Origin of the sequence: Mycolicibacterium rhodesiae (assembly GCF_002086695.1) — a bacterium.
GTDB classification, from domain to species: Bacteria; Actinomycetota; Actinomycetes; order Mycobacteriales; family Mycobacteriaceae; genus Mycobacterium; species Mycobacterium rhodesiae.
In genome coordinates, this window is the sequence record NZ_MVIH01000016.1 from 54,851 (window position 1) to 106,522 (window position 51,672).

A 51,672-nucleotide genomic window follows, 5' to 3' on the forward strand; every position below is an offset into this window, starting at 1 on the left:
GGCACGATCGTCGACGAGAGCGGCCGCACTCGGGATCGGCGTGCTGACCGTCTACGGCTGGTCGATGCTATCCATGCTGACCACGCTGCTCGGCACCACGCTGCTGTCATTCCGACTGCAACCCACGTTGACCGTTCTGCTGTCGGCGGCCGGGGTGTTCGGGTTCATCGACGTGACGCTGGCGATCGCCGCCCGGTCCAACCGCACGGTCATCGGAGCGGCGGCGGCCATCGGATTGATCGGGGCTGTCGGCTTCAGCCAGGACATCCCCGACGTGTTGCGCCCCGATCTGACGGTCGCCTACACCGACACCGACGGCTACGGCCAGCGCGGCGACCGGCGACCACCCGGGGCCGAAAAGTACTACGCCGAAGTCGACGCCGTTATCACCAAGATCACCGGCCGGCCCCGGCAGGAAACCGTCGTGCTGACCGCCGACTACAGTTTCCTGTCCTACTACCCGTACTACGGATTCCAGGGCCTGACCTCGCACTATGCCAACCCGTTAGCCGAGTTCGACAAGCGGGCGGCGGCCATCGAATCCTGGGCTGAATTGAAGAACGCCGACCAGCTGGCCCACGCGCTCGACACCCTGCCGTGGCAGCCCCCGACGGTGTTCCTGATGCGCCGCGGCGCCAACGACACCTACACCCTGCGGCTGGCTCAGGACGTCTACCCCAACCAGCCCAACGTGCGGCGCTACACCGTCGACTTCGACGTCAACCTGTTCAGCGGACCGCACTTCACCGTCAAGACGATCGGGCCCTTCGTTGTGGCCATCCGGAATCCGTAGCGATGGCCGTCCCGGACCGCCAATTACTATCTAGCTCCGTGAACGAGACGCGGGCGAACTACCGGACCGCCCGTCTTGTCGCTGTCATCGCAGGTCTGCTGGGCGCCGCGCTGGCGATCCTCACGCCGCTGCTGCCGGTCAAGCAAACCACCGCAGAGCTGAACTGGCCGCAGAACGGGGTGCTGAACAGCGTCACCGCGCCGCTGATCAGCTACGTGGCAACCGATCTGAGCATCGATGTGCCGTGCAGCGCGGCCGCCGGGCTGAACAGCCCCGACAAGACGGTGTTGCTGTCCACGGTTCCCAAACAAGCACCCAAGGCCGTCGACCGCGGGTTGCTGATCCAACGCGCCAACGACGACCTGGTGGTCGTGGTCCGCAACACCCCTGTCGTCGTCGCCAAGCTGAGCCAGGTGCTCAGCCCGGCGTGTCAGAAGCTGACGTTCACCGCGCACGCTGACCGGGTGACCGCCGAATTCGTCGGTCTCACCCAGGGCGCCGAAAGCAACGCTCCCGGCAAGCCGCTGGCAGGCGAACGCAGCGGCTACGACTTCCGGCCCCAGATCGTCGGCATCTTCACCGATCTGTCCGGACCGGCACCGCCCGGGCTGAGTGTGCACGCCACCATCGATACCCGCTACAGCAGCGCCCCGACCGCACTGAAGATGGCGGCGATGGTGCTCGGCGTCGTGCTGACCATCGTCGCCCTCGGCGCGCTGCACGTCATGGATCGCGCCGACGGTGTCCGGCAGCGGCGCTTCCTGCCGTCGCGCTGGTGGTCGGTGACCCCCCTGGACGGATTGGTGCTCGCCGTCCTGGTCTGGTGGCAGTTCGTCGGCGCCAACACCTCCGACGACGGCTACATCCTGACCATGGCCCGGGTGTCCGAGCACGCCGGCTACATGGCCAACTACTACCGCTGGTTCGGCACCCCGGAAGCACCGTTCGGCTGGTACTACGACCTGCTGGCGTTATGGGCGCATGTCTCGACGTCGAGCGACTGGATGCGGCTGCCGACCCTGGGCATGGCCCTGGTGTGCTGGTGGTTGATCAGCCGTGAGGTGATCCCCCGGCTCGGCCATGCGGTCAAGACCAGCCGCGCTGCCGTGTGGACCGCTGCAGGCATGTTCCTGGCGTTCTGGCTGCCGCTGAACAACGGCCTGCGGCCCGAGCCGATCATCGCGCTGGGCATCCTGCTGACCTGGTGCTCGGTCGAGCGTGGCGTCGCCACCAGCCGGCTTCTCCCCGTGGCGTTCGCCTGCATCATCGGGGCGCTCACGCTGTTCTCCGGCCCGACCGGCATCGCGTCGATCGGCGCGCTGCTGGTCGCGATCGGTCCGCTGCGCACGATCCTGCACCGACGATCCCGGCAGTTCGGCCTGCTGCCGCTGCTCGCGCCGATCCTGGCCGCCGGGACCGTCACGCTCATCCTGATCTTCCGCGACCAGACCCTGGTCGGCGAGCTCGACGCCAACATGCTCAAGTCGGCCGTCGGCCCCAGCCTGAGCTGGTTCGACGAACACATCCGCTACGAGCGGCTGTTCATGGCCAGCCCGGACGGCTCGGTCGCGCGACGCTTCGCGGTGCTCGCTCTACTGGTCGCGCTGGCGGTGTCGGTGGCGATGATTCTGCGCCGCGGCCACATCCCCGGAACCGCCGCGGGCCCCAGCCGGCGCATCATCGGGATCACGATCATCTCGTTCCTGGCGATGATGTTCACCCCGACGAAGTGGACGCACCACTTCGGGGTGTTCGCCGGGCTGGCCGGCTCACTGGGTGCGCTGGCCGCGGTCGCGGTGACGGCGCACGTCTTGCGTTCCCGACGAAACCGGGCGATCTTCGCCGCCGCAGTCCTGTTCATCACCGCGCTGTCGTTCGCCAGTGTCAACGGCTGGTGGTACGTCTCGAACTTCGGTGTGCCGTGGTCGAACCAGTTCCCGGAGTGGCACTTCGGGTTCACCACCATGCTGCTCGGATTGACCATCCTGGTCCTGCTGCTGGCGGCCTGGTTCCACTTCTCCGGCCGCGACAACGGTGGACCCACGCGCGCCCGATGGTGGTCACGCTTCATCGGCTCGCCGCTGGCCACGATGGCCTGGCTGCTGGTGGTCTTCGAGGTGCTGTCGCTGACGCTGGGCATGACCGAACAGTGGCCGGCCTGGTCGGTCGGCCGCTCGAACCTGCAGGCGCTGACCGGCAAGACGTGCGGCCTGGCCGACGACGTCCTGGTCGAGGAGGACCCGAACGCGGGGACGCTGACCCCGATCGTCGGCGTGTCGGTCGGCGACGCGCTGGCCGCGACCACGGCCGAAGGTTTCACCCCCAACGGGATCCCCGCCGATGTCTCCGCCGACCCGGTGATGGAGCCACCCGGTGGCGGCAGCTTCGTCGACAGCGACGGCCTGGTCACCAGCAGCGAGGCCGGGACCGAAGGCGGCACCACGCTGGCGGCCGGCGTCAACGGATCCCGCGCCCGGCTGCCCTACGGCCTCGACCCGGCCCGCACCCCGGTGATGGGCAGCTGGCGCCCCGGCGTCCAGCAGCCCGCGGTGCTGCGCTCGGCGTGGTACCAGCTGCCCGCCGACTGGGCCGCGTCCCCGCTGCTGGTCGTCGCGGCCGCGGGCCGATTCGACCAGGACGAGGTCCAGGCGCAGTGGGCGACCGACCAACAGGCCGCCGAAGGCAAGTCGGGCGGCACAGTGCTGTTCGGCGACGTCGGCGCCGCACCGGCGTGGCGCAACCTCCGCGCCCCGCTGTCCGCGATCCCGCGCGACGCCACCCACATCCGTCTCGTCGCCACCGACGACGACCTCGCACCCCAGCACTGGATCGCGATCACCCCGCCGCGCATCCCCAAGCTGCGCAGCCTGCAGGACGTGGTCGGATCGCAGGACCCGGTGCTGCTGGATTGGCTTGTCGGACTGGCGTTCCCCTGCCAGCGGCCGTTCGGCCATCAGTACGGCGTCATCGAACCGCCCAAGTGGCGGATCCTGCCGGACCGGTTCGGCGCCGAAGCCAACTCGCCGGTGATGGACAACATCGGCGGCGGCCCGCTCGGCATCAGCGAGTTGCTGTACCGCGCGGTCACGGTGCCGACTTATCTGCGTGACGACTGGTTCCGGGACTGGGGCGCCCTGCAGCAGCTCAACCCGTTCTATCCGGACGCCCAGCCGGCGCGGCTGGATCTCGGCACCGCCACTCGCAGCGGGCTGTGGAGCCCGGCGCCACTGCGACCTACCTAACATTCGGCTGTCGATTCGCGGTGGCGCCCGCAGGCCTTCCGAACCGACACACCTTCGTCGCCTACCATCGAGCCTCGTGCCAAGCGACAGAGCCGACTCCAACCGGATCGCCCGGCTCGTCGCCGTCGTAGCCGGGATCCTCGGTGTGCTGCTGTGCGGCGTCGTGCCGCTGCTGCCGGTCACGCAGACCACCGCCAGCATCCAGTGGCCCCAGGCTCCCGGCCCGGACGGCCTGGTCAGCGACATCACTGCGCCCCTGGTGTCGGGCGCACCGCAGTCGCTCGAGGTGTCGATCCCCTGCCAGACCATCGCCACTCTGCCCGCCGAAGGCGGCCTGGTGTTCTCGACGATCCCGCCGGCGGGCATCGACTCCAGCCGTAACGGGCTGTTCGTCCGTGCCAACGCCGCCACCGTCGTCGTCGCGTTCCGCGACACCGTCGCCGCCGTGGCGCCCCGCCCGGCCATCGCCGCGGGTGGCTGCCGCGAACTGCGGATCTGGGCCGGGCCTGGCGGAGTGGGCGCCGATTTCGTCGGTATCCCGGGCGCCACCGGCACGCTCGCCCCCGAGAAGAAGCCGCAGATCGCCGGGATCTTCACGGACCTGAAGGTCGCGGCGCAGCCGGGTCTGAGCGCCCATATCGACATCGACACCCGGTTCATCACCCGCCCCAGCGCACTCAAGATCGCGGTGATGGTGCTCGGGATCGCCTGCGTGGTGGCGTCGGTGGTCGCCCTCGGTGTGCTGGACCGGCGGGCAGGCCGGCGATTGCCTGGCGCGTGGCGGCGCTTCCTGCGGGTCGGAGTCGCCACCTGGGTGGCCGATATCGGAGTGATCGGCGGATTGCTGCTGTGGCATTTCGTCGGCGCCATCTCCTCGGACGACGGCTACAACCTCACCATCGCGCGGGTCTCCGGCGAGGCCGGCTACACCGCCAACTACTTCCGCTATTTCGGGGCCACCGAGGCGCCTTTCGACTGGTACCAGTCGGTGCTCGCCCACCTCGCCGCGATCAGCACCGCCGGAGTGTGGATGCGGCTTCCCGCCACGATCGCCGGCATCGGCACCTGGCTTATCCTGAGCCGCTGCGTCCTGCCCCGGCTGGGCCGGCGGTTGTCGCTCAACCGGGTGACGGTATGGACCGCAGGTGCGGTGTTCCTGGCGGCCTGGTTGCCGTTCAACAACGGACTGCGACCCGAACCGCTGATCGCGTTCGGCGTACTGGCGGCGTGGATCCTGGTGGAGAACGCCATCGCCACCCGGCGGCTGGTTCCGGCAGCGCTGGCTATCGTCGTCGCCGTCTTCAGCGTGACGCTCGCCCCGCAGGGCCTGATCGCGATCGCGCCGATTCTCGTCGGCGCCCGTGCCGTCGCTCGGGCGATCAAAGCCCGGCGGAGTACCGACGGCCTGCTGGCGCCGCTGGCCGCGCTCGCCGCCTCGCTGTCGGTCATCTTCGTCGTCGTCTTCCGCGACCAGACCCTGGCGGCCGTCGCGGAATCCGCCCGCATCAAGTACGTCGTCGGCCCGACGATCGCCTGGTACCAGGACTTCCTGCGCTACTACTTCCTGACCGTCGAAGACAATTCGGAAAGCTCCCTGACCCGCCGCTTCGCGGTCCTGGTGATGATGCTGTGCCTGTTCGGCATGCTGGCGGTGCTGCTGCGCCGCGGCCACGTCCCCGGGGTGGCAGGCGGCCCGGTGTGGCGGCTGCTCGGCAGCACCGCGATCGGCCTGCTGTTGCTGCACTTCACCCCGACCAAGTGGGCGGTGCAGTTCGGTGCGTTCGCCGGACTGGCCGGGGCGCTGGGCGCGGTCACCGCGTTCGCCTTCGCCCGCGTCGGCTTGCACAACCGACGCAACCTCGCCCTGTACGTCACCGCCCTGCTGTTCGTACTGGCGTGGGCGACGTCGGGCACCAACGGCTGGTTCTACGTCGGCAACTACGGCGTGCCCTGGTTCGACCGTCAGCCGGTGATCGCCCACCAGCCCGTGACGACGATGTTCCTGGGCTTGGCGATCCTGTCCGGCCTGACCGCCGGCTGGCTGCACTTCCGGATGGACTACGCCGGGCACACCGAGGTCAAGAACACCGGCCGCAACCGGGCGCTGGCGTCGACTCCGCTGCTGGTCTTCGCGATCATCATGGTGCTGCTCGAGGTCGGCTCGATGACCAAGGCCTTCGTGCAGCGGTATCCCGCCTACACCACCGCCGCCGCCAATCTGTCCGCGCTGAAGTCGGGCCTGTCCGACGCCAGCTGCGCGATGGCCGACGACGTTCTGGTCGAGGCGAACCCGAATGCCGGTATGCTGCAACCAGTTCCAGGCCAGAAGTGGGGTCAGTACGGCCCGCTCGGCGGCGACAATCCGGTCGGCTTCACCCCGAACGGCATCAGCGACACCCTGGAGCCTGCCGAGCCGTTCGTCGCCAACCCCGGCACCGTCAACTCCGACGGGTCGCCCAACAAACCCAACGCGGGCATCGCCTTCGCCGCAGGCACCGGCGGCGGGTATGGCCCGGTCGGAGTCAACGGCTCGCGGGTGTTCCTGCCGTTCGGGCTGGACCCGAAGACCACTCCGGTGATGGGCAGCTACAAGGAGAACACCGTCGCGGCCAAGGCGACGTCGGCGTGGTACCAGCTGCCGCCACGCACACCGGACCGGCCGCTGGTGACCGTCGCCGCCGCGGGCGCGATCTGGTTTTACGACGAGGAGGGACAGTTCAACTATGGACAGTCGCTCAAGCTGCAATGGGGTGTGCAGCGGCCGGACGGCAGCTTCCAGGCGCTGAACGCGGTGCAACCCATCGATGTGATCGCCCAAAAGGCTTGGCGCAACCTGCGTTTCCCGCTCTCGTGGGCGCCGCCGGAGGCCAACGTCGCGCGCATCGTCGCCGACGACCCGAACCTGAGTACCGACCAGTGGTTCGGCTTCACCCCGCCGCGGGTGCCTGTCCTGGAGACCGCTCAGCAGTTCCTCGGCTCGCAGACGCCGGTGATGATGGACATCGCCACCGCCGCGAACTTCCCGTGCCAGCGCCCGTTCTCCGAACACCTCGGCGTCGCCGAACTACCGGAATACCGGATCCTGCCCAACCTCAAGCAGGTGGTGGTGTCGAGCAATATGTGGCAATCCGCGCGCGCCGGTGGGCCGTTCCTGTTCATCCAGGGACTGCTGACCACGGCGACCGTCCCGACGTACCTGCGCGACGACTGGTACCGCGACTGGGGTGCGATCGAGCGCTACATCCGGCTGGTGCCGTCGTCGGAAGCGCCGAACGCCGTCATCGACCAGGGCACCAAGACGACATTCGGGTGGAGCCGTAGCGGACCGATCAGGGCACTGCCATGACACAGACTCTCGCGGCCAACGCCCGCGACGCCGCCGGCGATGTCCGGATCACCCGCTGGGTGGCCACCGTCGCCGGGCTGGTGGGTTTCGTCCTGTCGGTGCTGACTCCGCTGCTGCCGGTGGAACAGACCACCGCGACGTTGAATTGGCCGCAGGCCGGTCAGCTGAATAACGTCACCGCCCCGCTGATCTCGCAGGCACCGGTGTCGCTGACGGCCACGGTCCCCTGCGACGTGATCCGGTCCATGCCGCCCGCCGGCGGCATGGTGCTGGGGCTCGCGCCGCAGAAAGGCAAAGAGGCGGCGCTCAATTCGCTGTTCGTCAACGTCAACGCCCAGCGCGTCGACATCACCGACCGCAACGTGGTGGTCGCGAGCGTGCCGCGCGCGCGGGCGGTCTCCGCGCAGTGTCAGCGCATCGAGATCACCTCGACCACCGACGGCACGTTCGCCACCTTCGTCGGGTTGAACGACCCGACCACCGGCAAGGACCTGCGCAGCGGGTTCGCCGACCCCAACCTGCGGCCGGCGATCGTCGGGGTGTTCACCGATCTGGTCGGCCCGGCGCCGCCGGGGCTGTCCGTCTCGGCGACGATCGACACCCGGTTCTCCACCACGCCAACGGTGTTGAAGCTGGCCGCGATGCTGCTGGCGATGGCCGCCACGGTGATCGCGCTGGTGGCCCTGTGGCGGCTGGACCGCCTCGACGGGCGCCGCATGCACTCCTGGATTCCGCAGCGCTGGCGCACCTTCACCGCAGTCGACGTGACCGTGGTGGCGGGATTCCTGATCTGGCATGTGATCGGAGCCAACTCCTCCGACGACGGCTACATCCTCCAGATGGCCCGCGTCGCCGACCACGCCGGCTACATGTCGAACTACTTCCGCTGGTTCGGTAGCCCGGAGGACCCGTTCGGCTGGTTCTACAACGTGCTGGCACTGATGACTCACGTCAGCGACGCCAGCATCTGGATGCGGTTGCCGGACTTGATCTGTGCGCTGGTCTGCTGGCTGCTGCTGTCCCGCGAAGTGCTGCCGCGACTGGGTCCCGCCGTGATCGCCAGCCGGCCCGCGCTGTGGGCAGCCGGCCTGGTGTTGATGGCGGCGTGGATGCCGTTCAACAACGGCCTGCGCCCCGAGGGTCAGATCGCGACCGGCGCTCTGATCACCTACGTACTCATCGAACGGGCAGTGATCTCCGGCCGGCTCACCCCGGCGGCACTGGCCATCGTGAGCGCGGCGTTCACCCTCGGTATCCAGCCCACCGGACTGATCGCCGTCGCCGCGCTGATCGCCGGTGGCCGGCCGATCCTGCGGATCCTGGTGCGCAGGCGTGCGGTGGTGGGCACCTGGCCGCTGGTGCTGCCGCTGCTGGCCGCGGGCACCATCATCCTGACCGTCGTCTTCGCCGACCAGACATTCGCAACGGTGTTGGAAGCCACCAGGATTCGCACCGATATCGGGCCGAGCCAGGCCTGGTACACCGAGAACCTGCGGTACTACTACCTGATCCTGCCGACCGTGGACGGCTCGCTGTCACGCCGGTTCGGCTTCCTGATGACCGCGCTGTCACTGTTCGTGTCGATGTTCATCATGTTGCGCCGCAAGCGAGTTCCCGGCGTGGCCCGGGGCCCGGCGTGGCGGCTGATGGGCGTCATCTTCGCGACGATGTTCTTCCTGATGTTCACGCCCACCAAGTGGGTGCATCACTTCGGGTTGTTCGCCGCGGTCGGTGCGGCCATGGCGGCGTTGGCCACCGTGCTGGCGTCGCCGGCGGTGCTGCGCTGGTCGCGCAACCGGATGACCGTCGTCACCGCGGTGTTCTTCCTGCTGGCGCTGTGCTTCGCCACCACCAACGGCTGGTGGTACGTGTCCAGCTACGGCGCGCCGTTCAACAACGCCATGCCGAGGATCGCCGGGATCACGGTCAGCACAATATTTTTCGCCCTGTTCGCGATGTCGGCGATCTACACGATCTGGCTGCACTTCAACACCCGCGACCACGGCGAGGGCCGCATCGCCCGCGCTTTGACCACCGCGCCGATCCCGGTTGCCGCCGGCTTCATGGTCCTGGTGTTCGTCGCCTCGATGGCGGCGGGCGTGGTGCGCCAGTACCCGACCTACTCGAACGCCTGGGCCAACCTGCGCTCGTTCTCCGGCGGGTGCGGACTGGCCGACGACGTCTTGGTGGAGCCGGACGCCAACGCCGGATTCCTCACCCCGCTGCCGGGTGACTACGGGCCGCTGGGGCCGCTCGGCGGCACCAACCCGGTCGGCTTCACGCCCAGCGGCGTCCCGGAACACATTGTGGCCGAGGCAATCCGGATGACGAACCCGCAACCCGGCACCGATTACGACTGGGATCAGCCGATCAAGCTGGACACGCCGGGTGTCAACGGCTCGACCGTGCCGTTGCCCTACGGCCTCGACCCGGCGCGGGTTCCGATCGCGGGCAGCTACTTCGTCGGCCCGCAGCAGGACGCCACGCTGACCTCCGCGTGGTATCAGTTGCCGCCCAACGACGGTGGACATCCACTGGTCGTCGTCACCGCCGCGGGCACCATCGCCGGCATCAGCGTGCTCAACGGTTTCACCGACGGGCAGACCGTAGAGCTCGAATACGGCAAGCCCGGACCCGACGGCGCCCCCGTGCCGGCCGGGCGGGTCAGCCCCTACGATCTCGGCCCGGCACCGTCGTGGCGCAACCTGCGCTACCCCCGCTCGGCGATCCCGGCTGATGCCACCACCGTGCGCATCGTCGCGCAGGACCGCTCGCTGTCACAGGGCGACTGGCTGGCCGTGACTCCGCCGCGGGTCCCCGAGCTGCGGTCGGTTCAGGAGTTCGTCGGTTCCACGCAGCCGGTGTTGATGGACTGGGCGGTGGGCCTGGCGTTCCCATGCCAGCAGCCGATGCTGCACGCCAACGGTGTCACCGAGGTGCCGAAGTTCCGGATCACCCCGGACTACACCGCCAAGAAGCAGGACACCGACACCTGGGAAGACGGCCGTAACGGCGGCCTGCTCGGCATCACCGACCTCCTGCTGCGCGCGCACGTCATGTCGACCTACCTGTCGCACGACTGGGGACGCGACTGGGGCTCGCTGCGCCGGTTCGAGACGGTGGTCCCGGCCGAGCCCGCGCAGATCGACCTGGGGACGGCAACGCGCAGCGGCTTGTGGAAGCCGGGACCCATCCGGATCAAGCCGTAGCGTTTCCCGGGTCGCTACGCTCCTGCCCTCCGGAAGTGCAGTAGCGCAGTACTGAGATCCCCGCGGTTCGGTGGCGCCAAGGTCGATTCATGGACCACATCTTCAGGAGTCGACCGGTGATCGCCGCGGTGGCGGCGATCAGTGCTGGCACCGTCATGTTCGCCGCCACCACAGCCGAGCCGCTCACACCGGCCGCCACAATTATTCCGCTGGTTTCCGTCGAGGTCGTTCAGCTTGCGGCCCTACCGGTGGCCGCGCCGGCGGCCACCCAGGCGAGCGTCAGTCCGGGTCTGCCCAACGTGGCCGGCGGTGTGCTCGCGGGCGCCGGTGCCGGCTTGATTTTCGGCTACATCGGCACCGGATTGGTCGCCCTCAACGTGCTCAACAAGATTCCGGTGATAGGCCCGGCGCTCACCCCGCTGGTACCGGTGGTCGGCGTGGTTGGGGCGATTGTGGGAATCCCGATCGGCATGGTCGCCGGTGCGCTTGCAGCCGTGCGTAATTGGGTGACCAGCCTGCGCTCGCAGCCCAGCAGTTCCGCGTCCGCAACCCCATCGCACCGCTCGGTGCGGGCCGCCTCGCGGTCCGACCGGAAGATCACCGGGACGTCAGGCCTCCGAAAAGCCGCGGCACCGCAACGGCATTCCCACCGGCCCGGGTCAGGCCTCGGCCACTCCGGCAGGCCCGCCACCAAGGCGGTCGCCGGGCACTGACCCGACGGCGGTTCGGATCCGCCGTAACGGTGCTCGTCCGGCATCTGCGGTGGCAGAATCCGCTGATGGCTGAAGACGCAGCAATCGTCGATCCGTTGATGCACGGCCTGCGATCCAAAGGCCTCAAGAAAGGGTCGGTCTCCCTCGTCGGCGCGGTCGCCATCGGCCTGGCGGCAACCGCCCCGGCCTATTCGCTGACCGGTGCGCTCGGGCACGGCGCGGAGGAATCGGGCTATCAGCTCCCGATCGTCTTCATCATCGCCGTCATCCCGATGTACTTCGTGGCATTGGCCTACAAGCACCTCACCGACGCCGCCCCCGACGCCGGCACCGTGTTCACCTGGGGCTCCAAGGCGATCGCACCGCACATCGGCTGGATGGGTGGATTCGCACTGGTGTTGTCGTCGATCCTGGCCGGTGTCGGGGCCGCCGGCATCCTGACCAACGCAGCCGCGGTGTTGGTGGGTATGGACTCCTCGCCGGTGTGGTTCGACATCGTCGTCGCAACGGCTTTCATCCTGCTGACGACATGGCTGGTGGCCCGCGGGGCCGAGGAATCCTCCCGCACCACGCTGATCCTGACGATCGTCCAGTACGGCGGGCTGCTGCTGTTCGCGATCATCATGATCATCCCGGTATTCCGTGGTGAGCAGAGCCCCAGCGCCGAGTCGTTCTCCTGGGAGTGGTTCAACCCATTCGCAATTCACGACTTCAGCGGACTGCTGGGCGGCTTCCTGGTGGCCATCTTCATCTTCTGGGGGTTCGACGCCTCACTGGCCATGTCCGAGGAGACCTCCGGAACGTCGGCCGACGCAGGCCGTAGCGGCGTCACCGCGATTCTGATCACGGTTGCCACCTACGTGATCTTCTCCGTCGCGGCGCTGGCGTTCGCCGGGATCGACCCGAACAGCGACACGAGCCTGACTCACGAGGGCAACGTGGACGACGTGTTCACCACACTGGCCACTCAGTCGATCGGCGAACGCGGTGCGATGCTGGCGGCGCTGGTGGTCGGGTTGTCCGCATTCTCGGCGACGATGTCCACCGTGATGCCGACGGCTCGCGGGCTGTTGTCGATGGCGACCTACAAGGCGTTGCCGGACCGGTTCGCCTCGGTGAGCGAGGTGAGTTCGACGCCCAAGTACGCGACGTGGGTGATCGGCCTGACCAGTCTGGTGATCTATTGCGTGCTGGATGTGGTCAGCGACAGCGTGGTGTCGGATTCGGTCTACAGCGTCGGTATCGCCATCATGACGTACTACTCCGTGGTGGCGATCTCATCGGTGGTGTACTTCTGGCGCACCGCTTTTCGGTCGTGGCGGACGGCGATGGGTCAGGTGATCCTGCCCGGTATCGGTGCGCTGATCCTGATCCCGGTCGGTGTTGTCGAGGCGTACCTGATGGCCGACCCGAGCACCGGTTCCGGCGGCTCCCTTTTCGGCATCGGCACCGCGTTCGTCGTCGGCGTGCTCAGCCTGGCGTTCGGTGTGGTGCTGATGATCCTGTGGAACCTCAAGGCTCCGGCCTTCTTCCGCGGCGAGACGCTACCAAGAGAACGCACTTAGCCGCCGTTGCGGTTGCCGAAGCCGTTCGGCCCGAATGGCCGGTTCGGCGCCACCGTGACGGTCTGGGTCGCGGTTGCGATCGACGTGGCGACGGATGTCTCTGTCTGCGTTGCTGTTTCGGTATTGGTCACGGTCTGCGGGTCTTGAGTCGCAGTGACTGTCTGCGGCGGTTGCGCTCCGCCGCCGGAGCCGGTGTTGTACTGGTGATGGGTCGCGGAAGCGGCAGTTGTGGTCGTCGTGGTCGGGGTCGACGTGACGGTGACGGTTGTCGGTCCCGTGGCTCCCTTGGATCCGCAGGCGACCGCGCCCAGGACCACCAGCGCTGAAACGGACGCGACCAGACACACCGACCGGATACCTGTGTTCATAGTGACATGTCTAACTATTGACGTCGGCAAAAGCCATGCGCCACAACACCAGAACTTCGTAGAGTCGACTGTCAACAAACTCGCGAACTCCTGGATATCGGGCAAAGTCGCTGATACCGAACCGTTTTCGATACGTTGTGACTCCCTCAGCGCGCGCCAATTCGTGTCACAGCTGGCACAAATCCCCGGTCCATAACGTCGTCACCGCAAGCGCAACTCGAGCAACGAAACGGATATGACGATGAATCTCAAACGATTGGTCTACACCTCGGCCGCGGCGGTCGGCATCGGTGCGGCCGGACTGTTCGGGCTCGGTATCGGAACCGCGAGCGCCGACCCCGGCCAGTGCGGCGGCCCCGGCCCGCAGAACTGCCAGGGCCCCAACAACGGGTGGAACAACGGGCACGACAACAACTGGAACAACGGACCCGACAACCAGAACAACGGGCCGGGCGACTGGCAGCATCGCAACGTCGATCAGGCTCGTCAAGACCACCAGCCCTTCAACTGGAACGGACAGTGGGTCCAGCCGATGCCGGCGGGCAACGGCGCAGGCTGGGGCTTCTGGTTCCTGGGGCAGTGGATTCCGCTGTAACCCGCCGTGCGATCTGGCCGGCCGGCGGCGCTAGCCTGCGCCGCCGGTCGCCAGCTTCTCGGGCTGCAGCGACCACACGATCGGACCGGTGCCCGCGGACGCGTGCGCGCAGTAGGCCGGCGCGCCCTTCTCACTGACCGCGGCCGCGCCAAGGACAGCACAGTTCGCGCCGATCACCACGACGGGCAGATCCATCCGGCTCGAAACGGCGGGCGGCGGCGGCGTGGTGCGCGTCGTGGCCGAGGCGTGCAGATCGCGGTGGCCGAACAGCAGCGAAACGCCTGCGGCCGCACCGGCGATGATCACCACCGCACCCAGGATCGCCGGGATCAGCAGCCGGCGGCGCGACATACCGGACTCCGGCTTGGCGTGGCGGCCCGCACCGGCCTTCGCGGCGGCACCGGACACCGGCGCGGAACTCGTCACATCGGTCGCGCCGGTCTGGCGTTCCGCTGTGCCGATGCCCTGCTCCAGCGCCCGCGCAAAATCGATGCAGCGGGTGTAGCGCTTGCCGGCATCCTTGGCCAGCGCCTTGGCGAAAACCGGGCTCAGACAAGCAAGTTCGGGCCTCTTGGCGCCGATGGCGGGCGGGTCGGCACTCAGATGCTGACTGATCACGATCGCCGGATTGGTGTGCTGGAACGGAGGCATGCCGGTCAGCAGGTGGTATGCCGTCGCGGCCAGCGCGTATTGATCGGCATGACCGTCGATCTGCTCACCTTTGAGTTGCTCAGGGGCCGCGTAGGCGACGGTTCCGACAGTCATGTTCGTTCCGGTCAGATCGCTCGACTGGCCCATCCAGCGGGCGATTCCGAAGTCCGCAAGCATGACTCGCTCGTCGCCGGTGCCGGGCAGACCCAGCAGGATGTTGGCGGGTTTGACATCGCGGTGGAGCAGTCCGCGGCCGTGCGCATAGTCGAGGGCTTCGGCGACCCCGGTGATGATCCGCACGACTTCGGCGGGGGGCATCCCGTACGGATAGCGCTCGGCGAGCAGCCGGGAGGCGTCGGTTCCGTCGATGTACTCCATGGCGATCCACAGCTTGTCGTCGAACTCGCCCCGGTCGTAGATCGTCACGATGTGCCGGCTCGACAGCGTGGCCACCATGTCGGCTTCGAGGTTGAACCGCTTGCGGTACTCGTCGTCGGAGCTGACCGCGGAACCGAGCACCTTGAGCGCGTCGTGCCGGGGCAGCCGGGGATGCTGGACGAGGTACACCTCGCCCATCCCTCCGGCGCCCAGCGTCCGCAAGACGGTGTAGTCCGCGACGATCTGGCCGTCAGCTAACGGCATTGAGGCATCTTAAGGGGTGGCGGGGTCCGCCATCGAACCAAAGCAGCAAACCGTTGTCAGGCGCCGACCGGTGCCGGTGCGCTGGCCTTCAACGCCGCCAGGGCGGCCACGCTCAACCGGGCCAGTTCGTCGGCCTCGGCCGCCGTCAGTGCGGAGTGGTAGATCTGCGCCATCCGGCGGTTTGTGAGGTCCTCGACCTGGTCGTAGACGTCTTTCTTGCCCGCCGCGTCGGCGAACGGCGGCTGCCACCCCATGAACGCGGCGTAGTCCGTGCCGTGGTTGAGGATGTGCGCCTCGACGGGGCTCAGCCCGGAGATCGTCAGGGCGTTGAAGTGCACGGCGGCACGCAGTTCACGCAGCACCATCATCACCTGCAGAGCGCGTGCCGGGGCGTCGTCGGCCAGCGGCATGGCCCGCCAGCCCGCATACAGCGGCAGGCCGGGTTCGGGGGCGTCCGCGATGACCTTCTCCCCCAACTCGGCGATGCGCTCCAGTCCCTCGGCCCCGGCGAGGTACGTCCTGCCGAACTCGGCGAGCTGATCCCAGTAGAGCCGGCAACTTTCCGACGCGGGGTGCACCGCGACGCCGTTCTCCCAACACGCCCGCGCGAGGTTGGGTTCGAAGACGGCGAACACCGCGGTGACCGTGGTGCCGGTCGCATCACCCAGGACGCCGCCGCGGCCCGCGAAGTACGCGGCGAACGGGTCCGGATAGCCGGCGCGAGACTCTTCTCGAAGGTGTCCGGGTTGAGCATGAACACGCTGATGGCCTCGCCGATGGCCGCCCCGGCGGTCCGGATCGATTCGACGTCGATATCGCTCATGCGCCGCAGTGTACGGAGGTGGGGTCGAACAGGTGTCGGTTCCCACCGTCTTGAGCGTGAAGTTCGCCGCGGGCCAGGGCTGCCGTAATCATCGGGGCGATGTAGTACCCAACTCCCAGGCGCGACATAGCCGTCGCTCACGTCCGGACCGTTGAGTGGAGCCATGGCATTCCCAGCGAAAACATCTACCAAGGACAGTCCGTTCGTTCTGGTCCTCGACGCCGGAACCGAGCGCGGCCACCGTCTCGCCCGGGCACTGCTGGCGGCCGGCAACCGCGTGGTGGCCGTCGACCGAAACGCGGCCGCGTTGGTGCGAATCGGCCACGGCCACAGCAGTGCTCGGCTGTTGCTGATCGCCGCCGACACCACCGACCAGAGACAGGCCGACCAGGTGATGGCCCGTGCGCACGCGCACTTCGGGCAAGCGCCTCCTACGCTCGCCCTATGCGCCGACTATCGACGCTCCTCGGCTGCCTAGTTCTGCTGGCCGCGGGAGTTGCGGCCTGCGGCAAGCCACCCGCCCGGTCTGCGCCCGCGGCGCTGACCCCGCCGATGGGCTGGAACTCGTGGAACTCCGGTATATCGCTGTCCGAGCGGACCGTCGAGGAGACGATCGACGCGATGGTGTCCTCCGGGATGCGCGACGCCGGGTACCGCTACGTCAATCTCGATGCGGGGTGGGCGGCCGACAGTCGTGACAGTGCGGGCGACCTGCGAGCCGACCCCGTCCGGTTTCCCGGCGGTATCCCGGCCGTCGCGCAGTATGCCCACTCTCACGGGATGTTGCTGGGCCTCTATGCGAGCCCGAGCTATGAGCTGTGCGGACTCGGCGCGGCGAACGCGAGCAGAGGCCACGAATCGGCCGACGCAACCACGTTCGCACGGTGGGGGGTGGACTACCTGAAATACGATTGGTGCAGCACCGATCAGGACCGGTCGGATCAGATCAGCGCGTTCAGTGCAATGCGGGATGCGTTGCAGCGCAGCGGAAGACAGATCCTGTACAGCATCAACCCGAACACGTCGGGTGACCCCTCCGCCGGGTCCGCCTACGACTGGTCGGGAATTGCCGACATGTCACGCACCACGATCGACCTGGTTCCGTTGTGGCACAGCCAGACCGGGGCGGCCGGCCCGGTACTCGGGGTCACCGAGCAGGTCGACGCCGACGTCCCGCTGGCCGCCCGCAGCCGACCCGGGTACGTCAACGACCCGGACATGCTGGTGGCCGGTATCTCCTGGCCGGACTTCGTCGCCGACCACCAGGGGATGGTCGAGACCCTGGCCGGCGAGCACGGCCCGAGCATGACGCTCGACGAGCAACGGACCCACATCTCGCTGTGGGCGATGCTGGCCGCACCACTGCTGGCCGGCAACGATATTCGCACCATGTCCGCGCAGACCCGCGACCTTCTCACCAATCCCGACATCATCGCCGTCGACCAGGATCCGCTCGTCACACAGGGGCGCCCGCTGGCACAGGACAACCGGATCATGGTCAAGCCGCTGGCCGGCGGGGCGGTCGCGGTCTCGATGACCAACCCGGAATCACAGCCTGCATCGATCGTCACCACCGCGGCTTCGGTGGGTTTGCCGCACTCCCCGTGCTACCGGGTTCGCGATCTGTGGACCCACGTCGGTCGCAGCACCACGAGTGACCTTGTCGCCGAGGCGATTCCACCGCACGCGACGGTCATGATGCGGGTGCGACCGTCACAGGGATGCCATTGAGCGCGCCGTTGCCCGACGGTTCGTCGAGGAATGTCGGCGGCGACAGGATGTTCGTGTTGACCCCGGGTGACCCGTTGGCCACCGACATCCGGGTGCCTGGCTTCCCGTGGCCCCAGCCGTGCGGCATCGACACCACGCCTGGCTTGATGGCGTCGGTCACCTCCACCGGCACCTCGATGCATCCGGCCGACGACGTCACCGTCACGTGGTCGCCCCCCGACACCCCGCGGCTGGCGGCGTCATCGGGATGCATCAACAGCGTGCAGCGATCCCGGCCTTTCATCAGAGCCGAAACATTGTGCAGCCACGAGTTGTTCGACCTCAGGTGGCGCCGGCTCACCAACACCAATTCGTCGGGTTCACGCTCCAGGCGGCGGCTCAGGCGCGGAATATCGTCGAGCAGATATTGCGGGGCCAGCCGGATCTTCTTGTCCGTAGTGCTGAGGATCTCGGGGACCTGGGACACCATCGGCCCGAAGTTGATGCCGTTGGGTTGCTCCTTGAGTTTCGCCAAGGTCAGTCCGTCCGGGTTCTCGCCGTAACGGTCACCGAACGGCCCGGTACGCAACGTCAGATCGAGAATGCGTTCCGGGCCGCCCTGCGTGTAGTGGCTACGGACCTGCGCACCGTCGAGTCCCTGGGTGAAACACAGGTAGTCGAAGAAACCGTCGTCGATCGCTGCGACGTCGACGTCCTCGGCGGGCACTCCCGCGCACAAACCCGTGAGCCGCACCAGGATCTCCCACTCCTGCGGGCGGTCGGGATCCTCGGGGGCGAACACCGGTGCCGAATAGTTGGCGATGCTGTTGATCGCGAACGCCAGAATCAAATCGTCGTGATGCGGCTGCTCCAGCGGGGACAGGCCGGGCAGGATGACGTCGGCGTGGCGGGTGGTTTCGTTGAGCCACAAGTCGACCGCGATCATCGCGTCAAGGCCGGGCAGCAGCTCGTCGAGCCGATGACCCTGCGGGGTCGACAGCACCGGATTGCCCGCCACCGTGATGAGCGCGCGGATCTGCCCCTCCCCCGGTGTTTCGATTTCCTCGGCCAGACATGACACCGGCACCTGACCGAGGACCTCCTTGGCGCCGCGTACCCGGGTCTGCCAGCGGCCGAACTCGGGCAGCCCGCCCTCGAGACCGGGTTGCGGCTGGGCGGTGACCGTCCAGACCGCGGGCCGGGGGAACATCGCGCCGCCCGGGGTGTCGAAGTGGCCCGTCAGGATGTTGACGACGTCGACCAGCCAGCTGGCCAGACTGCCGAATTCCTGATTGCACAACCCGATTCGCCCGTACACCACGGCTCGTTCAGTGCCCGCCAGTTGGCGGGCGAGGTGCTTGATGCGATCAGCGTCGATACCGGTGACCGGGGCTACCCGCTCCGGTGACCAGTCGGCTGCGGACGCCCGCAGGGTCTCAACGCCGTCGATGTGGTCGGCGAGTCGGCCCAGACGGACCAGGTCTTCGTCGAACAACGTGTGCACGACGGCCAACAGCAGCGCGGCGTCGGTGCCCGGAGTGATCGGCAACCATTCGTCGGCCTTCGCCGCGGTCGCGGTGCGGACGGGGTCGATCACGATCACGTTGTCGATGCGGCCGAGGATCCCCATCACATCGGGGGCGGCGAGCAACGAGCCTTGCGAGGCGGCCGGATTCGCGCCCATCACGACCAGCAGGTCGGTGCGTTCGATGTCGGGAACCGGGAATCCCCACCAGTTGCCGTACATCAGATGCGAGGAGAGGTTCTTGGGCCACTGGTCGACGGTGCCCGGTGAGTAGCTGACCGGGATTCCCGACATGCCCAGCAGGACGCCGGTGTAGCGGCCCAGCGAGAACGAGTGCGCCAGCGGGTTGCCGGTATAGCAGGTGACCGCGCCGATGCCGTGCTCGGCGATCACCGGGGCCAGCAGTTCGGTGCAGCGCCGGAAGGCGGCGTCCCAGCTGACCTCCTGCCACTGTCCGTCGACCTTGACCATCGGCTTACGGATCCGGTCCGGGTCTTCATGGATGGCGCCCAGCGACGCGCCTTTCGGGCACAGGTGTCCCCGGCTCCAGACGTCGTCCTGGTTGCCGCGGATGCTGTCGACGCGGCCATCGGAAACCTGAATCTCCAAGCCGCACATGGCCTCACACAGCGGGCAGGTGTAAAGGTGGCGGCCGTCGTGGCCGATGGCGGCCAGCTCGATCTTCGGGGTGGTCACCGACCCACGGTAAGGCGGGCACGCTCCCGATCACCGACGTTTCGTCAACTTTGCCATCGGCCGGTGCCGCCGGACGCGAATTACACAGGTGTGAGTAAACCCTGGGGATAACCCCGACGGCGGGTTAGATCGGGATCAGACCATGCTTGCGCTGCACGCGCAGGATCTGCTTGTCCCGCAGAATCCGCATGGCGCCGCGCAGCTGCAGGCGAGTCTGATGCGGCTCGATCACCGCGTCGACATAGCCGCGCTCGGCAGCCACGTACGGCGTTGCCATGTCGCGGTTGTACCCCTCGATGAATTGGCGCCTGATCTCCTGCACTTCCGGAGCCGTCGGGTCGGGGAAGCGCTTCACGATCAGCTGGGCCGCGCCCTCGGCGCCGATCACCGCGATGCGCGCCGTCGGCCACAGGAAGTTGAAGTCAGCCGTGAGCTGCTTGGACCCCATCACCGCATACGCGCCGCCATAGGACTTGCGGATGGTGATGGTCACCTTCGGCACGTCGGCCTCGACGACGGAGTAGAGGAACCGGCCGCCGCGCTTGATGATGCCGTTCTTCTCCTGCTCGACACCGGGCAGGAAGCCGGGGGTGTCGACGACGAAGACCAGGGGCGTGTTGAACGCGTCGCAGAACCGCACGAACCGGGCGGCCTTGTCGGACGCCTCGTTGTCGATGGCGCCCGACATGTGCATCGGCTGGTTGGCGATCACCCCGACCGGGCGGCCGTCGACGCGGGCGAACCCGGTGATGATCGCCTGGCCGGCTTGCGAGGCGACCTCGAGGAAGTCACCGTCGTCGAAGATCCGCAGCAGGATCTCGTGCATGTCGTAGGCGGTGTTGTCCGCGTCCGGCACCAGGCTGTCGAGTTCCAGATCGTGCGGGGTGATCTCCGGCTCCAGACCCGGATTGATCACGGGGGCATCGTCAAAGGTGTTGGCCGGCAAGAACTGCAAGTAATCGCGGACGTAGGTGAAGGCGTCCTTCTCCGAGTCGACGACCTGATGGATGTTGCCGTACTTGGCCTGAGCGTCGGCGCCGCCGAGCTCGTCGAGGGTGACATCCTCACCGGTGACGTCCTTGATGACGTCAGGGCCGGTGACGAACATGTACCCCTGGTCGCGCACGGCCACGATGAGGTCGGTCTGGATCGGCGAATACACCGCACCACCGGCGCACTTGCCCAGGATGATCGAGATCTGCGGCACCAGACCGGACAGCAGCTCATGGCGACGGCCGAGCTCGGCGTACCAGGCCAACGACGTGGCCAGGTCCTGGATGCGGGCGCCACCGGAGTCGTTGATACCGATGATCGGGCAGCCGACCATCGCCACCCACTCCATCAGGCGGGACACCTTGCGGCCGAACATCTCTCCCACCGAGCCACCGAACACGGTGTAGTCGTGGCTGAACACACCCACCGGACGGCCGTTGATGGTGCCGTGCCCGGTGACCACGCCGTCGCCGTACAACGCGTTCGGGTCGCCAGGCGTGCGGGCCAGCGCGCCGATCTCGAGGAAGCTACCCGGATCCAGCAGCGCGTGGATTCGCGCCCGCGGACTGGGGATGCCGCGTTTGTCGCGCTTCGCGGCGACCGCCTCACCGCCCGGTTCCTTGGCGAGCTCCAGCTTTTCGCGGAGTTCGGCGAGTTTTTCGGCAGTTGTTACGGCGGTCACTTGGCCTCGTTCTCCTCGGCGTCGATACGGTTGATCGCTTCGCTCATATGGGCCCCGACCTTGGCGATGTACGGCTCGTCGATGGCTTGGATGTGCTCGCCCCCGATGGGCACGATCTCCAAGTCGTCGACGAATTCGCTCCAGCCGCCGTCAGGTTGGCGGACGGCGTAGCGCGGTTCGAACATGATCGCGTCGTCGTGATAGCGGTCCGCCATGTAGAGCGTGACGTGTCCGTCGTAGGGCTCGATCGTGGCGGTGTCCAGGGCCCGGTTGTCCAGGTAGGACGTCCGCTGGTGCTCGATGATGCCGCCCGGGATATCCACCCCGGCCTCTTTGACGGCGTCCAGGACGAACCGGACCTGACCTTCGTCGTCGAGTTGTTCGAGCTCCTCGTAAGGGATTTCGGGAATCTCGACGTTGAAGGTCCGCGAGGCGAACACCGCGTAGCGGTCCCAGCGGGCCCGGATCTCCTCCTTGGTCTGCGGCACCTCCTCGCCGGCGCGCACCGTGTCGATCAATCCGACGAAGCGGACGTCGCAACCGTTGCGCTTGAGGCCGACCGCGCAGGCGTAGGCCAGCGCCCCGCCCAGCGACCAGCCGGTGAGGATGTAGGGGCCCTTGCCGCCGATCTCCATCAGCTTGGGCACGTACTCGGCCGCGCGCTCCTCGATCGAGCCCTCGACGCGTTCCAGACCGTAGACCGGAGTGTCCGCGGGAAGCCGCTTGAGCAGCGGTTCGTAGACCACGGTCGACCCGCCGGCCGGGTGGAAGACGAACACCGGGACATGCCTGCTGCCCTCTTTCGGCGCACGCAGGGTGCGCACGAACCCGTCGACCACGCCTTCTTCGAGCTGGGCCCGAACGATGGTGGCCAGTGCCTCAATCGTCTTGGCGGACTTCACGTCGTCGACACTGATGGTGCCTTCGGCGCGCTCGGAGAGCCGGTCGGCCAGCTTGGTGGCGGTCTCGTCGTTGACTGCGGGCAACTCATTGAAGATGCCACCGGGCGACTTGCCGGTGACGATCGCCCACGTCGCGAATGTCACGCGCTCGGCGGCGTCCCGCGGCGGGACATCGGCGCCGAGCGCCTGGGTGACAGCCTCCTGGGTGAGCACCTTCGCGGCCGCGGCTGCGGCGGTGGACTTGGCCTTCCCCGGCCCAGCCGGGTCAGTCGGCGGCGGGGGGAGGTCGGGTTCGGCCTGAGGCTCGGCTTCGGTGGCGATCGGGTGACCCGCCTCGGCGAGCTTGGCCTCGAGTTCGGCGACCGTGCTGGCGCCGCCCATCATCTCGGCCTGCTGGGCGGCGATCTCCTCGGCGGTCTTGCCCTTCTGCGCCTCGGCCAGATCTTCGACCTCGTCGCGATGCTCGACCGCGTATTCGACGAGCTTCTCGACGGCGTAGAGGTTGGCGTCCCGTACCGCGGTCAACTGGATCGGCGGCAGGTCGAAGTCGTACTCGACGCGGTTCTTGATCCGCACCGCCATCAGCGAATCCAGCCCCAGCTCGATCAGCGGGACCTCCCACGGCAGGTCCTCGGGCTCGTAGCCCATGGCGCCGCCGACGATCGCCGCGAGCCGGTCGTGCACCGTCTCACCCGAATCCGGCGACCACTTCGCGAAGCCGGCGGCCAGGCCGGCGCCCGCGGTCAGGTTGTCGGACAGGATTTCTGCGTCGTCGTCCGGCTCGTCGGCGGGGGCCTCGACGGCCGGAGTGCTCACCGCGACACCGGTCGCGACCGCGGACGGCAACGCCGAGACCGCACCGCCGCGCGTGACGACGGCGTCGTAGATCAGCGTGAAGGATTCATCGATGCGCGCGTGCACCTGCACCGAGGCGCCACCGGGATGGCGGGTCAGCGTGGTGACCAGCCGGGCTCCGTCGCCAGGCACCGCGCGCTGCTCGGATGCGGTCAATTTGGCGTCCGGAAGAACCTGCGCTGCAGCAGATTTCACCAGAGCAGCCAGGTCGGCCTGCCCCTTCGGCGAGTACTCCCAGACGTGGCGGCCGTCGGGAGTGGCCACGTGGTTGCCCGGCATCATCACCGAGCTGTCTCCGGTGAACTGCGCGTCGAGCCAGTGCGGCTTGCGCTTGAACCGGGTCGGCGGGATCTCGGCGTACTCGCCGGCCTCGAAGAGGGTGCGGAAGTCCAGATCGTGGCCGTAGACGTAGAGCTGCGCCATCGCGGCCAGCATCGACTCGACCTCGTCCTGCTTGCGGGCCAGTGTCGCGATCAACTGTCCGTCGTGCAGTCCGGCGGCCGCGGTGGTCAGGCCAACCTGCATGAGCGCCACCGGGTTCGGTGCCAGCTCCAGGAACGTGGTGTGGCCGTTGTCCACGGCGTTGCGGATGCCGTGGGTGAAGTAGACGCTGTGCCGCAGTCCCTTCTTCCAGTACTCCACATCGTGGATCGGCTCGCCGCCCGGGCGGATGTAGCTGCCCTCGTGCACCGTTGAGAAATAGCCGGTGTGCAGCGGGTGCGCCTCGATGCCCTGGATCTCGGCGGACAACTCACCGAGCAGCGGGTCCATCTGCTGAGTGTGGCTGGCGCCCTTGGTCTGGAGCTTGCGGGCGAACTTGCCTTCGGATTCCGCGCGGGCGACGATCGCGTCGATCTGGTCCGGCGGGCCGCCGATGACCGTCTGGGTGGGGGCGGCGTAGACGCATACCTCCAGTCCCGGGTAATCGGAGAACACGGTCTTGATCTCGTCGGCCGAGTATTCGACCAGTGCCATCAGCCGGATGTACTCACCGAACAGCATCGCCTCGCCCTCACCCATGAGGTGCGCGCGCGAGCAGATGGTGCGGGTGGCGTCGGCCAGCGACAGACCACCGGCGAAGTAGGCGGCGGCCGCCTCACCGAGCGACTGGCCCACTACCGCACCGGGTTTGGCGCCGTGGTGCTTGAGCAGTTCACCGAGTGCGATCTGGATGGCGAAGATCACCGTCTGGACCACTTCGATGGGGTATTCGCAGGTCTCATTGGTGTAGTCGATCGCGTCGTCGAGGATCAGCTCGACGACCGAGTAACCGCGCTCGTCCTGAATGTGTGCGTCGACCTTGTTGATCCACTCGGCGAACACCGGATCGCGCAGATACAGTTCCTTGCCCATCTTGCGGTGCTGGGCACCGAATCCGGCCAGTACCCACACCGGACCGTTGGTCACCGGGCCGTCGGCGCTGTACACCAGCGGACTCTGCTTGCCGTCGGCGATGGCACGCAGACCCTTGATGGCCTCATCGTGATCGTGCGCCATCACCACAGCCCGCGAACGGCCGTGATTGCGCCGCGACAGCGAACGGCCGATCGACTCCAGCGATGCCGCGCGGCCTGCCGGGCTGTCGATCCAGTCGGCCAGTTCGGCGGCCGCCGCACGCTTGCGCGAGGTCAGGAAGCCCGAAATAGCCAGCGGCACAACAGGAACCGGCTTATCAGAGGCTTCCCATTCGGCGCGTGCGGCCTCGATCAGTTCCAAGGCCTCATCGGTCAGACCGGGCAGCTCCGGCTCGTCGTCGTATGCGACGGCCGAGGCGTACTCCTCGGCAATCTCCTCTTCGTCGACGAACTCGCCGTACTCGTCCATCCGGACCCCGCCGACGTAGACGGCGTCGGCTTCGGAGGTGGCCTTCTGTTCGGCCGGTGCGGATTCCACTTGCGGGTCAACGAGATCCGACGGCAACACCTCGCGCACCACCAGGTGGGCGTTGGCACCGCCGAAGCCGAATCCGGAGACACCGGCGATCGCATGACCGCTGTAGCGCGGCCAGTCGGTGACCTTGTCGACCACCCGCAGCCGGACGGCGTCGAAATCGATGTACGGGTTGGGCCCGGCGTAGTTGATCGACGGCGGAACCTTGTTGTGGCGCAACGACAATGCCACCTTGGCCAGGCTTGCCGCACCGGCCGCCGACTCCAGGTGACCGAGGTTGGACTTCACCGCGCCCAGCAGGGCGGGCTGATCGGCGGGGCGGCCCCGGCCGACGACACGACCGAGCGCGTCGGCCTCCATCGGATCACCGAGGATGGTTCCGGTGCCGTGCGCCTCGATGTAGTCGACGCTGCGCGGGTTGATCCCGGCGTCCTTGTAGGCCTTGCGCAGCACGTCGGCCTGCGCGTCCGGGTTGGGTGCGAGCATGCCGTTGGACCGGCCGTCGTGGTTGATCGCGCTGCCTGCGATGACGGCGAGGATCTCGTCCCCGTCTCGGCGGGCGTCGCTGAGGCGCTTGAGCAACAGCATGCCGCCACCCTCAGAGCGCGAGTAGCCGTTGGCGTCCGAGGAGAACGACTTGATTCGGCCGTCGGGCGCAAGCACGCCGCCGACCTCGTCGAATCCGATCGTGACCAGCGGGGTGATCATGGCGTTGACGCCGCCGACCACGGCCACGTCGGCTTCACCGGTCCGCAGCGCCTGGACACCCTGGTGGGCGGCGACCAGCGAGCTCGAGCAGGCGGTGTCCAAAGCCATTGAGGGGCCGCGGAAGTCGTAGAAATAAGACACCCGATTGGCGATGATCGAACTCGTGGTGCCGGTGATCGCGTACGGGTGCGCGGTCGTCGGGTCGGCCACCGCGAGGAACTGGTAGTCGTTGTTGGACGCACCGATGTAGACGGCCACGTTGGTCCCGCGCAGGCTCGATGCGGGGATGCGGGCGTTCTCCAACGCCTCCCAGGTCAGCTCGAGCGCCATCCGCTGCTGCGGATCGATGTTGTCGGCTTCCATCTTCGACAGCGCGAAGAACTCGGCGTCGAATCCCTTGATGTCGCTGAGGTATCCGCCGCGGGTGGCGGCCTTGGCGACCCGCTCGGCGATGCGCGGTTCGGCCAGGAACTCCGACCAGCGTCCGTCGGGCAGGTCGGTGATCGCATCGCGGCCCTCGAGCAGCGCCTGCCACATCTCGCCAGGAGTGTTCATGTCGCCGGGGAAGCGGGTGGCGACGCCGACGATCGCGATGTCCTCGACATCGGCGGCGCGCGACCAATCCTCGCCGGCGTCGTCGAATTCGACCTCGGGCTCACCCTCGATGATCACCGTGGCGAGCGACTCGATGGTCGGGTGGCGGAAGGCCACCGTCGCGGTCAGCGTCACACCGGTCAGATCCTCGATATCGCTGGCCATCGCGACCGCGTCCCGCGAGGACAGTCCCAATTCCACCATCGGGGTAGACTCGTCGACCGCGTCAGGCGCCTGCCCCGTTGCGTTGGCCACCCAGTTGCGCAGCCATTCGCGCATCTCCGGCACCGTCATGTCGGTGCGGGCCGGAGTCAGCTCCTTCTCGGGAGCCAACGTGATCTCGTCGGGCGTTTCGGGCGTTTCTGATTCAGACATAGAGCCTCACCTCGTGCGAAGGGGCGAACTCCCCTTCATCGGTTGAGTCTTTCGTTCGGTCGTCATTCCGATTCGTCAGGGAAGGCATTGGCCACCTTCCCGCTGCGCAGGGTGCCGTCGAGGTACGCCGACCGGCAGGCTCGCCGGCCGATCTTGCCGCTGGAGGTACGCGGGATCGCACCCGCCGGAGTCAGCAGGACGTCGCGGACCGTCACGCCGTGGCGTACCGCGATGGCGGCGCGGATGTCGTCGGAGATCGGGCCCATCTCCATCTTGTGTGAACCCGGCGCGCGCTCCGCGACGATCACCAGTTGCTCGGAGCTGTCGTCGGCGTTGCGCTTGAGCCCGGCGTGGGCGTTGTCGAATACCTCGTCCGGCAGCTGGTTGGCCGGCACCGAGAACGCGGCGACGAAACCGGTCCGCACCGCCTTCGTGGCCTCCTGCGCGGAGTACTCCAGGTCCTGCGGGTAGTGGTTGCGGCCGTCGATGATCACCAGGTCCTTGACGCGGCCGGTGATGTACAGGTCGCCGTCGTAGAACGCCCCGAGGTCGCCGGTACGCACCCAGGTCGCCTCGTCGGCGGCACCCTCGGCGTGCGACGGGCTGGTCCGCGACTTGAGGATGTTCTGGAACGTCGCGATGGTCTCGTCCGGCTTGTTCCAGTAGCCGGTGCCCATGTTCTGGCCGCTGATCCAGATCTCACCGATCTGTCCGTCGGCGAGCTCGGTGGCGGCGTCGTTGTCGACGATGACCGCCCACTCGGCGACGCCGATCTTGCCTGCCGAGGCCTGGGCCACTGCCTTGGGTGAATCGTCGGGCACCACGACGAACCGGCCCGCGTTCAGTTCGTCACGGTCGACCGAGACGATCTTGGGTTCTTCGGCCGCCGGGGTGGTCGACACGAACAGGGTTGCCTCGGCCAGGCCGTAGGACGGCTTGATGGCCTTGGGCTGGAAGCCGAACGGACGGAAGGCGTCGTTGAAGCGCTGGACGGTGGCGGCCGAGATCGGCTCGCTGCCGTTGAGGATCGCCTTGACGTGGGACAGATCCAGCGGCTCTTCGTCGTCCTTCGGAACGCCACGCGCGGCGGCATGGTCGAACGCGAAGTTCGGGGCCACGGAGATGGCGCCACCGGTGTCGCCTTCGCGGTAGGCGAGTTCGCGGATCCAGCGGCCGGGACGGCGGACGAAGGCCGCAGGCGTCATGAACGTGAAGTAGTGGCCGATCATCGCCGGCAGCAGCGCAGTCACCAGACCCATATCGTGGAAGAACGGCAGCCAGGACACACCCCGGTCGCCCTCCTCACCCTCGAGGGCCTCGATCACCTGCACGACGTTGGTGGCCATGTTCAGGTGAGTGATCTGCACACCGCTGGGGATCCGGGTGGAACCCGAGGTGTACTGCAGGTAGGCGATGGTGTTCTCGTCGACCGCATTGAACGGCTCCCACGTCGCACCGACTTCGTTGGGGACCGCGTCCACGGCGATAACGCGGGGGCGCTCTTTGGCCGGGCGGCTGCGGAAGAACTTGCGCACACCTTCGGCGGAGTCGGTGGTGGTCAGGATCGCCGACGCGCCGCAATCGTCCAGCACGGCGTGCAACCGGCCGACGTGGCCGGGCTCGGCCGGGTCGAACAGCGGGACCGCGATGCGCCCGGAGTACATCGTGCCGAAGAACGCGACCAGGTAGTCGAGGTTCTGCGGGCACAGGATGGCGACGCGGTCGCCGGGCTGGGTGACCTGCTGTAGGCGGGCGGCGACAGCGCGATTTCGGGCACCGAAGTCGGCCCAGGTCAGTTCGCGGACGACGCCGTCACGTTCGACGGAGAAATCGAGGAAACGGTAGGCGATCTTGTCACCGCGCACCTTGGCCCAACGCTCCACGTGCTTGATCACACTGGCGCCCTCGGGGAAGGTGATCAGTCCGTTCTTGATGAACGGGTTGTGGAACGGCATACCAGTCTCCTGTCAGAACACACCTGTGCGGGCCCTGCGGCGGCCGCGCACGACGTCGCGCCACCGTTCGCCCTGCGTCTTAGGGCCCCAAACCTCACAGATCGTACCGATCCATCCCAGGTCCATCGGGGACCTCGGTGGCCCTGTGGGCCGGCGCCCTGTCGGCTCGGACGCGTGGACGCCCGGACCGACAGCTGACGCATGCAGCTCTTATTTTCTTCTTAATGTTAGGCGTAGTCGCGGCGGCGGCCAAATCCATCGGCCGACGAAGCTCCCACGTCATCCATGTTTTGGATGAGGCGCGTTCTCGATCAGATCGCGCGCCCAATTCAGTGTCCACTGCGTGGACGTTTGCCCGTCGAGGTTCCAGAACTGCGGCGTGTTGTAGAGCGCGTGCACGGGTTGTCCGGCGCCGCCGGCCAATACATCGAGCGTGGTCGGCAGATTCGTGATGTTGAACGCTTGCTGGGGCGCAGCGCAGATCAGGTCCCCGGAAGCGCAGATCTCGTTGGTCCGGTTGTTCAGCGCGCCGAAGCCACCCGGGCGGGCCCCCGTCATGGTCAGGCCCATCGCGGACAACACCGGGACCTCCTGCAGCGTGATCTCGGCGCCTTCACCCGGCGGATTGGGGCCGATGTCCTGCCCGACGCCTGCCTGGCGACGGCCGTCGGCGATCAACGTCACACCAAGCACCAGGTCCTCGTCGACCGGGCCGCGCCCGTTGCCGATATCGCTGGCGATGTCACCACCGATGACCGCGCCCTGCGAGAAACCGGCGATCACATAACTGGTCAGGGGGCAGCGGTTGTTCATGTCGGTCATGGCCTTGACCGCGTTGCGGGTGCCTTCGGCGCGACTGTCGTTGTAGGACATCTGGTTGTCCTGCGACAGCGGATTGTGGAACTGCGCGGTGTAGGGAACGGTGTACACCTCGACGCGGTCCCGGCCGAACTGGCCGGCGATCGGTGCGGTGACGTTGAGGATCAGCGACCGCGGGAACTGCGTCGGGTTCAGCGGGTCGTCGGTCGGCGACGACTCCCAGGTGCCGGGGATCGCGATCATCTGAACGTCCGGGCAACTGGCGTCCTGGAATTCCGGCCGCGGCTTGTGCTGGCCGGGGGAACTGGTTGGCGGCAGCGCGGTCGGGGGCACCGCCGTCGGCGGCGCTTCGGGCCTGCGGGCGACGATGACGATGATCGCGACGATCAGTGCCACCGCGGCGGCCATGGCGCCCGCGGCGATCAGTCCGAGAATGCGGTGACGTCGGCGGTTGGTTCGGGAGTTTCGAGCCATTGAGGGGAGGTGATCTTCCTGCTAGCAGAGCCGCTGGGTAGCGATCCGGATGTAGTCGGCCGTGGCCGCGGTCACCTGCGGATCGGGGGCAGTGTGCGGCGGCGATCCCGCGTCGACGACGTCACTGCGCACCATCGGAGCAATGTAGTCCCACACCGCCTGGTCACTTTGACCGGCCGCATGGGCCTGACAGACATGGGAACCGATGCTCAATGCTTCCAGCTCACTTGATGGATGCACGCCGGCGGCAGCGAGTGCGTCGAGGAACCCCCGCTGGGTCGGCGTGACATTGAACTTGGCGGACTGCAGGTCGGCATCTGCCGGCAGCGGCGCACCCTGACCGTGAACGGCGCCGTGCGTCTGCGTGGGGGGTGGCGCGGCCGTGGTCACCAGGTCCTCGCCGGAGCTGCAGGCCACCATCAGCAGAGTCGACGAGCCGAGCAGGCCGGCCATCAGCAGTGCGTGCCGGACGGTGCCGGCAGCGGTGGCGTTGACGCCGCTGCCGTTCACACGATGGACCGAGCGCTGCACGTCTCCACGGTACCGGCTGGGCATGCCCGCCCCAGAGCACCGCAAGATTGCGGAACGTTAACAGTTCGCGCTGACCTGGGGTGTCAGGCGCGAGCTATTTGATAGCCGCGACAACATCTCCCGACATCGCGGCCAGCTGCCCCGCCCAGTTGCCCCAGTCGTGATTGCCGCCGGCCGGGAAGTCGAAGTGGCCGTTGCGGCCACCCACGGCCCGGTAATGCGCATAAAAGGTCCGGTTGCTGCCCTGGGCCAGATCGCAGTAGCCGATCATCGCCGGAACGTCGCTGCAGGTCGTCGTCTGCGGGCTGAACACCCACAGCCGGGTGTTGTTGTCGACCAGCAGCTGCACGTGCACCTCGGGGTCATGCCACTTCCACCGGCCCAGCTGCGCGGCACCCCACATGGCCTGGGTGTTCACGCCGCCGAACTCGTTCATACCGGCGGTGATCGCGCCGTTCATGAACGTATTCGACGGGGTCAGGAAACCCGACAGCGAACCGGCGTAGCGGTAGCGGTCCGGGTGGAACGTCGCCTCCATCATGGCGCCGAGACCGCCCTGGGCGGCGCCGACGATGGCGTGCCCACCGGGGGCCAGCCCCTTGTTGGCGGCCAGCCAGCTGGGCAGCTCGTCAGACAGGAAGGTCTCCCACTGCCGGGTGCCGTCGGCCTCCCAGTTGGTGTAGAGGGTGAACGCACCGCTGGCCGGAGCCACCACGGAGACGCCCTTACCGGCCAGCGTGTTGAACGCGTTGCCCGCGGTGACCCAGTTGCTGACCGGGTCGCCGGCGTTGAACGCGTCCAGCAGCACCACGGCGTGCGGACCGCCGCCCATGAATGCGACCGGGATATCGCGGCCCATGGCCGGCGACGGCACCATCAGATATTCGACGTCGGCTGCGTGGCCGGTCGGTGCGGTGGCACCCCACAAGCCCAGCGCCAGAACCGCGGCGCATACTCCCCGAAACAGGCCCGACAGACTCTTCATGGTCACCTCAATGTCGACTCGTCGATTTTCCAGCCCCGCCCCACCTGCACGGTAGTGAACCACACCGCTGAGCGGGGTGGTTCGGATACGGCAACGGCGACGACCCGTGTGGGCCGTCGCCGTTGACCGAGTGCGATCCGTCAGCCGGCAGGTGCCGGAGCAGGTGCCGGGGAGGCCCCGAGCACGCGCTGAATGTCCGGCTTCATCTGCTGCAGCTGCTGTCCCCAGTACGGCCAGTCGTGCACACCGTCGGCCGGGAAGTTGAAGACGCCGTTCGTGCCGCCGTCAGCGAGATAGGTGTCCCTGAAGGTCTTGTTGGTACGCAACGTCAAGCCCTCGAGGAACTTCGCGTTGAACAGGTTGCCCGCGCTCACACCCGAGCTCAGCTCCGACGGCTTGCCGTTACCGCAGTAGATCCAGATGCGAGTGTTGTTGGCGATCAGCTTCTGCATGTTGACGAACGGGTCGTTGCGCTTCCAGGCACTGTTCGGGTCCTCGGTCGGGCCCCACATGTCATTGGCCTTGAAGCCGCCGGCGTCACCCATCGAGATGTTCACCAGCGCCGGCCACCAACCCTCGGAGAGGTTCAGGAAGCCCGACAGCGACGCCGCGTACGGGAACTGCTCGGGGTGGTAGATCGCCAGCGTCAGCGCGGCCGAGCCGGCCATGGACAGACCGACTGCGGCGCTGCCGGTCGGCTTGACCTGACGGTTGGCGGCCAGCCAGGTAGGCAGCTCCTGGGTCAGGAACGTCTCCCACTTGTAGGTTTGGCAACCGGCCTTGCCGCACGCGGGCTTGTACCAATCCGAGTAGAAGCTGGACTGGCCACCGACGGGCATGATGACCGACAGGCCGGAGTTGTAGTACCACTCGAACGCGGGGGTGTTGATGTCCCAGCCGTTGAAGTCGTCCTGCGCGCGCAGACCGTCGAGCAGGTAGACCGCGGGCGAGTTGGGGCCGCCGCTCTGGAACTGGACCTTGATGTCGCGTCCCATGCCTGCGGACGGCACTTCGAGGTACTCGACCGGGAGGCCGGGCTTGGAGAATGCTCCCGCCGTTGCGGAGCCGCCGACGACGCCGATCAGGCCGGGCAGCACGGCGGCAGCCGCGGCAGCGACTGTCAGCCGGCGCAGCCAAACGCCGCGCAACTTCTCAACGAACTTCATGTATTTCCATCCTTTTTCGGGGGCCGCACCGCATGCGATCCACGCAGCCGTGCCCTGGTAGTCAACCACAAGTGACGTGATCGTTCCTCTTCGGAGATGTTGTCGTGACCGTCCCCTCACCGGTTGATTGTGGCGATGAGGTCGGGTTTCAGTGCCGCGAGTTGCGCTCCCCAGTAGGGCCAGGAGTGGTTGCCCGACGGCGGGAAATCGAACGTGGCGTTGGTGCCGCCGGCCGCGGTGTAGGCGGCCTGAAAATCTTTGTTGCTCTTGATCGCCATCGACTCCAGGCTGGTGGCGCTCAGCGCCGCGCCCGCGTCGGCGCCGACATCGAGATCGGTCTGCCCACCAGGGGCGCAGTAGATCCACAGCCGGGTGCCGTTGTGCGCGATCACCGCGGCCTGGACCACCGGGTCATTGCGTTTCCAGGCCGGATCCCAGGGCGGGCCCCACATGTTGTCGACGTTGTAGCCGCCGGCGTCGAGCATCGCCACCCGGATGGCTTGCTGCATCAGCAGCGCCGACGGATTGAGAAAGCCCGACAGCGAGGCCGCGTAGACGAACTGCTGCGGGTGATAAGCCGACAAGATCAGCGCGGCACCACCCGACATCGAGAGGCCGACGACAGCATTTCCGGTCGACGACACCTGCTTGTTGGCGGCCAGCCATTGCGGCAGCTCGCTGGTGAGGAACGTCTCCCACTTGTAGGTGTAGGGCTGCTTGTTGAAGCTCGACGGCGAGTACCAGTCGCTGTAGAAGCTGGACTGCCCACCGACGGGCATGACCACCGAGACTCCGGAGTCGTAGAACCACTCGAACGCGGGGGTGTTGATGTCCCAGCCGCTGTAGTCGTCCTGGGCACGCAGACCGTCGAGCAGGTAGACGGCCTTCGAGCCGGCGGCGGCCGCTCCGCCCGATGTCGCCGGCCCGGCAGCTCCCTGGAACTCGACGCGGATGTTGCGGCCCATCGACGGCGAGTACACGTCCAGGTACTCGACCGGAAGGCCTTCTCGGGAGAACGCTTTGGCGTGCGGGACCACGCCCGTCACCGTCGCCAGCGCGGTCATCAGTAGGACGGCGGCGAGGGAGGCTCTCACGGCACGAACCATCGGTTGCTCAACTCATTCGTTCACGGCACGGCAGAACCACTGTCGACGTTGACATTGGTTTCGCCAAGCGCTGTCACACTCGACCTGTGTATCGCCGCGAACTGACCGCAGCGTTACCGGCTGGAGCCCGGCTGGCAAACTAAACTACCGCGCAGGCGACGCAATCATGAAACCCGCTGCACCGGACGGGTGCCTCGCGGCTGCTCGCCGATGTCGGGCGTGTGTCACACGTAACATCTTGCACTCGGCCCACTTTGGCCACACTGCGGAGCCACAAACTGACGGGACGGTCAGCCGGGGCGGTCAGGGGCCTGTGGCAGGCAGGCCCGTGTACGGGGTGCCCTTCAACGGCGGCTCCGCAAGGCCGCAACGCGCCAACTCGTACTGCGGAACGCGATCGATGCGATATTGGGTGAAATCGAGCGCATGCAACACATTTGACATGAACCGGCGAAAACCCAGCGGGCTCCGGATGGAATTGAGCATCGCCTCGGTCTCGGGGCACCCCAGCGCCACCTCGGCCTCGGCGATCCACCCCTCGTCGAGATACGGCGGCACGTATGGATGCTCCTTGAGCCACGGGCCCTCGGCCACCGCCCAGTCCGGGAAGAGGTTCTTGTCGTGGCCGATCCGGGCGTCTTCCAGGCGCGCGGTGTGCGCAGCGATCGGGTTGGCCAGACCGATCTGGTCGATCACCCTCACGTTCAGCCCGACGTTCATCCCGAGCATGCCGAGGTTTGTGAAAAACACTGTGTGCGGTGCTATTTGGCGACGCCAGGTATCCATCGAGACACCCGGCGGAGGTGGTGGTGGCGGGTAGGCGGGCACCACGTCCCACTGGTCGTAGTTCCCCGACGGCAGCAGCAGCGCACCATCGGGTGTGTTGGCGATCGCGGTGAGCACCGCGCGCATCCGCGGGTAGTCCAGGTAGTCGGCGGCGGTCAGCGGGTGAGCGTGCCCGGTGGCCTGCGAGTAGAACCGCCGCTCGTCGACGATGCCCGAATAGGTGACCCGGGTGGCATCGGGCCCCAGGCCCGGCGAGTTCGCCGCCCACAGCGACCAGCCCACCAGCCCCAGCCACAGTGCGATCGTCGCGCCCGCGAGCACCGTGGCGCGTTCGCGCGAGAAGGCGATGCGGTCGGGCAGCACGACCGGAATCACCGCGACGGGAGTCAGCAGGCAGAACAGCGGCGTCAACAACACCCGGCCGTGCATGAAGTCACCGCCTTGCCGAATCCAGTACAGCGCCTGCAGCAGGCCACTGACAAGCATGAAAATCACTACGGCAGTGGGACTTTGGATTCTGCGCGCCCACCGGCTGCGGTCGCCGGACGCATCCGGCGCGCCGGCCCGCGGCGAGGTGTCGCGCGCGGCGACCACCACCGCGCCCAGTGCGATCACCAGCAGCGCCGCCAGCCACAACGCATAGGGCTGGTTGAAGTTGGCCAGATAGATCATGCCCTGCCCCCACTTGTCCCCCGAGGCATCCTTGGCCAGCGCGGTCTGTGGGAAAAGCAGTGCGTAGTAACCCATCCGGAAGATCTGATAGCCCACCGGGAACAAGCCACCGGCGACCAGGATGATCACTCGGGCGATCCAGCCGCGGGCCGCGACGAGCATCATGACCAACGCGAGGCCGCCGATCAGGGCGAGTTCGGGTCGCACCAGCACGCTCAGGCCTGCGACGAATGCCAGCGCGGCGGTGAAGACGGGACCGCCGCGCTGTAACCGAGGCGCCTGCGCCCAGCAGACCATCATCCACCACAGCAAGCCGATCCAGGCCAGCACGAGTCCGTTCTCCAGACCCGAGGTGGCAAAGTCCCGTGCGGGGGGGATCGCGATGTAGACCAAGGCCCCGGCGGGCAGCAGCACGGCCCGGCGACCGACCAGTCCGGGCGCGAAAAGTCTTGCGGTGCCCAGCATCATCAGGACCACCCCGGCGACCGACAAGCTCAGCGCAAGCGCCAGCGCCACGTATTCCAACTGAACCGGGCCTGCGATCAGCGCGCCGAGATAGTTCAGATAGGTCCACAGCGTGGAGGTGTTGGATTCCACCCGCTCGCCGGCGTTGAACACCGGCCCATTGCCTGCCAGCAGGTTGCGCACCGTGCGCAGCACAATCAGGCCGTCGTCGGCGATCCAGCGGCGCTGCCAGGCACCCCACGTCCACAGCGCCGCCGTCACCACGACACCCACCCAGAGGCTCACCCGGGCCAGGCGGCGCTCCGTCGGCGCGGCCGAAACCGGTTCGGGCGTCAGGTACTCAACTGAAGGCGATCGCTGCACCGATGGTCCCGATCCACGCCAGCAACAGCAGCTGCAGCACCCGGTCCTTCAACGCGATGTCCTCGGGTTCGCCGGCCAATCCGCCGTCGACGTCGACTGCGTACCGCAGGATCGCAATGGTGATGGGAATGATCGTGACCGCGTACCAGGACGCGTTGGCACCGTCGCGCTCGAAAGCCCACAGGCTGTAGCAGACCACCATCGCGGTAGCCGCCACCGTCCAGACGAACCGGAGGTAGGAGGCGGTGTAACTCTCGAGGGACTTGCGAATCTTGGCGCCGGTCCGTTCAGCGAGTTGTAGTTCGGCATAACGCTTTCCGGCCACCATGAACAGCGAGCCGAAGGTCATGACCAGCAGGAACCATTGCGACAGCGGGATTCCCGCGGCTGCACCACCGGCGATGGCGCGGATCAGGTATGCCGAGGACACGATGCAGATGTCCAGCACCGCTTGGTGCTTCAGCCCGAAGCAGTAAGCGAGCTGCATGGCGATGTACACGACGATCACGATGAGCAGATTCACCGAGGCCAGCAGCGACAGTGCGAGCGCAGCGATGCCCAGCACGACCGCCAACGTGTAGGCCAGCCACGGGGGAACCACACCCGCGGCGATCGGGCGGAACCGTTTGGTCGGATGCTGACGGTCCGCCTCGACGTCCCGCGAATCATTCACCAGGTAAATGCAGGAGGCGGCCAGCGAGAACGAGGCGAACGCGATCAGGATCTTGACCGCGACCTCTTTGTAGTCGTATTGCACGTTGCCGCCGAGCGCCGCGATAGGGGCGAGCAGCACGAGAAGGTTCTTGACCCACTGGCGGGGGCGGATGGCCTTGATGACCCCGGTGAACAGATTGCTCGGCGGTCCGGCGACCGGTGCCGCTCCCTCACTCATGGGCGCTCATTTCCGCTTCTCCTTCTGCGGTGCGACGACACGGCTGGCCGTCGTCGCAACAGCGGCGCCGACCGCCGCCCCTGCGAGCACGTCGGTCGGGTAATGCACGCCGAGCACCAGCCGCGACAGGGCCATCGCGGGCACCACTGCCAGCGGCAGCCGTGAGCGGGTGGCCCGGCTCAGCAGCATAGCCGCGGCAGTCGTGGACGTGGCGTGCGCCGAGGGAAAACTCAGCGCGCTGGGCGTGCCGACGTTGACCGCGACCGCGGGATGACTGGGGCGCGCGCGGCGCACCACCAGCTTGATCGCAATCGCGGCCGCATGTGCGGCGACGGCGCCTGCTCCGACCAGCACCCAGTCCCGACGCCGCTTCGGCATGGCCAGCGCACCGAGCGCCGACACCGCGACCCAGCCCTGGGCATGTTCGCCGAAGTGCGACATCGCCCGCGCCACCTCGATCACCTGAGGCGTACCCATAGTCGATTGGATCGCGACCAGCGCGGCGACCTCACCGCTCGGGGGCGGCGCGACGGGCTCGACGTCAGCCATGGCTGGTGGAGCTCTCGAGCAATACGGTTTCCCACTTCTCCTTGCTCGACAGCGTCGGCAGCGCGTCTCGGTAGACCTTGCGCATCCGATTGAACTTGCGGGCCAGCAGCACTTGGCGCCGGGCCGAAGCACGCAGCAGCGCAAACATTTTCGCTCGGTCGCGTTGCCGGTAGACCACCCCGCGGCCGTCGGCGGTGGTGACGGTGACGCCGTCGACCCGCGACAGCGAGAACCATCGGGCATCCTGGGTCGCCACGTTGATCTGGGGCCGCTCGTGGTGCACCGGATCGTGCGGCCTGAGCTGATGCGCCACGCCGCGTGCGAGGCGTATCGAAATCGACAGCGGGTTGGTCGGGATGCTGACTTTGCGGCGCCACCGCTTGTCCGACGGCGTGGGCAGCGCGGTCGCACTGGGCAGCACGACGGCGTCGGGGTACTGCGACCGCAGCTGGCGCACTTCCGGCAATGCCGACTCGAGGATCGAGAAGATGTGCTCGGGCCCCTCGAGGAAATCGTCCATCGCCTTGTTCTGGATCGCGACAGTCGAATACTCAAGGCACAGAAGGTGTTTGAGGGTTGCCTTCATGTGGCTGGCGATCAGCCCCCGGACGTTTCCGTCCCAGTGCATGGCGGCAACGACCAACCGGTTACGCAGGTGGAAGTAGGCCTGCCAGTCGATCGCGTCGTCCTTGTCACTCCACGCCATGTGCCAGATCGCCGCACCGGGCAGGGTGACCGTGGGATAACCGTGCTCGCCCGCACGCAGGCCGTACTCGACGTCGTCCCACTTGATGAACAGCGGCACCGGTTGGCCGAGTTCCTCGGCGACCTGCCGCGGGATCATGCACATCCACCAGCCGTTGAAGTCGACGTCGATACGCCGGTGCAGAAGCTTGCTGCGGTACTCCTCCTCGGCGGCGAGGGAGTACTTGGCGAAGTTGTGGTCGTACTCGGTATTGACCGCACCGCTCCACATGAAGTTCTCGGAGTCGACCATCTCACCCATGACGTGCAGGTGGCTGGGCTCCTGCAGGTTGAGCATCTGACCGCCGATGAGCGTCGGCGTCTTGGCGAACCGGCTGAGTGCCAGCGCCCGCAGGATCGAATCGGGCTCGATCCGGATGTCGTCGTCCATGAACAAAATCTGTTCGCAGTCGGTGTTTTTCAGAGCCTCGTACATCACCCGGCTGTAACCGCCGGAACCGCCCAGGTTGGGCTGGTTGTGTATCGAGAGACGCGTACCCAGTGCTGCGGCAGCTGCCTCGAACCCCGGATGGTCCTTGGCCTTGCTCGTGCCCTGATCGGACACGATGACAGCAGTGATCACGTTGTCCACCAACGGATCCGACGTCAGCGCGGCCAGCGCATTGACACAGTCGGCGGGCCGGTTGAACGTCGGGATGCCGACGGCGACGCTGGCCCGGCCCGGGGCGGGCACGGGTGCGTACCAGCCCGCGCTGTGCACTGTCGACCTGCTGTCGGTGGTGATGTCGAACCAGATCCAGCCACCGTCTTCGAACGGGTCCAGCCCGATCTCGAACTCAGCCGACGTCGGCGTCGTCGCATCCGGGCTGCTGATCTCGGTGCCGCCGACGGTGATTCGGGCGCCGGTCGCCTTGGACCGGTAGACGTCGACACGCGCCGAACCGGTCAACTCGACCCGCAGCACCACCGACTCCAGCGTCGACCAGCGCCGCCAGTAGCTTGCCGGGAAGGCGTTGAAATACGTCGCGAACGACACCTCGGACTCCGCGCCGATCTCGAGCGTGGTGCGGGTGGGTGCATGCGCCCGGCGCGCGTTCGTGTCGGACTCTTCGATATAGAGCTTGCGGACGTCGAGGGGTTCACCCGGTCGCGGGAGGATCACCCGCGACAGCAGGCTGACCGCCTTGGTTTCGCCGGCCGCGATCGGGCCGGAGGGAATCTCGCTCATTCTGTGCTGCTTTCGGTCGCGGTCAGCGGCGCCCCGTCGCGCAGGTGTGGCGCCAGGATGTTGTCGTACATGCCCAGAGCGCTGGCGATCGCCATGTGCATGTCCAGGTATTGGTATGTGCCCAGCCTGCCACCGAACAGGACCTTCGCCGCGGAGGTCTCCTGCCGCGCCCGGGTCCGGTAGGCGGCCAGGAGCGCGCGGTCGGATTCGGTGTTGATCGGGTAGTACGGCTCGTCGTCGTCGGCGGCGAACCGGGAGAACTCCCGCATGATCACGGTCTTGTCGGTCGGGTAATCGCGCTCCGGATGGAAATGACGGAACTCGTGGATGCGGGTGTACGGCACGTCGAGGTCGTTGTAGTTCATCACCGGGGTGCCCTGAAAATCGCCGGTGGGAAGCACTTCCAGTTCGAAATCCAGGGTGCGCCAGCCCAACCGGCCCTCGGCATAGTCGAAATAGCGGTCCAACGGCCCGGTGTAGATCACCGGGGCGTCGGGGCTCTGCGCCCGCAGTGCGTCGCGGACGTCGAACCAATCGGTGTCCAACCGGACCTCGATGCGGTCGTCGGCGGCCATGTTCTCCAGCCACTTCGTGTAGCCCTCGACCGGCAGGCCCTCATAGGTGTCGTTGAAGTAGCGGTTGTCGAAGTTGTAGCGAACCGGCAGCCGGTTGATGACGGCCGCGGGCAGCTCGACGGGATCGGTCTGCCACTGCTTGGCGGTATAGCCCTTGACGAACGCCTCATACAGCGGGCGGCCGATCAGCGAGATCGCCTTCTCTTCGAGGTTGGCGGCCTCGTCGGTCTTGAATTCGGCCGCCTGTTCCTGGATCAACCGGCGGGCCTCGTCGGGCGTGAAGTATTTGCCGAAGAACTGCGCCACCAACCCCAGCCCCATCGGGAACTGGTAGGCCTGCCCGCCGTGCATCGCGAACACCCTGTGCTGATATCCGGTGAAGTCGGTGAACTGCCGGACGTAGTCCCACACCCTTTGGTTGGAGGTATGGAACAGGTGGGCGCCGTAGCGGTGGATCTCGATGCCGGTCTGCGGCTCGGGCTCGGAGTAGGCGTTGCCGCCGATGTGCGATCGGCGTTCGACGACCAGGACCCGCTTGCCCAGCTGGCTGGCCACCCGTTCGGCGATGGTCAGGCCGAAGAAGCCGGAGCCGACGACGAAGAGGTCGAAGGGGCCTGAGGCGATCCCGGAATTTTGACCGGCGGGCACGAGCGAAGCGACCGGGGATTCTGAACTGCTCATCGGCGCCTAGGTTATCGGACCCGAGCGGTGTGACCCCCATCGCAAGCCCGGACGCCGGCAGGAAATCAGATGCGCCGGTACCGATCCAAGGTCGCAATTGGCTCACGATTCCGCATCGTCACTCTAGACACAGCAGTCACACCCTTAACATCGATCACGTTGGCTTCGGACTCGGCGCACGGCCGTTTCCGAGCCCCACGAAGTGATCAGACACGAACGTTGTCTAGATATTGAGGAGACTTCCGTGCCTAACAGCCGTCGACGCAAGCTCTCGACAGCCATGAGCGCAGTCGCCGCATTGGCCGTCGCAAGTCCAATTGCCGCTATCGGCGTGGTCGAACTGACCGCCGCCCCGCAGAAGGCTCCCGAGCACCGCGAGTTCGTTCGCGCCGCCGTGGTGACCGACCTGCCCAACGAGTTGATGTCCGCGCTACAGCAGGGTCTGTCGCAGTTCGGGATCAACCTGCCGCCGCTGCCGACGGGCCTGAGCCCGGCCGGCGCTCAGCCTGCGCAGGCAGGGCCGACGCTGACCACCCCGGGCTTGACCGCTCCCGGGCTCACCACGCCGAGCCTGACCGCGCCGGGGCTCACCACCCCGGGGCTGACGACTCCTGGGCTGACCACGCCGGGCCTGACGACTCCTGGCCTGACGACCCCGGGGCTCACAACTCCTGGCCTGACCACGCCAAGTCTCACCACCCCGGGGCTGACGACTCCCGGACTGACCACGCCCGGCCTCACCACGCCGAGCGTCAGCACCCCGGGTCTGACGACACCCGGCCTGACCACGCCGGGCGCCGCTGCGCCGGCGGCGTCGTTGACCGATCCCGGGTTGACCAACCCGGCACTGACGACTCCGCAGCTCGGCACCACTCCGTCGCTGGCCACACCCGGCTTGACCAGCCCCTCGGCGACCGGCCTCGGCCTGCCCAGCGAGCAACCGATCAGCGCTCCGCTGGGTCCGGTGAACGGCACCTACCCGATCCTCGGTGATCCGTCGCTGGCCATGCCCAGCGCGCCGGCCGCCTCCGGCGGGATCATCAGCGATCTCAGCAGCGCCGCCAACCAGCTCGGTGTGGGCCAGGCGATCGATCTGCTCAAGGGCGTGGTCATGCCCTCGATCACCCAGGCCATGCAAGGCGCATCGGCCGCCGCTGCCGCTCCCGCGGCAGCCCCAGCCCCCGCCGGTTAGAAAAGACCTGCGTCGGAACGGCACCGCAGGGTGGGTCAGGCCGCTAGGGCAGTGAACCCGGAGAGGCCCCTGCGGTGCCGTTGCAGGTACCAAGTATCACTTTCTTCACACTGGCCCGTGTCGAAACAGTGGTATCAGAGGACACATACGTAACATCGCCTTGTGCTGTCCCGCCGACCTGCGCCGACGCTCGTGTTCACCGCGATCGCGGCGACCGTCGTCATCCTGCCGTGGGCAATCACCGGCGTGCCCGGATCTGAGCGCCCGAACGCGCCGAAGGCCGCTGACACCGTGCTTTCCCAGCAACCGCTTACCGGCGTCGGCGGCGGGGTTACCGTGCGCGAGATCAGCCAGCCGACACCGTTCTCCATGGTGGCCTTGACGGGGACCGATCTCACCGGAACCTCGGCCCGGGTGCGCGCCAAGCGACCGGACGGAACCTGGGGGCCGTGGTACACCGCGGAGACACTGGAATCCAACGCCGACGACAGTCAGCACGGCGGCCCCCGCGGCACCGACCCGGTGTTCGTCGGTACCACCACGTCGGTGCAGATCGCGGTTACCCGGCCACCGAACGCACCGGTCACCACCGCGCCGCCCGAGACCGGCCTCGATGCCGGAAAGGAACTCGGTTACGTACCCGCGACCGCCGAACAGCCTTTCGCGCAGAACATCTCGGCGGTGTTGATCACCCCGCCCAAGGCGCCGGTCGACTCGCAGTGGCAGCCGCCGACGGCTGCCCTGGGACCCGGCCAGCCGCCGAACATCATCAGTCGCGCCCAGTGGGGCGCCGACGAACACATCCGCTGCGGCAACACGTCGTACGGCAACGGAATTCGCGCCGCGGTGGTACACCACACCGCAGGCAGCAACGACTACGCGCCCGAAGACTCGGCCGAGATCGTCCGTTCGATCTACGCCTACCACACCCGCACCCTGGGCTGGTGCGACATCGCATACAACGCATTGGTCGACAAGTACGGTCAGGTCTTCGAGGGCCGGGCCGGCGGCATCACCAAAGACGTACTCGGTTCGCACACAGGCGGTTTCAACACCGACGTGTGGGGAGTGTCGATGATCGGCGACTTCGAGGACGTGCCGCCCACCGACATCCTGGTCCGAACGGTCGGTAGGCTGCTGGGCTGGCGGCTGGGCCTGGACCACGTCAACCCGCTGGGCACCGCCATGTTGCGGTCGGCCGGTGGTGACTACACGTTCTTCCCGGCCGGGGCCACGCCCACGCTGCCGACCATCTTCGCGCACCGCGACGTCGGCAACACCGCATGCCCCGGCAACGCCGGCTATGCGGCGCTGAACCAGATCCGCGACATCGCTTCGAGATTCAACAGGCCACCGGACCTGATGGATTCGCTACGCGGCGGCGCGATCCTGGCCAAGTGGGAGGCCATGGGCGGCAAGGACTCACCACTCGGGATGCCGACAACGCCGGAGGCCGCGGCCGACGGCAACGCGCGGTACGTGACCTTCGAACACGGCGCCGTGTACTGGTCGCCCACGACCGACGCACAGCCGCTGACCGGTGCGATCTACGAGGCCTGGGCATCGCTGGGTTACGAACGCGGGGCACTGGGCCTGCCGACCAGCGGCGAAATCCAGGAACCCGAATGGATCGTGCAGAACTTCCAGCACGGCACTCTCAACTTCGACCGCCAGACGCACAACGTGCTGCGGGTGGTCGACGGGCTGACCCTGGTGATGCCGCCGCCCCCCGCGGACGGGCCGCCGGTGCAGCTGGAGCGGTTCAGCCGCATCACCAATCCGATCGCCTAGGTCTACAGCCACCAGCGTTCGAGTACTCGGGCCAGGCCGTCGTCGGCGTTCGTCGCGGTCACCTCATTGGCCGCAGCGACGGCCTCCGGGTGGGCGTTGCCCATCGCGACGCCCAGACCTGCCCAGCGCAGCATCGGCACATCGTTGGGCATGTCGCCGAACGCGACGACATCCTCGGCGGCGATCCCCAGCGGCCGGGCAATGTGTTCGACGCCGGTCGCCTTGCTGGTTCCGCGCGGGTTGATCTCGATCAGGCCGTTATTGGTCGAATAAGTGATATCGCCTTGAGGCCCAATATGTTTGGCGAGCTCCACAGCCATGTCCGCGCTGAGTGCACCGGCCTTGCGGATCAGCAGCTTCACCGCAGGCGCACTCAGCAGATCCTCGATCGCGACTTCGGTGTTGTCGGGGTTAAGCCAGGCGTGCTCGTAACCAGGCGAGCTGACGAACTGCGGGGTGGCCGAGTCGTGCGCGCTGCGGCCGACCCGCTCCACGGCCAGGCCCACGCCCGGGATCACCCGGGTGGCAATGTCGGCGAGTTCAGCGAGGACCTCGATCGACAGGGTGCGCGCGGAGATGATGCGGTCCTGATCGGGGTCGTAGATCACGGCGCCGTTGGCACACACCGCCATCGGAGCGAATCCCAGTTCCTCGACGACCGGTGGCACCCAGCGCGGCGGGCGGCCGGTCGCCAACACGAACTGGACGCCCGCGGCCACCGCTGCCTGAACCGCGCTGCGGGTGCGCACCGTGACGTGCTCGTCCTCGTCTAGGAGAGTGCCATCCACATCGGTGGCGATCATCGCGGGCAGCATCAGCGATGCTCCCCCGTGCGGCGTGCGCGTTCGGCCAACTCGGCCTCGTCGCGCCGCTTGGCTTCGTCCAGCGTCGGTGCTCCGCCCCCGAGCTCGGCAGGCACCCAGTATTCGCCTTGCGGGTGCGGATACGCCTGCTGGACCTCACGCAGAATCGTGCTCATCTGCGCTCTGAGCGCACCTTCCAGCTCGCGGGCCGTGCCCATCGGCGGCAGCGCTTCGCCGTATCGAACGGTGAACGGGATCTTGTTGCGGCCCAGCCGTTTCGGATGGTCCTTGGTCCACACCCGATGAGCGCCCCAGACGATGCAGGGGATGATGGGAACCTGCGCCTCCAGGGCCATCCGCGCGGCACCGCTCTTGAAATCTTTGAGGACGAAGGCCCGGCTGATCGTGGCCTCGGGATAGACGCCGACCAGTTCTCCGGCCTTGAGTGTGCGCACCGCTTCGGCGTAGGCGTCGGCGCCGGCCTGGCGGTTCACCGGGATGGTCCCTGTGTGCTTGATCAAAAAATTCACCGTCCGCACGTTTTGCATCTCAGCCTTGATCATGAACCGGATGCGGCGTCTGCGTTGGCGGGTACCCAGCGCGGCCGGCAGGAAATCGACATATCCGGTGTGGTTGATCGCGACCACGCCGCCACCGCGGGCGGGGATGTTGTCGAGACCCTCGAAGGTGATCGTTGACCCCGCTGCCCGGACCGCCATCGAGGCGAGGATCTCCAGGGAGCGAAAAACGGGTTCCATGGTGGCTACCCGGGCGGGTTTGGGCGCTGCGCCCTCTTGGCGGCCTTCTCGGCAGCCTCGGCGGCGTCCATCGCAGATGCTTCGGCCAGCGTCGGGGCACCCCCGCCCAACCGGTGCGGCACCCAGAATTCGCCGGCAGGGTGCGGGCCGTAGCTGTCCTGCACCTGTTCGAGCAGATGCTGCATGCGCGAGTGCAGCAGCGCGGTCAGTTCATTGGCCGGCAGCGTCGGCGCGATGGGTTCCCCCACCGCGATCGAGATCGGCACCTTCGGACGCCACATTTTGCGGGGACGCCCTTTGGTCCAGATGCGCTGAGCCCCCCACACGATGTGCGGAATGATCGGAACGTCGGCGGCGATCGCCATCCGGGCCGCCCCGGACTTGAATTCCTTGAGCTCGAAGCTGCGGCTGATCGTCGCTTCGGGGTAGACGCCGACCAGTTCACCGGCCTTCAGCGCCAGGCAGGCCGCGTCGAAGGAGGCGGCGCCACTGGCGCGGTCCACCGGGATGTGGCGCAGGCTGCGCATGATCGGACCGGTGATCTTGGCGTCGAACACCTCTTGCTTGGCCATGAACCGCACTTTGCGACCGCGGCCCTGCAGGTAGGCGGGCAGTCCGGCGAAGGTGAAGTCGAAATAGCTGGTGTGGTTGATGGCCACGACAGCGCCACCGGTCGCGGGTAGGTTTTCGACGCCGGTCACAGTGAACTTCAAGCCCTGCACCCGCCACGTCAGGCGGGCGAGCGCAATGACCGTTCCATATACCGGTTCCACAGCGGTCAGCCTAGCTCGCGAACGGTTGGCAGCTAAGCTCGTGGCTGGTGCAGTTACCACGGAAATGGGGATTTGTGCAGGTCACCAGCATCGGTCACGCCGGTTTTCGGATCGACACCCAGGCAGGAAGCATTCTGTGCGACCCCTGGCTGAACCCTGCCTATTTCGGTTCGTGGTTCGTCTTCCCTGACAACAGCGCCCTGGACTGGGCCGCACTTGGTGATTGCGACTATCTCTACGTCTCGCACCTGCACAAAGACCACTTCGACCCCAAGCTGCTCGCCGAGTACGTCAACAAGGACGCGGTCGTCCTGCTGCCGGACTTTCCGGTGCCCGACCTCAAGCGCGAACTCGAGGCGCTGGGCTTTCACCGTTTCTTCGAGACCACCGACTCGGTGAAGCATCGGGTCAGCGGGCCCAAGGGTGAGTTGGACGTGATGATCGTGTCGCTGCGGGCCCCCGCCGACGGCCCGATCGGCGACTCCGGGCTGGTCGTTTCCGACGGCACAACGACGGTGTTCAACATGAACGACTCGCGGCCGCTGGCGGTGGACCTGCTGGCCGATGCGTTCGGGCGTATCGACGTGCACATGCTGCAGTACTCGGGCGCGATCTGGTACCCGATGGTCTACGACATGCCTGCACGCGCCAAACAGTCGTTCGGCACCCAGAAGCGTCAGCGCGGCATGGACCGCTGCCGGCAGTTCATCGCCGATGTCGGTGCCACGTGGGTTATCCCGTCGGCCGGGCCGCCGTGCTTCCTGGATCCCGAACTGCGCGACCTCAACGACGACCACGGCGACCCGGCCAACATCTTCCCCGACCAGATGGTGTTCCTGGACCAGATGCGGCGCAACGGCAACGACGGCGGCCTGCTGATGATCCCCGGGTCGGTGGCCGATTTCAGTGGGCGCGAATTGAATTCGCTCGAACACCCGATTCCGACTGCCGAGGTGGAGGCGATCTTCACCACCGGCAAGGCCGACTACATCGCCGCCTACGCCGAGCGGATGGCACCGGTGCTGGCCGCCGAGAAGGCGGGATGGGCGCCGGCGACCGGCGAATCGCTGCTGGAGCCGCTGCGCGCGAAGTTCGAACCGATCATGCTGCAGAGTGATCAGATCTGCGACGGCATCGGATATGCGGTCGAACTGCGCGTCGGTCCGGAGACCATCGTGGTGGACTTCCCGAAACGTGTTGTGCGGGAGCCGATTGCCGACGAAAAGTTTCGGTATGGATTCGAGATCGCACCGGAGCTGGTGCGGACGGTGCTGCGTGACGACGAGCCGGATTGGGTGAACACGATCTTCCTGTCCACCCGGTTCCGCGCGTGGCGAGTGGGTGGTTACAACGAGTATCTGTACACCTTCTTCAAGTGCCTGACCGATGAGCGGATCGCGTACGCCGACGGCTGGTTCGCCGAAACCCATGACGACAGCAGTGATGTGGAACTCGGCGGGTACACCATGCAGCGCCGCTGCCCGCACCTGAAGGCCGACCTGTCGAAATTCGGTGTGGTGGAGGGCACGACGTTGACGTGCAACCTGCACGGCTGGCAGTGGAACCTGGAGACCGGACGATGCCTGACCACCAAGGGCCACGAGCTGCGGTGTTCTCGACAATGAGCGCCCCGCCGCAGCAGCATTACGATGACGGTCTGGTGCAACTGGACCGCTACGCTCTGACGTTGCGGCGCTACCACTTTCCGTCGGGAACAGCGAAAGTGATTCCCCTGCAGTCGATCCGGGGCTACAAGGCCGAACCGCTGGGCTTCTGGATGCAGCGCTTCCGACTGTGGGGAAGTTCGGATCTGCGCCGCTGGCTTCCGTTGGACATCTACCGCCCGGTGAAATCGACGTTGGTGACGCTCGACGTTCCCGGTACCCATCCGAGTCCGGCGTTCACTCCGGTCAAACCGCAGGAGTTCTTGAGGGTTCTCGACGAGCTGCTCGGTTAGGCCTGCGCCGAGATCGACGAAATGGCGCGATCTACTCGCACTTTTGCGTCCGAACGTCGGTTTGGGCGCAGAATCAGGGCTGCCAGACCAATTGGCGCAGTTCGGATGCCGCGTCGCTCTCGGTGTCGTAGACCCGCACGATGGCCTCATCGCCCGGCTGCAGGTACGTCGACTCGCCCAGCTTGGTGTAGCGCGTGGCGCCGATGCCGATGAGCACCCGCTTGGGGCGCCCGCACGCGACCATCAGCGCTCCGACATCCTCCAAAGGTGTGTCGGGAGAGCCCTCTTGGTTCGCCAGTCGTTCGACGATCCAGTCCAGCAGCACCTCGCCGTAGTAGGAGTAACCCAGCAGCGGGCTGTCCACTCCGTACTCGTGATGCACGCCGTCAGCGGTGCGCAGATGGCACAGCAGCCGCAGAGTGGCGGTCGGGCCGTCCGGGGTGAGGTCGCTGATGTCGAAGAATTGGTGCGCAACGCCTTTGGACGAGGGGCCCCAGTTCTTCTTGTGGCTGATCTTCGCCGCGTTGGGCCGGCGGATCGAGCAATCGTTGAACGCACCGAGCGCAAACGGGCGCAGCGTGACGACGGTGTCGCCCTCCCACACGACGTCACAGGCCAGCCCGACCTCAGGCTCGATCTGCAGGTTCAGCGGACCGTCGGCTTCCGTGGTCTTGGGCACCATCAACGCGTCGTGCGACAGTGGGAACTCCCCAAGAAAGCTGTCATGCCCTGGCGCGTACCACGGGAAGATTCCCTTGGGGGCGGCACCCTCGCTGGTGACGTTGACGAAATCGACTGCCTCACCGGCCTGTTCGAGATGGCCGGCGAAGTTCCCGGCCACGCCGAAGCCGAACCAGCCGCGCACCTCATCGAGGTCGAGTTCGATCACGGTTGCAGGACCTCCGTCCCAACGTAAGGCACCAGGGCGGCGGGAACACGCACGCTGCCGTCAGGCTGCTGATGGTTTTCCAGGATCGCGACCAGCCACCGCGTTGTGGCCAGCGTCCCGTTGAGCGTCGCCGCGATCTGCGGTTTGCCGTTCTCGTCGCGGTACCGGGTGGCCAGCCGGCGGGCTTGGAACGTCGTGCAATTCGACGTCGAGGTCAGCTCGCGGTAGGCCTGCTGAGTGGGAACCCAAGCTTCGCAGTCGAATTTGCGTGCCGCCGACGAACCGAGGTCGCCGGCGGCCACGTCGATCACCCGGTAGGGCACATCGATGAGCTCGAGCATCTGGCGCTGCCAGCCCAGCAGCCGCTGGTGTTCGGCCTCGGCATCCTCGGGGCGGCAGTAGACGAAGGCCTCCACCTTGTCGAACTGGTGCACCCGGATGATGCCGCGGGTGTCCTTGCCGTAGCTGCCTGCCTCGCGCCGGAAGCACGACGACCACCCGGCGTAGCGCAGCGGACCGCCCGAGAGGTCGAGGATCTCGTCGGAGTGATAGCCGGCCAACGGCACCTCTGAGGTACCGACGAGATAGAGGTCGTCGTCCGCGAGGTGGTAGATCTCGTCGGCGTGGGCACCGAGGAATCCGGTCCCCGCCATCACCTCGGGGCGTACCAGCACCGGTGGGATCATCAGCGTGAAGCCGTTATCGGTTGCCACCCGCACCGCAAGCTGGAGCAGCCCGAGTTGGAGCAGCGCGCCGCGGCCGGTCAGGAAGTAGAACCGCGATCCCGACACCTTGGCGCCGCGCTCCATGTCGATCAGCCCCAGCGACTCACCGAGTTCGAGGTGGTCCTTCGGGTTCTCGATCTCGCGGGGCCGGCCCACCACGTCGAGCACGACGAAATCGTCCTCACCACCAGACGGAACGCCGGGGATGATGACGTTCTGAATTCCCATGTGCGCGGCCGTCATCGCCGCTTCGGCTTGAGCCTGCTCGGCCTCAGCCGATTTCACTTGCGCAGCAAGCTCTTTGGCGTTCTCGAGCAGCGCAGGACGATCGTCGGGGGACGCCGAACCGACCTTCTTGCTGGCGGCCTTCTGCTCGGCCCGCAGTGAATCGGCTCTCGATATCGCCGCCCGGCGCGCGGTGTCGGCGTCCAGCAGGGCGTCGACGAGGCCCGGGTCCTCACCACGGCTGAGCTGGGACCGCCGTACCGCATCGGGGTCGTCGCGCAGCAGTTTCAGGTCGATCACGCCCGCAACCCTAGCTAGTGGGCGTCAGCCATGCGTCAGCCCCTCCGGCCCACGACACAGCACAACCCCATAACATTACAACTGCATCACTTGTCACACGCCTCGGCGCGCCTGCCACAATAGAGGGCGATGCTGCAGTTATCCGAGCGCGACGACGTGACGCCTGACCAGCCCGAACCGGGCACATCGAGGCGAACGTTCCTCGGCACCTTCCAGGCCACGTCCACCCGACGGGCCCTGTTGCTGACCGCGCTCGGCGGACTGCTGATCGCGGGTGTCGTCACCGCGCTGCCGATCGGCTACAACAACCGGCTGGCCGGCTACGCCGGGGCCAACCCCCTCTCGGGCGCCAAGGGCACGGCCGCCTTCGCCAATGCCAAGTCCGGCAGCTGTTTGACCTGGGACAAGAACCCCGACGCGGCCACCATCGTCGACTGCAAGGGCGACCACAAGTTCGAGGTGGCCGAATCTGTCGACATGCGCACCTATCCGGGGACCGAGTATGGCCCCAACGCCGCGCCGCCGAGCGCCGCCCGCATCCAGCAGATCAGCCTCGAGCAGTGCCAGCCGGCCGTCGAGCGCTACCTGGGCGACAAGTTCGATCCGAACAGCAAGTTCACGATCAGCATGCTGTGGTCGGGCGACAAGGCCTGGAAGCAGGACGGCGAGCGGCGCATGCTGTGCGGCCTGCAACTGCCGGGAACCGACAACCAGCAGATCGCCTTCAAGGGCCGGGTGGCCGAGGTCGATCAGTCCAAGGTCTGGCCCGCGGGCACCTGCCTCGGCATCGATCCGCCCACCAACCAACCCACCGACATCCCCGTCGATTGCGGCGCCCCGCATGCCATGGAGGTCACCGGTGCGGTGAACCTCGCGGAGAAATTCTCCGCAGGCTTGCCGTCGGATGCCGACCAGGACGCCTTCATCAAGGACGCGTGCACTCGGATGACCGACGCCTACCTGGCGCCGGTGCAGCTGCGCTCGACCACCCTGACATTGATCTACAGCACGATCTCGCTGCCCAGCTGGACCGCAGGCAGCCACCAGGTGGCGTGCAGCATCGGCGCCACCCTCGGCAACGGCGGCTGGGCCACACTGATCAACCCCGCCAAGGGCGCCCTGCTGATCAACGGCATGCCGCCGGTCCCGCCGCCGGACATCCCGTCCGAACGCCTGAACCTCCCGTCGATTCCGCTGCTTCCCGACGTCCCGACGACCACGTATTCGCCGTCGGCCACCGATAACAGCAGCCAGTCCAGCCAGTCCAGCCAGTCCACCCAGACCCAGCACCTCCCGCAGCAGTCGACCGCGACCGCGACGCAAACCCAGACGCCGAGCTCGACCGTGCCACCCACCACCGCCGCCGCGGTGCCTCCGCCGGTCGACGGCAACGTGGTCAACGGCGAGCCGGTGCCCGCACAGCCCCCGCC

Annotated in this window: 35 protein-coding genes and 1 pseudogene (1 of these 36 running past the window's edge); 14 read left to right on the forward strand and 22 right to left on the reverse strand. The window is 67.1% G+C overall.

The annotated features are described in order from the left end of the window. The 6 genes from BST42_RS24060 to BST42_RS24085 all read left to right on the forward strand — a co-directional run. Positions 1-793, forward strand: partial view of a galactan 5-O-arabinofuranosyltransferase gene (locus BST42_RS24060; RefSeq protein ID WP_083121873.1) — the 3' end only. It extends 1,019 nt beyond the left edge of the window; 793 of the gene's 1,812 nt are visible here — the last part of the coding sequence; its start codon lies off the left edge, out of view; the stop codon is at positions 791-793. 2 nt (positions 794-795) lie between these two features. Next, positions 796-4,035 carry an arabinosyltransferase domain-containing protein gene (locus tag BST42_RS24065; RefSeq protein ID WP_083121836.1) on the forward strand — a complete coding sequence of 1,080 codons (3,240 nt, stop codon included), beginning with the start codon at positions 796-798 and terminating at the stop codon, positions 4,033-4,035. A gap of 76 nt (positions 4,036-4,111) precedes the next feature. After that, entirely contained in the window at positions 4,112-7,381 is a 3,270-nt protein-coding gene (locus BST42_RS24070) for an arabinosyltransferase domain-containing protein (protein WP_083121837.1), read from the forward strand. Further along, entirely contained in the window at positions 7,378-10,590 is a 3,213-nt protein-coding gene (locus tag BST42_RS24075) for an arabinosyltransferase domain-containing protein (RefSeq protein ID WP_083121838.1), read from the forward strand. Before BST42_RS24070 ends, BST42_RS24075 begins: the two co-directional genes overlap by 4 nt. Positions 10,591-10,679: 89 nt before the next feature. Next, on the forward strand, positions 10,680-11,303 hold the full coding sequence (locus tag BST42_RS24080) for a hypothetical protein (protein ID WP_083121839.1): 624 nt from the start codon (positions 10,680-10,682) through the stop codon (positions 11,301-11,303). A gap of 65 nt (positions 11,304-11,368) precedes the next feature. Beyond that, entirely contained in the window at positions 11,369-12,868 is a 1,500-nt protein-coding gene (locus tag BST42_RS24085) for an APC family permease (protein ID WP_083121874.1), read from the forward strand. Here BST42_RS24085 and BST42_RS24090 read toward each other — a convergent pair. Continuing rightward, a complete protein-coding gene (locus BST42_RS24090) occupies positions 12,865-13,236 on the reverse strand; it encodes a hypothetical protein (RefSeq protein ID WP_083121840.1) in 372 nt (123 codons plus the stop codon). The two genes, BST42_RS24085 and BST42_RS24090, sit on opposite strands and share 4 nt — an antisense overlap. A gap of 241 nt (positions 13,237-13,477) precedes the next feature. Here BST42_RS24090 and BST42_RS24095 point away from each other — a divergent pair, with 241 nt between their 5' ends. Beyond that, positions 13,478-13,831 (forward strand): hypothetical protein, encoded by a 354-nt coding sequence (locus tag BST42_RS24095; protein ID WP_083121875.1) that lies wholly within the window; start codon positions 13,478-13,480, stop codon positions 13,829-13,831. Between the two features lie 30 nt (positions 13,832-13,861). On the opposite strand, the gene BST42_RS24100 is transcribed toward BST42_RS24095, so the two are convergent. Both BST42_RS24100 and BST42_RS24105 read right to left on the reverse strand, forming a co-directional pair. Next, positions 13,862-15,124: a serine/threonine-protein kinase gene (locus BST42_RS24100; protein ID WP_083121841.1), complete on the reverse strand. Its 1,263-nt coding sequence runs from the start codon at positions 15,122-15,124 to the stop codon at positions 13,862-13,864. Positions 15,125-15,180: 56 nt separating this feature from the next. Next, positions 15,181-15,947: pseudogene (locus BST42_RS24105) on the reverse strand (SCO6745 family protein). Positions 15,948-16,110: 163 nt separating this feature from the next. Between BST42_RS24105 and BST42_RS24110 the strand changes: the two are divergent. Both BST42_RS24110 and BST42_RS24115 read left to right on the forward strand, forming a co-directional pair. Continuing rightward, positions 16,111-16,425, forward strand: a complete 315-nt coding sequence (locus BST42_RS24110) for an SDR family NAD(P)-dependent oxidoreductase (protein WP_083121842.1) — start codon at positions 16,111-16,113, stop codon at positions 16,423-16,425. Next, positions 16,392-17,678, forward strand: coding sequence for a glycoside hydrolase family 27 protein (locus tag BST42_RS24115; RefSeq protein WP_083121843.1), 1,287 nt, complete (start codon positions 16,392-16,394; stop codon positions 17,676-17,678). The genes BST42_RS24110 and BST42_RS24115 overlap by 34 nt, the downstream gene beginning before the upstream one ends. Here BST42_RS24115 and BST42_RS24120 read toward each other — a convergent pair. From BST42_RS24120 to glf, 14 genes are all read right to left on the reverse strand, one after another. Beyond that, complete coding sequence (locus BST42_RS24120; protein ID WP_083121844.1) at positions 17,641-19,878, reverse strand: molybdopterin-dependent oxidoreductase; 2,238 nt, start codon at positions 19,876-19,878, stop codon at positions 17,641-17,643. The genes BST42_RS24115 and BST42_RS24120 overlap by 38 nt on opposite strands. A 124-nt stretch (positions 19,879-20,002) precedes the next feature. Further along, positions 20,003-21,553, reverse strand: coding sequence for an acyl-CoA carboxylase subunit beta (locus BST42_RS24125; RefSeq protein ID WP_083121845.1), 1,551 nt, complete (start codon positions 21,551-21,553; stop codon positions 20,003-20,005). Next, on the reverse strand, positions 21,550-26,877 hold the full coding sequence (gene pks13 / locus BST42_RS24130) for a polyketide synthase Pks13 (protein ID WP_083121846.1): 5,328 nt from the start codon (positions 26,875-26,877) through the stop codon (positions 21,550-21,552). Before pks13 ends, BST42_RS24125 begins: the two co-directional genes overlap by 4 nt. A 62-nt stretch (positions 26,878-26,939) precedes the next feature. Next, the gene (fadD32, locus tag BST42_RS24135) at positions 26,940-28,832 is read right to left on the reverse strand and encodes a long-chain-fatty-acid--AMP ligase FadD32 (protein ID WP_083121847.1); all 1,893 of its coding nucleotides are present in this window, start codon (positions 28,830-28,832) and stop codon (positions 26,940-26,942) included. A 279-nt stretch (positions 28,833-29,111) separates the two neighbouring features. Continuing rightward, on the reverse strand, positions 29,112-30,125 hold the full coding sequence (culp6, locus tag BST42_RS24140; RefSeq protein ID WP_083121848.1) for a carboxylesterase Culp6: 1,014 nt from the start codon (positions 30,123-30,125) through the stop codon (positions 29,112-29,114). Positions 30,126-30,146: 21 nt separating this feature from the next. Continuing rightward, entirely contained in the window at positions 30,147-30,656 is a 510-nt protein-coding gene (locus tag BST42_RS24145; protein WP_237159579.1) for a DUF732 domain-containing protein, read from the reverse strand. A gap of 94 nt (positions 30,657-30,750) precedes the next feature. After that, positions 30,751-31,641: an alpha/beta hydrolase-fold protein gene (locus BST42_RS24150; RefSeq protein WP_083121849.1), complete on the reverse strand. Its 891-nt coding sequence runs from the start codon at positions 31,639-31,641 to the stop codon at positions 30,751-30,753. A gap of 140 nt (positions 31,642-31,781) precedes the next feature. Further along, positions 31,782-32,807, reverse strand: coding sequence for an esterase family protein (locus BST42_RS24155; protein WP_083121850.1), 1,026 nt, complete (start codon positions 32,805-32,807; stop codon positions 31,782-31,784). A gap of 116 nt (positions 32,808-32,923) precedes the next feature. After that, complete coding sequence (locus tag BST42_RS24160) at positions 32,924-33,913, reverse strand: esterase family protein (protein WP_083121851.1); 990 nt, start codon at positions 33,911-33,913, stop codon at positions 32,924-32,926. 303 nt (positions 33,914-34,216) lie between these two features. Continuing rightward, positions 34,217-36,172 carry a terminal beta-(1->2)-arabinofuranosyltransferase gene (gene aftB, locus BST42_RS24165; protein ID WP_083121877.1) on the reverse strand — a complete coding sequence of 652 codons (1,956 nt, stop codon included), beginning with the start codon at positions 36,170-36,172 and terminating at the stop codon, positions 34,217-34,219. 4 nt (positions 36,173-36,176) lie between these two features. Next, positions 36,177-37,091 carry a decaprenyl-phosphate phosphoribosyltransferase gene (locus BST42_RS24170; RefSeq protein WP_083121852.1) on the reverse strand — a complete coding sequence of 305 codons (915 nt, stop codon included), beginning with the start codon at positions 37,089-37,091 and terminating at the stop codon, positions 36,177-36,179. 6 nt (positions 37,092-37,097) lie between these two features. Next, positions 37,098-37,640 (reverse strand): phosphatase PAP2 family protein, encoded by a 543-nt coding sequence (locus BST42_RS24175; protein WP_083121853.1) that lies wholly within the window; start codon positions 37,638-37,640, stop codon positions 37,098-37,100. Then, entirely contained in the window at positions 37,633-39,573 is a 1,941-nt protein-coding gene (locus BST42_RS24180; protein ID WP_083121854.1) for a glycosyltransferase, read from the reverse strand. The genes BST42_RS24175 and BST42_RS24180 overlap by 8 nt, the downstream gene beginning before the upstream one ends. Then, positions 39,570-40,829 carry a UDP-galactopyranose mutase gene (gene glf, locus BST42_RS24185; RefSeq protein WP_237159580.1) on the reverse strand — a complete coding sequence of 420 codons (1,260 nt, stop codon included), beginning with the start codon at positions 40,827-40,829 and terminating at the stop codon, positions 39,570-39,572. The genes BST42_RS24180 and glf overlap by 4 nt, the downstream gene beginning before the upstream one ends. 244 nt (positions 40,830-41,073) lie before the next feature. Between glf and BST42_RS24190 the strand changes: the two genes are divergently transcribed. Together BST42_RS24190 and BST42_RS24195 are read left to right on the forward strand one after the other, a co-directional pair. Continuing rightward, positions 41,074-42,021, forward strand: a complete 948-nt coding sequence (locus BST42_RS24190) for a hypothetical protein (RefSeq protein WP_083121855.1) — start codon at positions 41,074-41,076, stop codon at positions 42,019-42,021. 162 nt (positions 42,022-42,183) lie between these two features. Further along, a complete protein-coding gene (locus BST42_RS24195; protein WP_083121856.1) occupies positions 42,184-43,812 on the forward strand; it encodes an N-acetylmuramoyl-L-alanine amidase in 1,629 nt (542 codons plus the stop codon). Positions 43,813-43,814: 2 nt separating this feature from the next. Here BST42_RS24195 and BST42_RS24200 read toward each other — a convergent pair whose 3' ends face one another. From BST42_RS24200 to BST42_RS24210, 3 genes are read right to left on the reverse strand one after another with little or no spacing between them, the layout of a single operon-like run. Then, positions 43,815-44,627 carry a Cof-type HAD-IIB family hydrolase gene (locus BST42_RS24200; RefSeq protein ID WP_083121857.1) on the reverse strand — a complete coding sequence of 271 codons (813 nt, stop codon included), beginning with the start codon at positions 44,625-44,627 and terminating at the stop codon, positions 43,815-43,817. After that, on the reverse strand, positions 44,627-45,373 hold the full coding sequence (locus BST42_RS24205; RefSeq protein WP_083121858.1) for a lysophospholipid acyltransferase family protein: 747 nt from the start codon (positions 45,371-45,373) through the stop codon (positions 44,627-44,629). Before BST42_RS24205 ends, BST42_RS24200 begins: the two co-directional genes overlap by 1 nt. 5 nt (positions 45,374-45,378) lie before the next feature. After that, on the reverse strand, positions 45,379-46,146 hold the full coding sequence (locus BST42_RS24210) for a lysophospholipid acyltransferase family protein (protein WP_083121859.1): 768 nt from the start codon (positions 46,144-46,146) through the stop codon (positions 45,379-45,381). A gap of 74 nt (positions 46,147-46,220) precedes the next feature. Between BST42_RS24210 and BST42_RS24215 the strand changes: the two genes are divergently transcribed. After that, entirely contained in the window at positions 46,221-47,771 is a 1,551-nt protein-coding gene (locus tag BST42_RS24215) for a Rieske 2Fe-2S domain-containing protein (protein ID WP_083121860.1), read from the forward strand. After that, the gene (locus BST42_RS24220; RefSeq protein WP_083121861.1) at positions 47,768-48,103 is read left to right on the forward strand and encodes a hypothetical protein; all 336 of its coding nucleotides are present in this window, start codon (positions 47,768-47,770) and stop codon (positions 48,101-48,103) included. Before BST42_RS24215 ends, BST42_RS24220 begins: the two co-directional genes overlap by 4 nt. A 73-nt stretch (positions 48,104-48,176) precedes the next feature. Here the strand turns inward: BST42_RS24220 and BST42_RS24225 are convergent, their stop codons facing one another. Then, a complete protein-coding gene (locus tag BST42_RS24225) occupies positions 48,177-48,992 on the reverse strand; it encodes a DUF5718 family protein (RefSeq protein ID WP_083121862.1) in 816 nt (271 codons plus the stop codon). Continuing rightward, positions 48,989-50,242 (reverse strand): serine--tRNA ligase, encoded by a 1,254-nt coding sequence (gene serS, locus BST42_RS24230; protein WP_083121863.1) that lies wholly within the window; start codon positions 50,240-50,242, stop codon positions 48,989-48,991. Before serS ends, BST42_RS24225 begins: the two co-directional genes overlap by 4 nt. 129 nt (positions 50,243-50,371) lie before the next feature. Between serS and BST42_RS24235 the strand changes: the two genes are divergently transcribed. Continuing rightward, positions 50,372-51,672 (forward strand): septum formation family protein (locus BST42_RS24235; RefSeq protein ID WP_083121864.1); only part of this gene is annotated, 1,301 nt, incomplete at its 3' end.

What these genes read in the sequence shown, in the direction of transcription:
- BST42_RS24065 (WP_083121836.1), top strand. Translation starts at nt 796, where the DNA reads ATGGCCGTCCCGGACCGCCAATTACTATCTAGCTCCGTGAACGAGACG.
- BST42_RS24075 (WP_083121838.1), top strand. Translation starts at nt 7,378, where the DNA reads ATGACACAGACTCTCGCGGCCAACGCCCGCGACGCCGCCGGCGATGTC.
- BST42_RS24080 (WP_083121839.1), top strand. Translation starts at nt 10,680, where the DNA reads ATGGACCACATCTTCAGGAGTCGACCGGTGATCGCCGCGGTGGCGGCG.
- BST42_RS24085 (WP_083121874.1), top strand. Translation starts at nt 11,369, where the DNA reads ATGGCTGAAGACGCAGCAATCGTCGATCCGTTGATGCACGGCCTGCGA.
- BST42_RS24090 (WP_083121840.1), bottom strand. Translation starts at nt 13,236, where the DNA reads ATGAACACAGGTATCCGGTCGGTGTGTCTGGTCGCGTCCGTTTCAGCG.
- BST42_RS24095 (WP_083121875.1), top strand. Translation starts at nt 13,478, where the DNA reads ATGAATCTCAAACGATTGGTCTACACCTCGGCCGCGGCGGTCGGCATC.
- BST42_RS24100 (WP_083121841.1), bottom strand. Translation starts at nt 15,124, where the DNA reads ATGCCGTTAGCTGACGGCCAGATCGTCGCGGACTACACCGTCTTGCGG.
- BST42_RS24110 (WP_083121842.1), top strand. Translation starts at nt 16,111, where the DNA reads ATGGCATTCCCAGCGAAAACATCTACCAAGGACAGTCCGTTCGTTCTG.
- BST42_RS24115 (WP_083121843.1), top strand. Translation starts at nt 16,392, where the DNA reads ATGCGCCGACTATCGACGCTCCTCGGCTGCCTAGTTCTGCTGGCCGCG.
- pks13 (WP_083121846.1), bottom strand. Translation starts at nt 26,877, where the DNA reads ATGTCTGAATCAGAAACGCCCGAAACGCCCGACGAGATCACGTTGGCT.
- fadD32 (WP_083121847.1), bottom strand. Translation starts at nt 28,832, where the DNA reads ATGCCGTTCCACAACCCGTTCATCAAGAACGGACTGATCACCTTCCCC.
- culp6 (WP_083121848.1), bottom strand. Translation starts at nt 30,125, where the DNA reads ATGGCTCGAAACTCCCGAACCAACCGCCGACGTCACCGCATTCTCGGA.
- BST42_RS24150 (WP_083121849.1), bottom strand. Translation starts at nt 31,641, where the DNA reads ATGAAGAGTCTGTCGGGCCTGTTTCGGGGAGTATGCGCCGCGGTTCTG.
- BST42_RS24155 (WP_083121850.1), bottom strand. Translation starts at nt 32,807, where the DNA reads ATGAAGTTCGTTGAGAAGTTGCGCGGCGTTTGGCTGCGCCGGCTGACA.
- BST42_RS24160 (WP_083121851.1), bottom strand. Translation starts at nt 33,913, where the DNA reads ATGGTTCGTGCCGTGAGAGCCTCCCTCGCCGCCGTCCTACTGATGACC.
- BST42_RS24170 (WP_083121852.1), bottom strand. Translation starts at nt 37,091, where the DNA reads ATGAGTGAGGGAGCGGCACCGGTCGCCGGACCGCCGAGCAATCTGTTC.
- BST42_RS24175 (WP_083121853.1), bottom strand. Translation starts at nt 37,640, where the DNA reads ATGGCTGACGTCGAGCCCGTCGCGCCGCCCCCGAGCGGTGAGGTCGCC.
- BST42_RS24180 (WP_083121854.1), bottom strand. Translation starts at nt 39,573, where the DNA reads ATGAGCGAGATTCCCTCCGGCCCGATCGCGGCCGGCGAAACCAAGGCG.
- glf (WP_237159580.1), bottom strand. Translation starts at nt 40,829, where the DNA reads ATGAGCAGTTCAGAATCCCCGGTCGCTTCGCTCGTGCCCGCCGGTCAA.
- BST42_RS24200 (WP_083121857.1), bottom strand. Translation starts at nt 44,627, where the DNA reads ATGCTGCCCGCGATGATCGCCACCGATGTGGATGGCACTCTCCTAGAC.
- BST42_RS24205 (WP_083121858.1), bottom strand. Translation starts at nt 45,373, where the DNA reads ATGGAACCCGTTTTTCGCTCCCTGGAGATCCTCGCCTCGATGGCGGTC.
- BST42_RS24220 (WP_083121861.1), top strand. Translation starts at nt 47,768, where the DNA reads ATGAGCGCCCCGCCGCAGCAGCATTACGATGACGGTCTGGTGCAACTG.